Genomic DNA, 56343 nt, shown 5'->3' with positions numbered 1-56343 from the left:
GAAGGCCCAGGCGAAGGCGAGCGGCAGCCCCCAGCGGGAGGCGGCCACGGCCGCGACGCGGCGCCGCAGCCGGGAGTCGGGGAGCGGGGCGCCGGCCGCGCGGTCGGTCAGCTCCTGGACGGCGTCGCGGGCGGCGGCCGGGGGGACGGCGCCGTACAGCGGCGCGCCGATGTGCACCCGGACGAGGGTGCGGCGGAGCCTGCCGTGCTTGGGCAGCAGCCGGTCGGTGCCGGCCAGGCCCACCGGGACGACGGGGACGCCCGCGCGCTCGGCCAGCAGCAGCGCACCGCGCCGGAAGTCGCCGACCGCGCCGTCGCGCCCCCGGGTGCCCTCCGGGAAGAGGACCACGGCCCGGCCGGCGCGCAGCGCGTCGGCCATACCGAGCAGGTCGTCGAGGCCGCCGCCGGTGCGCCGCACGGGGAAGCCGGCGGCGAGGTGGCGGCAGACGCGGCGGCGCCAGGGGGTCGCGAACCAGTAGTCCGCGGCGGCGCCGATGAGGGGCGCGTGCCGGGAGTCGAGGGCGGCGAGCAGGGCCGCCGTGTCGGCGTGCGAGGAGTGGTTGGCGACGACGACACAGCCGCCGCGGGGGAGCCTGCCCCGGTGGGTGACGCCACCGGTGAGGGTGAGGACGACGGACCACAGGGCGCGGCGCAGCCAGGCCGCGGTGGCGGAGGGGAGTTCCGTGCGGGGGAGTTGGGGGAGTTGGGGGAGCAGCGGTGCGGCGGGGTATCCGGGCGCCCGGCCGTGGCGGCGGTGGCCGCGGGGCCGGGTGAACGGGCCGTAGCGGCGGTTTCGGCTGCGCCGGTCGGCCCGGTCGGCCCGGTCGGCCCGGTGCGTCCCGGGGAAGGGGTGGGGCAGGGTGCGGCGGGCCCGGGTGCGGGTGCGTGCACGGCGGCCGGGGTGTGCGGGGCGGCGGGTGGCGAGGGCACGGCGGCGGGTACGGCCGCGTCGGCCCGTACCGTCCTCCAGGGCGGTGGGCCGGGGGCCGGTGGGGGAGAGCAGGCCGGCAGGGGCCGGGGTGCGGGGTTGCGGCACGGTCGTCACAGGGTCACCACCATCGCCAGCAGCAGCGCCACCAGCAGCGAGTCGATACGGTCCAGGAGCCCGCCGAAGCCGGGCAGCCAGCTGCCGGCGTCCTTCACCCCCGCCTCCCGCTTGACCATGGATTCCAGCAGGTCACCGAGGACGCAGCCGGCCAGCACCGCGACCCACAGCAGGGGGCTGAACGCGCCGACGGCCAGCAGCGCACCGGCCGTGGCGACGGCCGAACCCAGCACCCCCGCCCAGGTTTTGTTCGGGGAGAGCGGCGACAGCGGCCGGGCGAGGGCACCGCGCCGCCCCAGCGCCGTACCGCCGCACCAGGCCCCCACATCGCCCAACGCGACGGCCACGCCCACCGCGACGGCGGTGCCGCCGAGCAGAACGAGGCCGGTGAGGGCGACGGGGATCCAGAGCAGGCCGAAGAGGGCGCGGGAGGTACGGGCGGTGCCGCTCCGGTGGTCGCCGGAGAGCAATGCGGGCAGCGCGGCGGCGATCAGCAGCACCGCGACCACCCGCAGATCCAGCCACTGCGGCCGCAGCCAGGCCAGCAGCGGCAGGACGACGGCGGCCACGGCGAGCACATGGCGCTCGGCACCGGCAGCCGCACCCGTGGTGCGCTCGGTCGCGCCGCCCGGCGTCATCCGGGCGAATTCGTTGACGGCGATCAGCCCGAGGGCGGCCGCCAGGACCGCAGCGCCGGCCTCACCGAAGAACAGCGAACCCAGGAACACCGGGGTGGCCAGCGCCCAGGTGCGCCAGCGGCGGCGCAGTTCGCGGCGCATCCGCACCCGGTCGGGCAGCGCCGCGACGGCCACGCCGCCCAGCCCCAGCACCCCGCCGACCACCGGCGCGACCCGGCCGACGGCCTCGCCGCCGGTGAGCAGCGCTCCGGTGGCGCCCGGCGCGCCCAGAAGGCCCACCAGCGCGCTCATCGGGCCGCCACCTCGTCCGTCACGTTGCCCGGCGCGTCGCCGGCCCCGTCGGCCAACTCCCGCCACAGCCAGACCAGTCGGAGCGCCGCCGTCAGGGCGGATCCGGCCGCGAGCACGATCAGTACGGGTACCGCCCAGCCGGTCGCCGCGGCCACCACCGCCAGCAGGCAGCGCTCGGTCTTGCCGACCGGGCCGCCGTTGCGGCGCGGCGCTCCGGCCGCGGCGCCGGCCAGGGCCACCCAGGACGGCAGCGTCGCGGCGAGCGCGGCGACGGCCACCAGCGACGGCGGAGCCAGGGTCAGGAATCCGGCGACCACCAGAAGGTCGGCCGCCCGGTCGCCGAGTTCGTTGAGCACCGACCCGCGCCGGGTGCAGCGGCCGGTGTCCCGGGCCAGCGCACCGTCGAGGTTGGCGCACGCCAGCCGGGCGGCGAGGAGTGCCGCGACCGGGAGAGCCGCGAGCGGCGCGGGCAGCCAGGCGAGCGCGGCGGCAGCACCGGCGGCGGACAGCACACCGGCGGCGGTCAGCGCGTCCGGCGAGACGTTCCGGCGTACCAGCGCGCCGCGGATGCCGCCGAGCCGGGCGGCGTACCAGGGCTTGAGTGCATAGAGGCCGTTCATGGGGGCCACTCTTGCCGGGGGCCGCGGGATGCGGCTCGGCGCTCGTACTCACGGGACGTACTCAAAAGGGGGGCGGCGCCGGGGTGAGTACCTGTGCGCCGAGCGGGGCCGATCGCGGCCTTTGGGGCGGCTCGGAGCGGGCCGGATCGCGGGATCCGTCTCAGATAGTAGGAAGCCCAAGTAATTGTGCAGACATCACGGCCGAGCTGTCCTAGCTTTGTAGGAGCCGAACGTATCGCTCCATCGAGCGAAGGCGGATGCGGCCCGGTGCGCGAGCGCAGGTGACCCCTGCCGCGCCGAGGCCCCCGCTCCTTCCGGCCGTTTCTGGATCGACGCATCCCATTTCTCGGGGCTCTGGCATTGGAGACGTGAATCATGGCCGAGACTGCCGTCCGCAGGACCCGTCACACCGCCCGCACCACCAACGAAGCCGACCGCAGGGCAGCCGCTGCCGCCCTCCAGCGGGCGCTCGACCGTCGCGACAACGGCGGCGAGACCGGGCACTGAGCCTGCCCCTGGCACTCGATCCCTGATACCTCGATTCCTGGCGCCGTTGCTTCAAGGCACCTCGATCCCTGGTTCCGTGTTCATGGCTCATCGTGTCCCGACGGGACGGATGTCCCGCCGGGACACGATGGGTGTATGGTGCAAGTATGAGCGTGGAAGGAACCGGCCCCGATCCCGGGCACCCGCGGCGCGACCGCCGGGCCCGCGGGTCGCGCCGGACCCGTGAGGCGCTGGCACAGGCCGCGTGCGAGCTGGTGCTCGACCGCGGGCTGCGCGAGGTCACCGTCGAGGGCATCGCCGAGCGCGCCGACGTGGCCCGCCGGACCTTCAGCCGGTACTTCACCGGCAAGGAAGACGCGGTCGCCGACTGCCTGCGCGCCGACACCGCGCGCATCAACGACGCGCTGCGCGCCCGCCCGGCCGATGAGGCGCCGCTCGCCGCCTACCGCGCCGCCGTGCTGACCTGGCTCGCCGACGAGGACGAGCCCGCCTGGCACCGCCGCCCGCGCGTCCTGGAGCTGCTGACCCTCGCCGAGCGCGAGCCGACGCTCTACGCCGCACTCCAGCACGCCCGCGTCGCCGCACAGGACGACTCGGTGGACATTCTCGCGGCCCGGCTGGGCGTCGACCCGGCCGCCGATCTGCGCCCCGCCGTCCTGGTCGGGGCGGGCGCCGGCGCGCTGGTCGCCGCGCAGCACGCCTGGGTGCGGGGCGGCGAGGCCGCCGCCCTGCCCCGTTTGGCCGAACAGGCCTTCGCGGCTCTGACCGGCGCACTCCCGCAGCAGGGGAGCTGAGCGCCGACGCGCCACCGCCCGCCGACCCGCACCGGACCCTCCACCCGTCACGAAGGGCCGGTCGCCCACCACCACACCTCGGGGTATCGAGAGAAGAGCACCGCCATGAAGGCAGTCCAGTACCGCGAAATCGGCGCCGCGCCGCAGGTCGTCACCGTTCCCGATCCCGAAGTCGGGCCGGGACAGGTGCTGTTGAGGATGACGGCGGCCGGGGTGTGCCACTCCGACATCGCCGTGATGAGCATGCCGGCCGAGGCGCTGCGCTTCCCGCTGCCGCTGACCCTCGGCCACGAAGGCGTCGGCGCGGTCGCGGCACTCGGCGCGGGGGTGAGCGGATTCGCGGTCGGCGACGAGGTGGCCGTCTACGGGCCGTGGGGCTGCGGCTCCTGCGCCAAGTGTGCGCAGGGAAAGGAGAATTACTGTCTGCGCGCCGCCGGACTGGGCATCTTCCCGCCCGGCCTGGGCGCCCCGGGGGCGATGGCGCAGTACATGATCGTCGACGACCCCCGGCATCTGGTGCCGCTCGACGGGCTCGACCCGGTCGCCGCGGTGCCGCTGACCGATGCCGGCCTGACGCCTTATCACGCGATCAAGCGCTCGCTGCCCAAGCTGGTCCCGGGTGCCACGGCGGTCGTCATCGGGACCGGCGGGCTGGGGCATGTGGCGATCCAGCTGCTGCGTGCCATGACCACCGCCCGCGTCATCGCGCTGGACGTGACCGAGGAGAAGCTGGCGCTGGCCCGCGCGGTCGGCGCGCACGAGGCGGTGCTCTCCGACGCGCGGGCGGCCGCCACCGTCCGGGAGCTGACCGGCGGAGTGGGCGCGGAGCTGGTACTGGACTTCGTCGGCGCCCCGCCGACCGTCGCCACGGCCGGTGCGGTGGCCGCCGTCGAGGCCGATGTCACCCTCGTCGGCATCGGCGGCGGCACCCTCCCGGTGGGCTTCGGCTCGCCGGCGTACGAGGTCTCGGTCTCGTCGCCCTACTGGGGCAGCCGGTCCGAACTGTCCGAGGTGCTGGCGCTGGCGCGGGCCGGGTCGGTCGCGGTGCACGTCGAGACCTACGGGATCGACGAGGCGCCGCTGGTCTACGAGCGGCTGCACGCGGGGAAGATCAACGGCCGGGCCGTGATCCTCCCCAACGGCTGAACCGCGCTCAGGTGCGCCCCGGCGGGCGGGTCACCTCGAAGTGGTCGATGCGCTCGCCCGATTCGGCGAGCGCGGTGACCTTCATCCTGGGCCGGTGCCCCGGCTCGACCTCGACGGCGAGGAACGAGAAGCCGGTGTAGCGCACCCGCGACCACTCGGCCTTCTCCGTCGCCTTCGTCCGGTCCTTGGTCCAGTGGTACGTCGGCACCTCGTCGAGGTCCTTCACATGGCCCTCGTAGCTGTCCGGCACCGGGAAGTCGTACAGCGCACGGCCCGCGCCGCCCGCCGTGACGTACACGATGCCCTCGCGGGCGGCGTCGACGTGCTCGCCGATCGGGACCTTCTTGGTGACCCGGCCGCCCTTGAGCGCGTCGGTCCGCTCGTAGACGTGGTTGTGGCCGTTGATGACCAGGTCCACCCGGTGCTTGTCGAACAGCGGCAGCCAGGCGTCCCGCACCCCGCCGTCCGAGGCGTGCGAGTTCGTGGTGGAGAACGCGCAGTGGTGGAAGAAGACCACGATGAAGTCGATGTCCGCGGCGGCCCGCAGCTCGCCCAGGCGGCGATCCAGCCAGCGGGTCTGCCGGCCGCCGGTGTAGCCCTGGTTGGCCGGGATCTCGTACGAGACGTCATTGGCGTCCAGTGCGACGACCGCGGTGTTCCCGTAGGTGAAGGAGTACACGCCGGGGGCGTGCCGGGCGTCCGGGCCGTTGCCGGGCAGCGTCCAGCGGGCGTTCTGGCCGCCGTAGCCGTTGGGGGAGTACCAGGCCTCCATGTCGTGGTTGCCGGTCGTCACCATCCACGGCACGGATTTGGCGACCGACTCGGTCTGGGCCAGGAACTGATCCCACACCCGCGCGTCGTAGGTGTCGTCCTCGGAGCCCTGCCCGTCCGGGTCGGCGTAGCAGATGTCGCCGGCGTGCAGGTGGAACGACGGGTTCTGGCCCAGGATCAGCTGGTCGTTGGCGAGCGCGTGGTAGCTCACCCCCTGGTCGCCGAAGGCCGTGAAGACGAACTTCTCGGCCCGCGCCGGGGCCGTCCGGAAGGTGCCGACCGTCGAGAAGTGCCGCGGATCGGCCGGGTCGAAGCCGTCGTGCCCGACGCCGTAGTAATACGTCGTGCCGGGCCGCAGGCCGTCGAGCGCGGCGTGCAGGTAGTACTGCTGCACGGCCGGCAGCTTCGCCGAGAGCGACGGGGTGTGCAGATCACGCACCTCCGCCTCGATCTTGCGCCCCAGGTCCCACGGCTTGAGCCCCACCCGCAGATACGGCCGCCGGACCGCGAACGGCACCTGCCAGCCGATGCGCATCTCCCGCTTCGGATCGGCGCCGAAGGCCAGATGCCGGCCGAAGGGCGCGACCAGCGAGCCGTTGACGGCGGCGGAGGCGTGCGACGCCAACAGGGTGGGCGAGGCGTGCGCCGAACCCGCCAGCAGACCGGAGCCCGCCACCACCCCCGCGGTGGCCGCCGACGTGCGCAGCAGGCCCCGCCGGGTGAGCTTGGTACGGAGGTACTCGTGCTGCTCGGGCATGGTCATCCGGGACGCGAGCTGCTCCGGTATCCCGACGCGCGGGGTGTGCGAGGGCAGGGGGTGCTCCCCCCGGAGGTTTCCAGTCATGGCTCGAATGTGGCAGCGCGAGCCGACCTGGTGCGGTCCGCAGGGTGAACGGGAGTTGACCGACTCCCCACGTGTCCGTATGCCGGACGTTACGTGTCAGCTGATGGGACGAAGAGTAGGGTCCAAGCCATGACTCGCAGCATTCGCCTCGCAGTGATCCCCGGTGACGGTATCGGCCAGGAGGTCGTGGCCCAGGGCCTCAAGGTCCTGACCGCGGTCCTCCCGCAGGACGTCAAGCTGGAAACCAAGGAGTACGACCTTGGTGCCAAGCGATGGCACGCGAGTGGCGAGACCCTCCCGGACGAGGAGCTGGAGTCGCTCAAGCAGCACGACGCGATCCTGCTCGGCGCCATCGGCGACCCGTCCGTACCCTCCGGCGTCCTGGAGCGCGGCCTGCTGCTCAAGCTCCGCTTCGCCTTCGACCACTTCGTGAACCTGCGACCGTCGAAGCTCTTCCCGAACACCACCACCCCGCTCGCCGGGCGCCCCGACATCGACTTCGTCGTGGTCCGCGAGGGCACCGAAGGCCCCTACACCGGCAACGGCGGCAGCCTGCGCACCGGCACCCCGGCCGAGGTCGCCACCGAGGTCAGCCTCAACACCGCCTACGGCGTCGAGCGTGTGGTCCGGGACGCGTACGAGCGGGCCAACTCCCGCCCCCGCAAGAAGCTGACGCTGGTCCACAAGAACAACGTCCTCGTCTACGCCGGCCACATGTGGAAGAACATCTTCGACAAGGTCGGCCAGGAGTACCCCGAGGTCACCACCGACTACCTGCACGTCGACGCCGCGACGATCTTCTTCGTCACCCAGCCCGAGCGGTTCGACGTCATCGTCACCGACAACCTCTTCGGCGACATCCTCACCGACCTCGCCGCGGCCGTCACCGGCGGCATCGGCCTCGCCGCCTCCGGGAACATCAACCCCACCGGCGAGTTCCCCTCGATGTTCGAGCCGGTGCACGGCTCCGCCCCGGACATCGCGGGCACCGGCAAGGCCGACCCGACGGCGACGATCCTCTCCGTCGCGCTGCTGCTGCGCCACCTCGGCTTCGAGGCGCAGGCCGCCCGCATCGAGGAGGCCGTCGCGGCCGACCTGGAGGCCCGGGACGGCTCCCCGCGCAGCACGGACGAGATCGGCGACGTGCTCGCCGCACGCGTAGCGGGCTGACGCCCTCGGGGCGGCAGCCCCCCCGCAGTAACGCACAGCGCCGGGCCGCACACAGGCCCGGCGCTGTGCGCTTCTCACACCCGCCACAGCTGTAACTGCGCCCGGCGAGGTGCGACCATCAGACCCGGAACGCGCACACGTTTCCGACAGCGGATCCTCACGAGCGATAATCGGACGTGGGCCGCCGTCCGCGAGGAAGCTCGGACGTCCCAGTAACGTCCGTACGTCGCGAGACGTCGTGAGCGCGGCCGACAAACCGGCACCGGTGCCGCAAACCCGGGGGAGGCCCCTCGGGCCCCCAGCCCTCCTGCCGGAGGACTGGGCCGGTGACGCGCGGCACACGGAACACGCAGTGAAGGACACGATTCATGACGACGCCCACGATCGAGCTCAAGCCCTCCTCGCACCCGCTCTCCGACGCGGAGCGGGAGCAGATCCTGGCCGGGCCCGGCTTCGGCCGCTACTTCACCGACCACATGGTGACGATCAAGTGGACGGAAGGCCGCGGCTGGCACGACGGCCAGCTCGTGCCGTACGGGCCGCTCTCCCTCGACCCGGCGACCAACGTCCTGCACTACGCCCAGGAGATCTTCGAGGGCCTCAAGGCCTACCGCCAGCCGGACGGCTCGGTGGCCTCCTTCCGTCCCGACGCCAACGCCCGGCGCTTCCAGTCCTCCGCCCGCCGGCTGGCCATGCCGGAGCTGCCCGTCGAGACCTTCATCGAGGCATGCGATGTGCTGGTCCAGCAGGACAAGGACTGGGTGCCCGCGCACGGCGGCGAGGAGTCCCTCTACCTGCGCCCCTTCATGATCGCGACGGAGGTCGGCCTGGGCGTGAAGCCCGCCAACGAGTACCTCTTCGTGGTCATCGCCTCGCCCGCCGGCGCCTACTTCGCCGGTGGCGTCAAGCCGGTCTCCATCTGGCTGTCGCAGGACCGGGTGCGCGCCGTCCCCGGCGGCATGGGCGACGCCAAGACCGGCGGCAACTACGCCGCGTCGCTGCTCGCGCAGGCCGAGGCCGCGGCGCAGGGCTGCGACCAGGTCGCCTACCTCGACGCCGTGGAGCACAAGTGGGTCGAGGAGCTCGGCGGCATGAACCTGTACTTCGTGTACGGCGACAAGATCGTCACTCCCACGCTGACCGGCTCCCTCCTGGCCGGCGTCACCCGTGACTCCCTGCTCTCCGTCGCCCGGGACCTGGGCTACGAGTCCCAGGAGGCCCGCGTCTCCATCGAGCAGTGGAGGACCGACGCGGCGAACGGCACCCTCACCGAGGTCTTCGCCTGCGGCACGGCAGCCGTGATCACCCCGGTCGGCACGGTCAAGAGCGCGGGCGGCGAGTGGACCCAGTCCGGCGGCGAGCCCGGCAAGGTCACGCTGAAGCTGCGCGAGGCGCTCCTCGACATCCAGCGCGGTGTCGCCGAGGACGCGCACGGCTGGATGCACCCGCTGGGCTGAGCCCCCGGCGTCACCCCCGACACGGCCGAGGCCGCCCCCGACATCGCGTCGGGGGGCGGCCTCCGCCGTGTCCGGGCCCGCTCAGCCGGCCTCCGCCGCGGCCTCCGCGGGCGGCCCGGCCGGGGCCGTCGTGGGCGTCGTGGGCGTCTCCGCACAGGAGGGCGCGGACGCCGGCGCGGCGGGGCGCACGGCAGTGACGGGACGCGGGTCGCGGGCGCCCAGGGCCAGGTACGCCAGGCCCGCCACCGCCGCCGCGAGCAGGAAGCTGACGTCGATACCGCCGGTGAGCGGGAGCAGCGGCCCCTGGTAGAAGGGCGTGTCGACGCCCATCAGGCCCACCGCGGAGCCGAGGGCCCACGCGAGCGCCGCGTGGGCGTTCCAGCCCGCCCGGTACCAGTACACGCCGCCCCGGGTACCGCGGTTGTAGACCTGCAGCGCGTCCGCGTCGTACCGGCCGCGGCAGCGCACGAAGCCGATCACCGTGATGACCGCCCAGGGCGTGCCCACGGCGGTCATCAGCAGCACGAACGACGTCATCGCGTCCTGCGCCGCCCACAGGAAGTGGCCGCCGAAGACCAGCACGGTCGAGACCGCGGCGACGACGTACGTGGCCTGGGTACGGGTCGCGCGCGGCAGGATCGCGTCGAGGTCGAGGCCCATGCTGTAGAGCATCAGCCCGGCGTTGCCCACGGAACCGGCGGAGGCGTTGAGCAGCAGCAGCGCGAGGTACCAGAAGGGCGCGCCGGCCACCAGCGGGCCCGCGTAGTCACCGCCCGCGCCGACGGCGAGTGCGGTGAAGGTGCCGAACAGCTGCGGGATCAGCAGGCCGACCACCAGGCCGAGACAGGCGGCGCCGAAGACCTTCTTGGAGCTGTGCCGCCGGGGGGAGATGTAGCGGCTGTAGTCGCCGAGCAGCGTGATGAAGGCGATGGGGCCGCTGAGCCCGGCCGACACGGCGGCCAGCAGCCAGGTCTGCCAGAAGCCGCCGAGCAGATACGACGTCCCGTGCGGTGCGGCGGTGGTGAAGGTACCGGCGTACGCGACGATGCCCAGGGCCAGCAGGATCGTCAGGCCGACGGCGAGCACCTTGCTCAGCCGCAGCAGCACCCGGTAGCCGTAGACCGCGCCGACGGCGGTGGCACCGGCCAGCAGGGCGTAGACCAGGGCGTAGGTCGGGCCGCCGGCCGGCAGCCCGATCAGGCGGTGCAGGCAGCCCACCACGGCGTCGCCGCCCACCCACAGCGTGAGCGCGGTGTAGCCGAGCGAGAGCAGCAGGCCGATGACCGAACCGATGAGCCGGCCGCGTACGCCGAAGTGGGCGCCGCTGCTGGTGGAGAGGTTGGTCGCGCTGCGCAGCGACACCAGCGCGAGCGGGGCGGTCAGCAGGGTGCCGACGGCGGTGCCCGCCACGAGCGAGGTCACCGAGGGCCAGAATCCGAGCCCGAAGGAGACCGGGAGCCAGCCGAAGATCACCACACCGAGGGCGAGGTTCGAGCCCAGCAGGATCGAGATGAGGTCGCGCGGACCGCTGGTGCGCTCCTCGTCCGGGATGGTGTCGACTCCGCGTTGTTCTATCGGCATGAGGGCTCCCCTGAGAGGCCGGACAACAGTGTGTGCGTGGCGAGCGGTGGTTCGTTCGGTGAGCGGTGCTCCGGAATGGTGAGCGGTGCTCGGGGTGCTGAGCGGTGCTCGCGAGGCTGAGCGGGGCTCTGTGGGCGGGTTCCGCGCCTGGTGCGGCCGGTGGGTGCCTGACGGCTGCGGGCCGATCGCGGTGAGTGCCGCCCGACCGGACCGCCTGTCCGCCGCAGTATTAGAGCAGCACTCAATGTCACTCACAGCCCTGGGCCACGTCAATGCTTTCCGTCATGCGTTTTGCGGGTTAGAGTGTCGCTCAAATCGATCTGCCGTATCGATCTGCCCAATCGATCTGGAGGTGTGACGGGATGCGGTTGACCCCGACGGAACGCGATCGGCTGCTGCTGTTCGGCGCGGCCGAGCTGGCGCGGGCGCGCCGCTCCCGCGGGCTGCGGCTGAACGTGCCCGAGGCGACCGCGCTCATCGCGGACACAGTCTGCGAGGCGGCGCGGGACGGGCGCCGCCTCGCTCAGGCCATCGAGGCGGCACGCGATGTGCTCGGCCCGGACGATGTGCTGCCCGGAGTGGCGGACGTGGTCACCGAGGTGCATGTGGAGGCCGTCTTCGACGACGGCTCCCGCCTCGCGGTGGTCAGCGACCCGATCCGCGGCGGCGCGACGGCCCAGCAGCCGGCGACGGACGGCGGCCACGGCGCGGACACCGGCCCCGACGGCCCCGGCGCACCGGCCCCCGGCGCTGTACTCCCGGGCCCCGCCGACCGCGCGCCCGAGCCCGATGTCCGCCTCACCGTGCACAACACCGCCACGGTGCCGGTCAGCGTCACCTCGCACTTCCACTTCTTCGAGGCCAACCCCCGGCTGGAGTTCGACCGCGGTGCCGCCTACGGCATGCGGTTGTGCGTCCCCGCCGGTTCATCGGTGCGGTTCGACCCCGGCGGCTCCTCGGAGGTCGGTCTGGTGCCGATCGGCGGCGACCGGATCGCGATCGGCTTCGCCGGTCTTGTCGACGGCCCGCTGGACGCACCGGGCGCAAAGACGGAAGCGCTGCGGCGGGCGGCCGCCTGCGGCTACCTGGGAGCGGAGGAGCAGGCATGACCGGGAGCATCGACCCCCACGACTACGCGTCGGTACACGGCCCGCGGGCCGGCGACCGCGTCGTCCTCGGCGACTCGGGCCTGGTCGTCCGCGTCGAGTCCGACGCCCAGAAGCCCGGCGACGAATTCCTGGCCGGCTTCGGCAAGACCGCCCGCGACGGACTGCACCTCAAGGCCGCGGCCGTCCGCGAGACCTGCGACGTCGTGATCAGCAACGTCCTGGTCATCGACGCCGTCCAGGGCATCCGCAAGGTGTCCATCGGTATCCGCGAGGGCCGCATCCACGCCATAGGGCGGGCCGGCAACCCCGACACCCTCGACGGCGTCGACGTCGTCGTCGGCACCGGCACCTCGATCGTCTCCGGCGAAGGCATGATCGCCACCGCGGGCGCCGTCGACACCCACGTCCACCTGCTCTCGCCCCGTGTCATGGAGGCCTCCCTCGCCTCCGGCGTGACCACGATCATCGGCCAGGAATTCGGCCCGGTGTGGGGCGTCGGCGTCAACTCCCCCTGGGCGCTGGGCCATGCCTTCAGCGCCTTCGACGCCTGGCCCGTCAACATCGGCTTCCTGGGCCGCGGTTCGTCCTCCGGCGACGCGCCGCTGGTCGAGGCGCTGGCCGAGGGCGGCGCCTGCGGTTTCAAGGTGCACGAGGACATGGGCGCGCACACCCGTGCCCTGGACACCGCGCTGCGTGTCGCCGAGGAACACGATGTCCAGGTCGCCCTGCACAGCGACGGCCTCAACGAGTGCCTGTCGGTGGAGGACACCCTCGCCGTCCTCGAAGGCCGCACCATCCACGCCTTCCACATCGAGGGCTGCGGCGGCGGGCACGTCCCCAACGTCCTTAAGATGGCCGGCGTCCCCAACGTCATCGGCTCCTCCACCAACCCCACCCTCCCCTTCGGGCGGGACGCGGTCGCCGAGCACTACGGCATGATCGTCTCGGTCCACGACCTGAAGACCGACCTGCCCGGCGACGCCGCCATGGCCCGCGACCGCATCCGCGCCGGCACCATGGGCGCCGAGGACGTGCTGCACGACCTGGGCGCGATCGGCATCACCTCGTCCGACGCCCAGGGCATGGGCCGCGCCGGCGAGACCGTACGCCGCACCTTCGCGATGGCCGGCAAGATGAAGGCCGAGCTGGGCCCCGCGCCGGGCGACGGCGCGCACGACGACAACGCACGGGTGCTGCGCTACATCGCCAAGCTCACCATCAACCCCGCCATCGCGCACGGGCTGTCGCACGAGATCGGATCGATCGAGGTCGGCAAGATGGCGGACATCGTGCTCTGGAAGCCGCAGTTCTTCGGCGCCAAGCCGCAGCTGGTGCTGAAGTCCGGCTTCCCGGCCTACGGCGTCACCGGCGACCCGAACGCCGCCACCGACACCTGCGAACCGCTCGTGCTCGGCCCGCAGTTCGGCGCGTACGGCGCGGCGCCCGCCGAGATCTCGGTCGCCTTCGTCGCGCGCGCCGCCGTCGAAGCGGGCAACGACGGCATGCCCACCCGCCGCCGCCGGGTCGCCGTCCGCGGCACCCGCGGCATCGGTCCCGCCGACCTCGTCCACAACTCCCGTGTCGGGCAGGTACAGGTCGACGGGCACAGCGGACTGGTCACCCTCGACGGCGAGGCGATGCGCTCCGAGCCCGCCGACTCCGTCTCCCTGTCCCGCCTGTACTTCCTGTAACTCCGGTTCGGGGCCCGGCCGCGCACCGGCCGGGCCCACCCCGCCCCTCCCCGCGAACGTGAGGACCCCGCATGAACACCCCCGCCGCCGACGGCTTTTGCATGCCCCCGGAGTGGGCCCGCCACGAGCGCACCTGGATGGCCTGGCCCGGCGCCAACTTCACCTTCGGGGAGGACGGCGGCGAGGCACTCGCCGAGGCCCGCGGCGCCTGGGCCGCGGTGGCCCGCGCCGTACGCCGCTTCGAACCGGTCACCGTCGTCGCGGGGACGGGGCAGGCCCCAAGTGCCCGCGCGCTGCTCGGCCCGGACATCGAGGTCGTCGAGCAGCCGCTGAACGACGCCTGGATGCGCGACATCGGCCCGACCTTCCTCACCGACGGCAACGGCCGCCTCGGCGCCACCGACTGGGTCTTCAACGGCTGGGGCGCCCAGGACTGGGCCCGCTGGGAGCACGACGCCGAGATAGCCTCGGCCGTCACCGAATTCGCCGGCGCCCGCCGCTACGCCACCTCCCTGGTCAACGAGGGCGGCGGCATCCACGTCGACGGCGAGGGCACCGTCCTCCTCACCGAGACCGTCCAGCTCGACCCGGGCCGCAACCCCGGCCGCACCATGGAGGAGGTCGAGGCGGAGATCCACGCCCACCTCGGCACCACCAAGGCCATCTGGCTGCCGCGCGGACTCGCCGCCGACTACGGCCGGTTCGGCACCCGGGGCCATGTCGACATCGTCGCCGCGTTCGCCCGCCCCGGCGTCGTCCTCGTGCACACCCAGCCCAACCCCGACCACCCCGACCACGCCATCTGCAACGAGATCGCCAAGCTGCTGCGCTCCGCCACCGACGCCCGCGGCCGGCAGCTGGAGGTGGTCGAGGTACCCGCCCCCACGGTCATCGAGGAGGACGGCGCGCTCGTCGACTACTCCTACATCAACCACTACCTCTGCAACGACGGTGTGGTGCTCTGCGGCTTCGACGACCCGCGCGACGAGCACGCCGCCGGAATTTTCCGCCGGCTCTTCCCCGACCGCACGGTGACCCTGGTGGACGCCCGTACGATCTTCGCAGCGGGTGGCGGAATCCACTGCATCACCCAGCAGCAGCCCAAGGTCTGACCCGCAGGCCCAGCCGACCTCGGAGGTCCCCCGTGCCCGGACCCGTGCCCGCGCGCCGTCCCCGGCGACGGCTCAACCAGCCCCGCGAGCAGGTGCTGGCGGCGGCGATGACCACCATCGCCGCCGAGGGCCTGGACCGGCTGACCATGGCCGGGCTGGGCCGCGAGGTCGGCATGAGCAGCGGCCACATCCTCTACTACTTCGGTACGAAGGACGAGCTGCTGCTGCAGACCCTCCAGTGGAGCGAGGAGCAGCTCGGCGCCGAACGCCGGGCCGCCCTCTCGCGCCGCGTCCCCGCCCGCGAGCGGGTGGACGCCCTCGTCGACCTCTACCTCCCCGAAGGCCACCGCGACCCGCGCTGGACCCTGTGGCTGGAGGTCTGGAACCGCTCCCAGAACGCCGACGAGGAAACCCGCGAACGCCAGCTCGACCTCGAACTCGCCTGGCACCGCGACCTGGTCGCCCTCCTCGTCGAGGGCATGTCGAAGGGCGAGTTCCGCCCCGTCGACGCCGAACGCTTCGCCACCCGCACCCGCGCCCTCCTCGACGGCTTCGGCACCCATCTGGTGGTGGGCCTGCCCGGGACGGACCGGGCACAGGTGCGGCGCGATGTGACGGAGTTCCTGGACGAGTCGCTGTCCGTGCCGCAGGAATGACCGACGCCCGGTCCTGAACGGACGCGTGAGCCGCGCCGAGACCTCGTCCCCAGGACGAGGTCTCGATGCGTTTCCACTCCACCGTTACGGCTCCCACAGCCCGGCCGGCGTACGGAGACGGCCCTCACGCCTCCCGGCGGAAATGGCTGCGGTACACCTCGACGGCTTGCTCCGGCGGATAGTTGGGCAGCGCGCTGACCTCGCCGTCCGCCTTGGAGATCACGATGTGGGAGCCGCCGGATCGCGCGGACCGGCGGCGGGATCCCTGGGCGGGAAGACGGGATACACGAGGTAGCCGATGTCGAATTCCTGAACGTGCAGGGTCGGTTCCTCCCCGCCCGGCCAGACCCTCGGGAAGGGGTTGCGGCCGATCTCCCACGCCTCCGCGGCACTGCCGGGAATCGGTCGCTGTCCTGCCGGGGGGTTGCGGTTCGGACATATCGCTTCTTCCTCGTTTCTCGGGCTGCAGCCGGCACGGGGCGGAGGCCGGGGCGATGACGCGCATCCGGATGCCCCGGAACCCGTTCGACGTGCCCCGGGGCCGCAGGGGCGCGGTGCGGCGCCACTGGTCCCGTGTCGGTTCCGGGCCGCGGCCTCACCGTGACCACAACGCACGTAAGTACCTACGATCGTTGCCTCCTGTGCTCTTGCCCAGGGCCCCCGGGTCCGAGACCGTGAGCGGCTATGGGACGAGAGCAGTGGAAGAAGATCTGGGTCGGCTCGGCCGGCAACATGGTGGAGTGGTTCGACTGGTTCGTGTATGCGAGCTTCGCCGTCTACTTCGCCGATTCGTTCTTCCCGAAGGGGAATGACACCGCGAACCTCATGAACACCATGGGGATCTTCGCGGTCGGCTTCTTCATGCGTCCGGTGGGCGGCTGGGTGCTCGGCCGGATCGGGGACCGCAAGGGCCGTAAGGCCGCGCTCACGCTGACGGTCACCCTGATGTCCGCGTCGGCGATCCTGATCGCGGTCGCGCCCACCTACGACGTGGCGGGTTACGGCGGCGTCGCCGTGCTGCTCGTCGCGCGGATGCTCCAGGGGCTGTCGGTCGGTGGCGAGTACGCGGCCAGCGCCACCTATCTCACCGAGGCCTCGGCCCCCGGCCGGCGCGGGTTCGCCTCCAGCTTCCAGTACGTGTCGATGACCGCGGGGCAGCTGCTCGGGCTCGGCCTGCAGATCGTCCTCCAGCGCACCATGTCCGACGAGGCGCTGCACAGCTGGGCCTGGCGGATCCCGTTCATCGTCGGCGCGCTCGGCGCGGGCGTCGTCTTCTATCTGCGGCGCAACATGCTGGAGACCGAGGTCTACGCCGGGGACGACGCGGCGAACGCGGACCCGGACCGTGGCACGCTCAAGGCGCTGCTGGCGCACAAGCGGGAAGCGTTCCTGGTCATCGCGCTGACCATGGGCGGCACGGTCGCGTACTACACCTACACGACCTACCTCACCAAGTACCTCTCCAACAGCGCCGGGATGGAGAAGTCGACCGCCTCGCTGGTCAGCTTCTGCGCGTTGTTCCTGTTCATGTGCCTGCAGCCGCTGGCGGGCAAGCTGTCGGACCGGATCGGCCGCCGCCCGCTGCTGATCACCTTCGCGGTCGGCTCGACGTTCCTGACCGTGCCGATCATGACGCTGCTGCGGCACGTCGGCGGCTTCTGGCCCGCCCTCGGCCTCTCGCTGCTGGCCCTGGTCATCGTCACCGGCTACACCTCGATCAACGCCTGTGTGAAGGCCGAGCTGTTCCCGACCGGCATCCGCGCGCTGGGCGTCGCCCTGCCGTACGCGATCGCCAACGCGCTCTTCGGCGGCACCGCGGAATACGTCGCTCTGTGGTTCAAGGAGGGCGGCATCGAGTCCGGCTACTACTGGTACGTCGCCGGCTGCGCCGCCGTCTCGCTGATCGTCTACGTCACGATGCGGGAGACCCGCACCATCGACCTCCAGCGGGTCGGCAAGGACGCCGAGGGCGCGCGGAGCGGCAAGGACGGAGCGCGCAGCAAGGCCTCTGCCTGAGCCGGCCGGCTGTCCGGCGGCGGCCCCGCACCGGGGCGTCGCCGGACACCGCCGCCCGCATCGTGAGACGCCGTTCCCCGGCCGGCGGACGCGTGCCAGACTGCCCCCGTGCTCTCGTTCGCCATGATTATTGGCAGCAGGCGCGCCGGTCCGCAGTGACCGCCCCGTACATACCGAGTACGGCGCGGCCATCGTCGTCCCAGACCCGCGCGCAGACCTCTCGCACCCGCGAGAGGTTTTTTCGTTTCCGGCCCACCCGTCACCGGAAACGGAGCGCGAGGGATCATGGAGGGACGGTGGAGCCGGTCATTCCGGTAGACCGAGATCCCGACAGGAGCCAGACCAGCATGACGGACGTACACGAACCCTCCTCGTCCCCGCACCCCGGCCCGCAGAGCCCGGTGTCCGACGACTTCCATGTGTTCGACACGACGTTGCGCGACGGCGCACAGCGCGAGGGCATCAACCTGACCGTCGCCGACAAGCTGACCATCGCCCGGCACCTGGACGACTACGGGGTCGGCTTCATCGAGGGCGGCTGGCCCGGCGCCAACCCCCGGGACACCGAGTTCTTCCAGCGCGCCCGCGAGGAGATCGACTTCCGGCACGCGCAGCTCGTGGCGTTCGGCGCCACCCGCAAGGCCGGCGTACGCGTCCAGGACGACCCGCAGGTCGCCGCGCTCCTGGACTCCGGAGCCCCGGTCATCACCCTCGTCGCCAAGTCCCATGTCGGGCATGTGGAACTGGCCCTGCGCACCACGCCCGAGGAGAACCTCGCGATGGTGGCGGACACCGTCGCCTACCTGCGCGGCCAGGGCCGCCGGGTGTTCCTCGACTGCGAGCACTTCTTCGACGGCTACGCGCTGGACCCGGTCTACGCCAAGCGGATCGTCCGGACCGCCTCCGACGCGGGCGCCGATGTCGTGGTGCTCTGCGACACCAACGGCGGCATGCTCCCCGCGCAGGTCACGGCCGTGGTGCGGACCGTCCTCGCGGACACCGGGGCGCGCCTTGGCATCCACGCGCAGGACGACACCGGCTGCGCCGTCGCCAACACCCTCGCCGCAGTCGACGGGGGCGCCACCCACGTCCAGTGCACCGCCAACGGTTACGGCGAGCGGGTCGGCAACTCCAACCTCTTCCCGGTCGCCGCCGCCCTGGAGCTCAAGTACGGGCGCCAGGTGCTGCCCGAGGGCAAGCTCGCCGAGACCACCCGGATCTCGCACGCCATCGCCGAGGTCGTCAACCTCACCCCCTCCACGCACCAGCCCTACGTCGGCGTCTCGGCGTTCGCGCACAAGGCCGGGCTGCACGCCTCCGCGATCAAGGTCGACCCGGACCTGTACCAGCACATCGACCCGGCGCTGGTCGGCAACACCATGCGGATGCTGGTCTCCGACATGGCCGGCCGGGCCTCGATCGAGCTGAAGGGCAAGGAGCTGGGCATCGACCTGAGCGGCGACCGCGCTCTGGTCGGCCGGGTCGTCGAGCGTGTCAAGGAGCGTGAACTGGCGGGCTACACCTACGAGGCCGCCGACGCGTCGTTCGAGCTGATGCTGCGTGACGAGCTGCAGCGGGCGGCCGGCGAGGGCCCGCGCAGCTACTTCCGGGTGGAGTCCTGGCGGGCGATCGTCGAGGACCGCCCGGACGGTACGCACGCCAACGAGGCGACCGTGAAGCTGTGGGCGAAGGGCGAGCGGATCGTCACCACCGCCGAGGGCAACGGCCCGGTCAACGCCCTGGACCGGGCGCTGCGTCTCGGCCTGGAGCGGATCTACCCGCAGCTCGCCCACATGGAGCTGGTGGACTACAAGGTCCGCATCCTGGAGGGCCGGCAGGGCACCGGCTCCATCACCCGGGTCCTGGTCTCCACCAGCGACGGCCGGGGTGAATGGTCCACGGTCGGCGTCGCGGAGAACGTCATCGCCGCCTCCTGGCAGGCGCTGGACGACGCCTACGCGTACGGGCTGCTGCGGGCCGGGGTGGAGCCGCAGGAGTAGCCGGCCGACCGGGTACGGCACGCGCCGCGGCCCCGCGCCGGCCCTCGGGGGAGGGACCGGCGCGGGGCCGCGGCGCTTCGGGGCGGGCGGGCGCTCACCCGGCGGGCCCGTGGGCTCAGGCCGCTTCCGGTGCCGCCTTGACCGCCGAGATGTCGAAGGTCAGCTTGACCTTGTCGCTGACCATGACGCCGCCGGTCTCCAGCGCGGCGTTCCAGGTCAGGCCCCAGTCGGAGCGCAGGATCTCGGCGCTGCCCTCGAAGCCGACCCGCTCGGCGCCGTAGACGTCGGTGGCCGAGCCGTTGAACTCCAGGTCGATGGTGAGCGGCTTGGTGACGTCCTTGAGGGTGAGGTCGCCGGTGACGCGGTAGCGGTCCCCGCCGACCTGCTCGACGGCGGTGCTGCGGAAGGTCATCAGCGGGAAGGTGTCGGCGTCGAAGAAGTCGCCGCCGCGCAGGTGGCCGTCGCGGTCGGCGATGCCGGTGTCGATGCTGGCGATCGTGACGTCGAGGCTGGCGGAGGAGCGGGCCGGGTCGGCGCCGTCGAGGTGCAGCGTGCCCTCGTGCTCGCCGAAGGCGCCCCGCACGTTGGTGACCATCGCGTGCCGGACCGTGAAGCCGATGCTGCTGTGCGCGGGGTCGACGGTGTAGTCGCCGGTCAGCGCGGCGAGCGCGGGGTCCGCGTCAAGGACGGCTGCGGTCCCGCCGTGGGCGGCGCGGTCGGCGGTCTCGGTGCGCTTGCGGTGGAACAGAGCCATGGCTCCTCCTCGAAGACATTTTGTTTAACCTTCAACGAGATTCACTGTAGCGATATCTGGTTCAACATTCAACCGTTCTCTGGGCTGCCGCCGCCCGGTGCCCGTCGCAGCCCGTTCCGGCGCGGTCATTGCCGCTGCGCCGCGGCCCGTGCTAGACCATCGGAACGCCGCCAAGTGGTCTGCACCACTGTCCAGTTGATGCTCCGGAGAGGATCGACCGTGCCGCCTGCGTCCGCCTCGTCCGCCTGGTCCCGCCGAGGATTTCTGACCGCCACCACCGCGAGCGCGCTCGGCCTCGGGGCCGGTGCCACGCCCGCACACGCCGCGCCCCCCGCGACCCCGGATCCCGCCTCCGGGACGGAGTACGACACCCTCCGCGGCCGCTGGACGGAGCTCGCCCTCGGCTCCGGATTCGACCCCGCCGCCGCGCCGTACGCCGCCGCCCTGAAGGAGACCGGCGACTTCGCCCGCACCTTCCGTACGGGCATGCGGCCGGCCGGCGGATCGCTCTGGCCCGACTGCCCGTACGACCCGCCGGCCGGCATCACCCGCAGCTACCAGCGGCTGCACACCATGGCCGAGGCCTACGCCCAGCCCGGCACCGGCCTCACCGGTGACGCCGGACTCGCCGCCGACATCATCAACGGCCTCGACCACCTCGAAGCCACCGTCTACAACACCGCCACCACCCGCTACGGCAACTGGTGGGAATGGCAGATCGGCACCCCCAGACTCCTGCTCGACACCATCGCGCTCCTCGACCAGCACCTCCCGGACGGCGGCATCGGCGACGACCTGCGCACCCGCGCGCTCGCCGCCGTCGACCACTTCGTCCCCGACGCCATGCTGGGCGACTACACCGGCACCAGCACCGGCGCCAACCGCGTCGACCTGTGCCGCGTCGTCGCCCTGCGCGGCATCCTCGGCCGCGCCCCCGACAAGATCGCGCTGGCCCGCGACGCGCTCGGTCCCGTCTTCCCGTACGTCGGCAAGGGCGACGGCCTCTACGCCGACGGCTCCTTCGTCCAGCACATCTGGGTCGCCTACTCCGGCACCTACGGCAACGTCATGCTGGACGGCCTCGGCCGGCTCTTCACCCTGCTCGCCGGCTCCACCTGGGAGGTCACCGACCCGGGCCGCCGGATCATCTTCGACAGCGTCGAGCACGCCTACGCCCCGCTGCTCTACAACGGCCTGATGATGGACAGCGTCAACGGCCGTGCCATCAGCCGCGGTTACCTCGTCTCCGACGAACGCAAGGTGATGCGCAGCGACCACTTCCACGGCCATGCGCTGATCGCCGCCATCGCCCTGCTCGGCGGCGCCGCGAGCGAGACCGAACGCACCCGCTGGAACGCCATGGTCAAGGGCTGGATCGCCCGCGACCGCACCCTGCCGGTCCTGACCGACCGGCAGTACACCGTCGCCGACCTCGCCCGCCTCCAGCAGATCGCAAAGAGCCCCGGGGCCGCCGCCCCCGAGAGCGTCGGCCACCACCTCTTCGCCGCCATGGACCGCGCCGTGCACCGCCGCCCCGGCTGGGCCGCCGGCCTGGCCATGGCCTCCGACCGCATCACCTACTACGAGAACGGCAACGGCGAGAACCCGCGCGGCTGGCACACCGGCGCCGGCATGCTCGCCTGGTGGGGCGCCGACTTCGGGGGCGACCAGTACACGGACGCCTTCTGGCCCACCGTCGACCCCTACCGGCTGCCGGGTACGACGGTGTCCACCAAACGGCTCGCGGACAACGAAGGCGGCGGCTGGGGCGAGCCGAAGCCCGCTGCCCGCTGGGTCGGCGGCAGCACCGACGGCGAATTCGCCGCCCTCGGGCAGGACCTCCGCGGCCTGTCCTCCACCCTCACCGCCAAGAAGTCGTGGTTCTGCCTCGCCGACACCGTCGTCTGCCTGGGCGCCGGTATCAGCTCACGCGACGGCGTGCCCGCCGAGACGGTCGTCGACAACCGCGCCCTGGGGGAGTCCGGCACCGCCGTCCTCACCGTCGACGGCGTCCGCCTGCCCGACGCCCTCGGCGAGACCACCGCCCTCCGGGGCGCCCGCTGGGCCCATCTCGCCGGGCACGGCGGCTGGGTCTTCCCCGGATCCTCGGGCCCGGCGCCCCTGAAGATCCTGCGCGAGGACCGCACCGGTGCCTGGCGCGACATCAACACCGGCTCCTCACCGGCCCGCCTCACCCGCCGCTACCTCACCCTCTGGCACGACCACGGCACCGACCCCACGGACGCCGGATACGCCTACCTCCTCATGCCGGGCGCCACCCCGGGCGCCCTCGCCGCCCGCGCCGCCGACCGGCGCTGGCTCACCGTGCTCGCCAACGACGCGGACCGGCAGGCCGTCGCCGTCAACTCCCTCGGAGTAACCGCCGCGAATTTCTGGCGGCCCGGCCGCGCGGGACCGCTCGGCGCCGACGGCCCGGCGAGCGTCCTGGTCCGCGAACACCGGCCGCAGGGCGCGGCCGGACCCCGCGCGCGGACGGCACAGCTCTCCGTCGCCGCACCGGAACGCACCGGCGGGAGTCTGGAAATCACCTGGTCCCGGCGGCTGCGCGGGGTGCTCTCGCACGACCCGTCCGTCGAGGTGCTGACGGCCGGCGACACCCTGCGGCTGCGCATCACCCCCGGTACCGCCTGCGCCACCCACAGCTGCACCGTCGCCCTCCTCTGACCGCGGCGCCCCGTCTGCCGCCTCGCGTGCACCCGCCCGTCGCTCCCCGTACGACCGCCCGCCGGCAATCCCGCTCACTTTCACGGATCGTGACAACGCCACTCCGGCTCCGTTTGTGGGGCCCATACAGATGACGGATGGCCCATCCACCCATTTGGAGGCCCGGACGCAGCGCGTCCACAGGACGCTTCTGTGACGCCTGCCCACCAAATCGCACTCGACGTTGTACGAAACCGACATCGGTCCGAGGGCCCTCGGCCACGTACCGTCGATACATGACCACTGTTGAAGATGTGCCCGCCGGCGCCAACGACGCCCGCGGGCGCGTCGCCGAACTGCACGCCATCCGTGAGCAGGCTCGGCGAGGCCCCAGCGAGCGTGCCACCGAAGCGCAGCGTGCCAAGGGGAAGCTCACGGCGCGTGAGCGGATCGAGCTGCTGCTGGACGAGGGCTCGTTCAACGAGGTCGAGCCGCTGCGGCGGCACCGCGCGACGGGCTTCGGCCTGGAGGCGAAGAAGCCGTACACCGACGGCGTGATCACGGGCTGGGGCACCGTCCACGGCCGCACCGTCTTCACCTACGCGCACGACTTCCGGATCTTCGGCGGGGCGCTGGGCGAGGCGCACGCCACCAAGATCCACAAGATCATGGACATGGCCATCCAGGCCGGTGCGCCGCTGGTCTCGCTGAACGACGGCGCGGGCGCCCGTATCCAGGAAGGCGTCTCGGCGCTGGCCGGCTACGGCGGCATCTTCCAGCGCAACACCAAGGCGTCCGGCGTCATCCCGCAGATCAGCGTGATGCTCGGCCCCTGCGCGGGCGGCGCGGCCTACTCCCCGGCCCTGACGGACTTCGTCTTCATGGTCCGCGAGACCTCCCAGATGTTCATCACCGGCCCGGACGTGGTCCGCGCGGTCACCGGTGAGGAGATCACCCAGAACGGCCTGGGCGGCGCCGATGTGCACGCCGAGACCTCCGGCGTGGCGCACTTCGCCTACGACGACGAGGCGACGTGCCTGGAGGAGGTCCGCTACCTGATCTCCCTGCTGCCGGCCAACAACCGCGAGAACCCTCCGACGGTGCCCTGCGAGGACCCCGCCGACCGCCCCGGCGACGCCCTCCTGGACCTGGTCCCGGCCGACGGCAACCGCCCCTACGACATGCGCAAGGTCATCGAGGAGATCGTCGACGACGGCGAATACCTCGAAGTCCACGAGCGCTGGGCCACCAACATCATCTGCGCGCTGTCCCGCCTGGACGGCCGCGTGGTGGGCATCGTCGCCAACCAGCCCCAGTCGCTGGCCGGCGTCCTGGACATCGAGGCGTCCGAGAAGGCCGCCCGCTTCGTCCAGCTCTGCGACGCCTTCAACATCCCGATCCTCACCCTCCTGGACGTCCCCGGCTTCCTGCCCGGCGTCGCCCAGGAGCACGGCGGCATCATCCGGCACGGCGCGAAGCTGCTCTACGCCTACTGCAACGCCACCGTCCCGCGGATCTCGATCGTGCTGCGCAAGGCCTACGGCGGCGCCTACATCGTCATGGACTCGCAGTCCATCGGCGCCGACCTGACCTACGCCTGGCCCACCAACGAGATCGCCGTGATGGGCGCCGAGGGCGCGGCCAACGTCATCTTCCGCAAGCAGATCGCCGAGGCGGACGACTCCGAGGCCATGCGGGTGCGCATGGTCAAGGAGTACAAGTCCGAGCTGATGCACCCGTACTACGCGGCCGAGCGCGGCCTCGTCGACGACGTCATCGACCCGGTCCAGACCCGTCACACGCTGATCCGGTCCCTGGAGATGCTGCGCACCAAGCACGCGGACCTGCCCGCCCGCAAGCACGGCAACCCGCCCCAGTAAGCCCACCGCAACCGCACCCGGCACTGCGCCACCGCGACGACGGAGACGAACGAACGTGAACCCTGCCGACAGCATCAGCACCGCCCCGATCCGCGTGGAGAAGGGTCAGGCCAGTGAGGAAGAGCTGGCCGCCCTGACCGCCGTCCTCCTGGCCCGCGCGGCGCACCGCCCGGCCACCGCCCCGGCCCGCCCGGGTGCCACCGCCGCCCGCTGGCGCCGCCTGGAGCGCCAGTACGGCTTCCACGGCGCGAGCAGCTGGCAGCGCTGACCCGCACCGCACCCGCCGGCGCCTCGCGCACGACGGCAGCGGCCCCGCACCGATGAGGGTGCGGGGCCGCTGCCGTCGTGCCCCGCCGGAGCCGCAGCCCGCTCCGGTCACCGAGACGGCCCACGCGCCCACCGCCACCGAGGGCCGCCGGGTCCGGGAAACCCGGCCGCGGCCGCCATGCGGCGCCATCGAACCGGTCATCCCCGCCGCACCCGGCAGCCCCCGCCGCGCGCGGCCCCGGAACCCCTCCGGCCGCCGCGTCCGCCCACCCGTCGCGGCGGTCCGTCCGGGCCCGCACCCGGCGTCGTATCCGGGGAGCCGGCAGCCGCGTCCGACCACGGGAGCGCAGTCCCCGCCGGGCCGCCCCCACGCACGGCACCCACATGACCGTGACCGCGACCGCCCCCCAACGGGCCGACGAGCAGCGGCAATCGGGGCCCGGCATGCCTCTCGGCGCGACCGCTCACCGGGGCAGGACCGGCCGCGCCACGCGGTGGGCGAGGTCCCGTGGGGCTGATGAGGTTGGCGCCGGCGGCCGAATCGAGGCGTAGGTTCGCCTCAACCCTGGGGAGCGGAGCTGTGCAAGGGCAGCTCTCCGTGTTGGCATGCGCTGGTCATCCCGCTCCTGGAGTTCCCGCGCCGCGGGTCCTAGGACGACCGGAAGGAAGAGCCCATGCTCAGCACGCTCAGTGCTGGTGCCGCAGTGGCATCATTGCTCCTCGCCGGATCGGCATCCCCCACAACGGCCGTGCGGTTCGGCGACGAACCGCCGACCGGCAAGATCACCATTACCGTCGCGACGGTCAACGGCTCGGGCTGCAGACCCGGCAGCGCCGCGGTGGCCATCGCACCCGACAACACGGCGTTCACCGTCACCTACAGCGAATACCTCGCGCAGGCGGGCGGCAGCAGCAAGCCCACCGACGCCCGCAAGAACTGCCAGATCGCGCTGAACGTCCATGTCCCGCAGGGCTTCACCTACGCGGTCGCCAGGGCCGACTACCGGGGCTACGCCTCGCTGTCCCCGGGCGCCACGGGGCTGGAGCAGGCGAGTTACTACTTCCAGGGCCAGCAGGAGACGGCCCGCAAGAGCCACAGATTCAGCGGTCCCTACGACGCCAACTGGCAGTCGTCGGACGAGACCGACGTCGACGCGCTCGTGTACGCGCCCTGCGGGGAGGAGCGCTACTTCAACATCAACACCGAGCTGAGGGTGGACGCCAAGTCGGCGAAGTCCGCGGACACCAGCTTCATGGCCATGGACTCCACCGACGGCAGCATCAACACGCTCTATCACTTCGCATGGAAGGAGTGCCCCGCGCGCACCTGACCCGGGGCGGTGACCAGGGGCCCGTGCGCGGTGCGTGCGGGCCTCCGGACGGGTCCGGCGACGCGGCACCACGGCGGTCGCCGGCGGCCACCGGCGGCACCACGAGGGCCCCGCGCCATCGACGGATCGATGACGCGGGGCCCTTTGCCGTCTCCGGCGTGCGCGACGAGCAGCGCGCCTACGCCCGGATCAGAGCTTGAACGACGGTGCGCCGACGTTCTTGCTGCTGCCGGCCGGCAGCATCGTGCCGGTCACCTTCGTCCCCTTTTTGAACGTCTTGTTGATGTGCCACTGCCGCGCGCACTCGCCGTAGGTGCAGACGTGCGACGTGTTCTTCAGCCGCTTGCCCCCGACGTACAGCCGGAAGGTGTAGCTCGCCCCGGCGTGCCCGAGCACATCCTCCAGCTCGACGGTCACCGTGCCGAGCTTGACGCGGGACCCGGACGCGGAGGTCCCGATCACCAGCTCGACGTTCCGGTTGGTGGTGTGGCGGGTGCCCTTGATCTGGACGGACCGCGCGGTCTGCTGTGCGCTCTGTCCCTTTGCCGCGGGCTGTGCGGCGGCCGGTCCGGCGGTCAGTGCGGTGGCCACCGCGGCCGCCGCGATCGTGCCGGCCACCATGCTGCGGCCATACGTCATGCGCCCCATGAGGCGTCCCCTCGTTTCCCTCGTTCTCGGTACGCCGGCGAAAAAGCGCGCCCGTCATTCCGGTCGGTGGGCTGCCGTCGTACCAGGTCGCAGGTCACGCTGAGGGAACCGCCCCGCCCCTGTCAAGGTCAACGACCTTGGTCGAAACGGTTTCTGGCGATCCGTCACCAAAGGCGCCCGGGGTTCCTCCGGCATCGGCCGCCGCGTCGTCGGGCAGCTTCAGATACAGCGTCAGCAGCGCCGCGACGACATAGAGACCCGCGAAGATGAACACCACACCGCCCGCGCCGAGCGGGCCGAGGAAGATGCTGACGATGGCGGGCCCGACGAAGGCCGCGCCGCCGGCCCCGAGGTTGAGCAGTGCCATCGCGCCGCCCTTGTTGTCCGGCGCGAGGGACGGGACCAGGGCCGAGATGGAGACGAACCCGGCCAGCGTGACGCCGTAGAGCATGCCGACCACGATCGCGACCCAGTAGTGGCTGCCGACGGCCTTGGGGACGAAGTACAGCGCCAGGGTGGTGACGGCGCAGCCCAGGCCGCCGAAGGTGGCGATCGTCTTCCGCCAGCCGATCCGGTCGCCGATGGCGCCGAACAGCAGATTGCAGAAGACGTTGGTGCCGTAGATGACGGCGAGCAGGGTGAGCCAGCGGCCCTCGCCGAAGCCCAGCTCCTGGGAGAAGAAGGTCGGCAGGAAGACCAGGAAGCCGAACTCCGGGGCGGTGTTGATGATCCGGACCACGCAGCCGACGGCGACCCTGGGGTGCGTCCAGGCGATGGACAGGCTGGAGAGCAGTGACTGGACGGGCCTGACCTCCGCGGGCGCCAGCCGGGCGAAGCCGGTGCGCTCGCGGACGCCCAGCAGGCAGCACGCGCCGCCGATGGCGATGATGGCGAGCGCGACCCACAGGGTGCCGAAGCGGCCGAACCACGGGTTGGTGACGCCGGCGACGAGGGAGCCGAGGGTGGGCAGACCGCCGGTGAAGGCGACGTAGAACCAGCCGACGGCGGTGCCCATCCGGGCCTTGGGCGCGGTGGCGGTGATCCAGACGAGGAAGCCGAACGCGAAGAGCGGGTAGCCGAAGCCGCGCAGGCCGTAGAAGACCAGCATCAGGGTGTAGTTCTGCGGGCCGAGCGCGAGGGTCAGGAAGAGGACGTCGAAGACGATCCAGACCGCCAGCCCGAGCTGCATCACCCGGCGCGGGCCCCACAGGTCGGAGAGGGCGCCGGAGAGCCAGGAGGCGAGCATCACCGTGATGCCGTAGACGGTGATGACGTACGAGGCGTGGATCTCGGTGCCGGCGCCGTGGCCGGCCATGTACGGCGCGATGAAACCGGACTCCACACCGTCGCCGACCATGAACAGCAGCACGCCGATGTAGCCGAAGACCAGGGCTTTGGGGATGCCGATCCGGTCGAGGAGTGGGGGTGGTGCCATGTCGCGCCTCCGTCGGAGCGAGTGCGGGTGGTCGGGTGCCGGTCCGTGGTCGGTGCCGGCCGGGGCTGCCGGGTGAGAAGGGTCTGGTGCGGTGCGGAGGGGGTGTGATGCGGTGGGCAGGTGAGCGTGCGCCGCGTCCCGGGTCCGCCGTGCGGCAGGTGTGATGCGAGCAGCATGAATCCTGAGAACTTCACATGCAAGATGTGATGCTGGGTTTTCTTGTCGGGGATTCTCACAGCTTCGACGGCGCTTTCTGCTGTGAGGGGTGACGAATCTGTGATCTGGGTGTTAAATCCAACAGGGACGAAACAAAGGAGTGTGCCCTGATGACCACCACCCCCGCCGGCCTCGGACACCACGCCGAGACCTTCCGTGAGGACTGGCTGGAAGGACTGGCCGACGCCTACGCGCGCACGGTCCGCCGGGTCCCGGGTGCCTACGGCGTCGTCGGCCGCCACGCCCCCCGCCCCGGCAAGGTCGCGGTCGTCATCGGCGGCGGCTCCGGCCACTACCCCGCCTTCGCCGGCCTGGTCGGCCCCGGCCTCGCCGACGCCGCCGCCATCGGCGACGTCTTCGCCAGCCCCAGCGCCGAACAGGTCCACCGCACCGCACGCGCCGCGGACGGCGGCGCCGGCGTCCTGTTCACCTACGGCAACTACGCGGGCGACGTCATGCACTTCGGCCTCGCCGCGCGCCGCCTCGCCGCCGAAGGCATCGACACCCGCACCGTGCTGGTGACCGACGACGTCGCCAGCGGCCCGCCGCCCGTCGACGGCCAGGACATCGACCCGTCCCACGACCGCCGCGGCGTGGCCGGCGACTTCTTCGTCTTCAAGGTGGCCGGCGCCGCGGCCGAACGCGGCGACGACCTGGAGAGCGTCGCCCGCATCGCGGCCCGCGCCAACGCCATGACCCGCACCTTCGGCGCCGCCTTCGCCGGCTGCACGCTGCCCGGCGCGTCCGAGCCGCTGTTCACCGTCAACTCCGGCACCACCGAACTGGGCATGGGCATCCACGGCGAACCGGGCCTGCGCACCACCCGCAGCCTGTCCGCCGCCGAACTGGCCGACGAACTGGTCGACAACCTCCTGGACGAACTGCCCGCACCACCCGCCGGCGGCGACGGCCGGGTCGCGGTGCTCCTCAACGGCCTCGGCCGCACCAAGTACGAGGAGATGTTCGTCGTCTACCGCCAGGTCAACCGCCGTCTGCGGGACGCCGGACTGCGCCCCCACCGCCCCGAGGTCGGAGAGTTCGTGACCTCCTTCGACATGGCCGGCATCTCGCTGTCGCTGATGGTCCTCGACGACGAACTGGCCGAGCTCTACGACGCTCCGTGCGACACCCCCGCCTTCCGCAGCCTCCCGGGCGCGTACACGGCCGAGGACGACCTACGGGCCGACGCCCCCGCCCCCGTACGGGAGGCGATGGCCCGTCCCGTACGGGACGGCAGCACCCCCGGCGGGGATCTGCCCGCGACGGTCGCCCTCCAAGCCGCCCTGGACCGGGTCGCCGCCCACGAGGACGAGTTGGGGCGGCTGGACGCGGTGGCCGGCGACGGTGACCACGGCATCGGCATCGTCCGCGGCCTGCGTGCCGCCGTCGCCGCCGCCCGTACCTCCGAACCCGGCCCAGCCGGCGACCCGCACTCGGCCGGCACCGCGCTGCTCACCGCGGGCCTCGCCCTCGCGGACGCCTCGGGCGGCGCATCGGGCGCCCTCTACGGCGCGCTGCTGGCCGAGACCGGCGCCGTCCTGACGAAGGGCGGGCCCGCGGCCACGAGCGGCCAGGACACCGCCGCACAGGCGGCCGGCAGCGGGGGAGCGGCCGGGCGGTGCGCGGTCACGCTGCTCGCCGACGCCGCGGACGCCGCCCAGCGCGCCGTCAGCGACCTCGGCGGGGCCGAGGTGGGCGACAAGACGATGCTGGACGCCCTGGACCCGTTCCGCCGCGAGCTGCGGGCGCGGGCCGGGGACGGGCTCGCCAAGGCGTGGCAGGCCGCCGCCGAGGCCGCCACCCGGGCCGCCGCCGACACCGCGCACCTCACCCCCGCCCGCGGCCGCGCGGCCCGCATGGGCGCCCTGAGCCACGGCCACCCGGACGCCGGAGCCGTCTCGCTCGCGCTGCTCCTCACCGCGGTCGGCGAAACCCTCGCCTGAACCGTCCCCCGGCGGCCCGGGACAACGCCGAAGGCCCCCGCCACCTGAGAGGTGTGCGGGGGCCTTTCGTGGTGCGGCGCGGTGCGCGGCCGTAAAGCTGCGGGTCAGCGCAGGCGGGCCATCAGCGCGTGCTCGACGAGCGTGATGAGCGCGCTCTTGGCCTCGCTGCGGTGCCGCGCGTCGGTGATGATGATCGGCGCGTCCGGACCGATCTGGAGCGCCTCACGCACCTCGTCCGGCGTGTACGGCTGATGTCCGTCGAAGCCGTTGAGGGCGATGACGAACGGAAGCCCGCTGTTCTCGAAGTAATCGACGGCCGGGAAGCAGTCGGCGAGCCGGCGGGTGTCGACGAGGACGACCGCCCCGATCGCACCGCGTACCAGGTCGTCCCACATGAACCAGAACCGGTCCTGACCCGGTGTACCGAAGAGGTACAGGATCAGGTCCTGGTCCAGGGTGATGCGGCCGAAGTCCATCGCCACGGTCGTGGTCGTCTTGTCCGGCGCGTGCGTGAGGTCGTCGATGCCCGCCGAGGCGGAGGTCATCACGGCTTCGGTGCGCAGCGGGTTGATCTCTGAGACGGCCCCGACGAACGTGGTCTTGCCCACGCCGAAGCCGCCCGCCACCACGATTTTCGCGGAGGTGGTGGAGCGGGCTGCACCGCTAGAGCTTGCGAAGTCCACTGAGCACCCTTTCGAGCAGTGTCACATCTGGCTGTCCGCCGGCGGTCTCGTCCCCGCCGGGCTGATGGATGGCGACGAGTCCGGCCTCTGCCAGGTCGGCGACGAGGATCCGGGCGACGCCGAGGGGGATGGAGAGAAGCGCGGAGATCTCGGCTACTGACTTGATCTCGCGGCAGAGGTGGCAGATGCGCTGGTGCTCCGGCAACTGGCCCTGCAGCTTCGAGGGGTCGGCGGTCGTGCTGACCAGTGCCTCGATGGCGAGCTGGTAGCGCGGCCTGGTCCGGCCTCCGGTCATGGCGTACGGACGCACGAGCGGGTTGTGCATGCCCCCGGTGGGGGCGGAGGGCTCGGGCGCGCGCCGCTGGGGCTGCACCGTCTGGATGCGGGGCGCCTGCGGCTGGTCGTACACGGACGGCTCGTACGGCTGGGAGTCGTACGGCCTTTGCTGCTGGTGGCGCTGCGGGCGTTGCGGACGCTGCGGCTGCTGCGGCGGAGGCTGCTGCTGCCGACGGCTCGGCGCGGACGGAAAGTTGAAGCGGTTGTTATGGGTCTCGCCCTGGGGGCCGGACTGCTGTCCGGACCCGTACGGGTATCCGCTCGGGGGCGTTGCCACGTCTCCTCCTCCAACTTGCCTGTCTGACGCCGGTCGCGCCACCGAACCTTATGGCGCGGTGGCAGGAAACGCACTGCCTGTCTGTTAGTTGAGAAGGCTGCCCTGCAGTTCGGCCCGCAGATCGGGCGTGAGAACGCTGCCCGCGCGGTCGACCAGAAGGGCCATCTCGTAACCGACGAGGCCGATGTCGCACTCGGGGTGCGCGAGCACGGCCAGCGATGATCCGTCGGAGACGGACATGATGAAGAGGAAGCCGCGCTCCATCTCCACCACGGTCTGATTGACGCTCCCGCCTTCGAAGATGCGGGAGGCGCCGGCAGTCAGCGAAGTGAGGCCGGAGGCCACCGCCGCCAACTGATCGGCTCTGTCGCGAGGGAATCCCTCGGACATGGCGAGGAGGAGACCGTCCGCGGAGACCACAACCGTGTGGGACACCCCTGGGGTGTTGTCCACGAAGTTGGTGATCAACCAGTTCAGATTCTGCGCCGCCTGGCTCATCGGGCTCACACTAACGCTCCTGATCGTAGGTGCTGCCGGGGCCGAAGCCCTGTTGGTCATTCTGGGGAACCTCCGAGCGGTCCGAACCCGCGTTGCGTCCCTGCTGGACACCGCGGCGCAGATTGCTCAGCCTGCCGCGCACGTCCTCCGGGGCACGGGAGACCTGGGGGCCGCCCTGCGGGGTCTGCTCCGCCGTACCCTCGACCAAATTGGCCTTGGGCACCCGCCGGGGAAGGCCGGAAGAGGTGATCCCGCCCGCCTTCGGCTCGCGCAGCCGCTCCGCCCGCTCCCAGCGCTCGTCGTTGGACGTGCGCCAATCGGAGTCGTCCTGGCCGGTCTCCGGCGCGCTCCGCTGTTGCGGCGGCGTCACCGGCTCCACGGGCTCCTGCCACTGCTGAGCCTGCGGGGAGCCGCCTCCGCGGCGCGGAAGGCCGGCATTGGTCAGCGAGTGGGAGTCGCTCGGGGATGGGCCCGGACGCTCGAATGTTACGCGCTCGGACGCATCAGCGGGAGCGGCAGTTGTATTCCGGTCAGATTCCGCTTCGGTACCGAAGTAGCCGTCATATGCGGGGCGTTCGGCCCACTCGTCCGGCTGCGCCGGCTCGTGGGAGACGTATGCCTGCTGGCCGGTGGTCTCCGGGTGGCCCGGCTGCCCGAACGCCTGGCCACCGTAGGACCGGTCGTCATAGAGCGGTTGATCGGCTTCCGCATACCCCTGGTCGGCGTAGCCCTGGAAGGAGCCACCGGACGGCGCCTCGTCCCGGAAGAGCGGGCGCCCCGGCTCCTGGTACCCGTCGGCCCCTTCGCCGCCCGCCTGGGCCTCCAGGGCCGCACGGCGCTCCTCACGGAGCAGCGAGCGGCCCACCGGGTCCAGCTCGGCGGCGTCGGACGGGCCGTAGCCGTGGTCGTCGAAGCCCAGCTCGGCGGCGGTGCGGTGATCGCTCTCGTAGGCCGCGTGCTGATGCTCGGGAACGATCCGGGACACCGTGAAGTCGTCCTCGAACTGCTCCTCGCCGCCGCCACCGTGGGTGATCGCCTCGGGCAGCATGACCAGCGACGTGGTGCCGGCCTGCTCGCCGGAGGGCCGCAGCTGCACCCGGATCCCGTGCCGGTCGGCCAGCCGGCCGACCACGAACAGGCCCATGCGCTGGGAGACCGCGGCATCCACGCTCGGCGGGTTGGCCAGCTTGTGGTTGATGTCCGCGAAGTCCTCGGGGGTGAGCCCGATGCCCTTGTCGTGGATCTCGATCATGACCCGGCCGTCCGGCAGCCGGGTCGCGGCGACCCGCACCTTCGTCTGCGGCGAGGAGAACGTGGTGGCGTTCTCCAGCAGCTCGGACAGCAGGTGCACGAGGTCGGTCACGGCGGTGCCGTGGATCTCGCTCTCGGGGACGCCGGTGAGTTCTATTCGCTCGTACGACTCGACCTCGGAGGTCGCCGCCCGAAGAACGTCGACCAGCGGCACCGGCTGGTTCCAGCGGCGGCCGGGCTCCTCGCCCGCGAGGATCAGGAGGTTCTCGCCGTTACGCCGCATACGCGTGGCGAGGTGGTCCATCCGGAAGAGGTTCTCCAGCTGGTCCGGGTCCGCCTCGTTGTTCTCCAGGTCCGTGATCAGCGTCAGCTGACGCTCGATGAGGCCCTGGTTGCGCTGCGAGAGGTTGGTGAAGATCGCGTTGACGTTGCCCCGCAGCAGTGCCTGCTCGGCCGCCAGCCGGACGGCCTCGCGGTGCACCTGGTCGAAGGCGCGGGCGACCTCGCCGATCTCGTCGGTGGTGTTGATCGGGATCGGCTGCACACGGGTGTCGACCCGGCCCGGGTCCGTCCGCGACAGCTGGTCGACCAGCATCGGCAGCCGCTGCTCGGCGATGCCGAAGGCGGCGGTGCGCAGCTGGCGCATGTTCCGGCTCATCCGGCGGGCCATGAGCCCGGCCACGACGAACGCGATGATCAGGGCCGCGAGCACGATCGCGGAGTCGGTGAACGTCGACTGCTTGGCCTCGGCGGAGATGTCCGCCGCCTCGTTCACCGCCTTGTCGGCGAGGTCCTTCTCGATCGACCGGTACATGTCGAACTTGCCGGTCGCAGTCGCGAACCAGGTGTCGGAGGTGATGCCCTTCGGGGCCAGCGTCTCCGGGGCCGCGCCGGTGGCGACGGCGGTCGACATGCTGTCGATCGACGGCGGGGTGCGGAACGGCCGGCCGGCGGCCTCGGCCTGCTCCTTGGCCTGCGCGACCTTCTGCTTCGCCGCCTGCTTGAGCGCGGCCGCGTCCTTCTGCAGCCGGGCGACGTCCTCGGGCGTGCCGCCGGAGGTGTACTCGCCGATGGCGATGCCCTCCAGGTAGCGGTACGACGCGAAGGCGGTCAGCTGGAGCTTGTGCTCCTTGCCGCCCTGCGGTGAGGCCGGGTCGACCAGGAGGTGGGTGCCGATGGAACGCTGCAGCGACTCGGCGGCCTGTGCCAGCGCGACGGCGTAGACGGTGCGGCCGTAGGAGGTGATGTTGCCGGTGCCGAGCCCGAGTTCGTTGGCGAACTCCATCAGCGGGTGCTGGATCTCGACGTAGCCCTCTTCGGTCTGCACACCGCGCAGCTTCGAGGTGTACGCGGCCTGGCGCAGCTTCTCCAGCTTGGGCTCGGTCTTGTCGAACACCGCGAGGCGGCGCTTGAGACCGGGCTTGTCCGGCATGTTCTTGGCCGCCGCGCGGAACGCGTCGGCCGCGGTGTCGGTGGAGTTCCGCGCCTTGAGGACGGCCGGGTCGTCGGTCTTGCCCTTCAGGAGCGGGGCCGCGGTGCGGTCACGCTCGTCGATCAGGGCATTGCTGTAGGAAAGTGCGGCGCGCACGAGCTTCGCGGTGTTCTCCGCGTCCTGCGCTTCCTGCCAGGTGCCGAACGAGCTGTCCACCCGCAGGCCGCCGAAGAGCAGCGCGACCATGACGGGGATCAGCAGGATGGCGTTCAGGCGGGTGGCCACACGCCAGTTGCGCGGGGAGTACTTGCCACCGCTGGACGCAGGCTTTTCGACGGTGTTTTCCGATACGTCGGAAACCGGCGCCGTACCACGCGACGGCGGCGTGAAGTTGCCCCGCCGCGGCTCCTGCGGCTCGGGGCTCGACTTGCTTCGCCTCACTCGACCAACAACCTCTCGGCGCCGGCACTACCTGCTGTGCCGTTTCTTCTGGGCGTTACTACTCCGGAGTTCAGCGAATTTCAGCACGTCAGGGCGGTGCCTTCCAAACACTGGGTAAAGCTGGAGTGGGTACGCGAGAGGTCCAGATAAAAGGGGCGTTAAGGGCGAGCCGCGCCAAAAGGCGAGAGGAATATGAGCGCAGCGAAGCCGGACGTGCGCGCGGGGTTCCGAATCTCGTTCAATTCACTGTCGAAACGTTATGAACAGCAACTGTGGGCGTGTTGAAGGACACAGATCGATTCGGCGCGAAACGGGAACCGGGCCGGCCTGGAACAGGGGCCGCCCGTGGCACGGAAGGGGAGCGGCCCGCGCCGGCAAGGCGCGGGCCGTCGGTACCCGCTACTGCAGACGCGCCATCAGGGCATGCTCGACGAGCGTGATGAGAGCGCTCTTCGCTTCGCCGCGATGCCGCGCGTCGGTGGTGATGATGGGAGTGCCGGGCCCGATCTGCAGCGCTTCGCGCACCTCGTCCGGCGTGTACGGCTGATATCCCTCGAAGCCGTTCAGGGCGATGACGAACGGAAGTCCGCTGTTCTCGAAGTAATCGACGGCCGGGAAACAGTCGGCGAGCCGGCGGGTGTCGACCAGCACCACCGCGCCGATCGCACCGCGCACCAAGTCGTCCCACATGAACCAGAAACGGTCCTGACCCGGCGTACCGAAGAGGTACAGGATCAGGTCCTGGTCCAGGGTGATGCGGCCGAAGTCCATCGCCACGGTCGTGGTCGTCTTGTCCTGGACATGGCTCAGATCGTCGATCCCCGCCGAGGCGGAGGTCATCACGGCCTCCGTACGCAGCGGGTTGATCTCCGAGACCGCCCCGACGAACGTGGTCTTGCCCACGCCGAAGCCGCCCGCCACCACGATCTTGGCGGAGGTCGTCGAGCGGGCGGTGTTCTGGCCCGCGCCCCCGTCAGAGCTTGCGAAGTCCACTGAGCACCCTCTCCAGCAAGGTCACGTCCGGCGTACCGCCGGCTTCACCGCTGCCGCCGGGCTGGTGGATCGCCACCATCCCCGCTTCCGCCAGGTCCGCGACCAGGATCCGCGCGACACCCAGCGGGATGTGCAGCAGCGCGGAGACCTCGGCCACCGACTTCACCTCGCGGCACAGGTGGCAGATCCGCTGGTGCTCGGGCAGCAGCCCGGGGAGCTGAGAGGGGTCGGCGGTCGTGCTGACCAGCGCCTCTATGGCGAGCTGGTAGCGCGGCCGGGTCCGGCCTCCGGTCATGGCGTACGGGCGCACCAGCGGCTGGTCACCTTCGCTCCCGTACGGCGCTTGGCTGTAGGCGCCGTACGGGCCGGAAGTGGCAGGTGGCGGGGTCATGGGTCCTCCGGGCGGGACAACTGACTGTCGTCGGGTTGGGCCGGTGGGGGGTGCGGCACTGTGGTCGGTGGGGCTGGCGGTGGTGCGGCAAGGCGCTGCGGGCGCCTCAGTGCAGCAGGCTGCCCTGCAGTTCGGCGCGCAGGTCGGGCGTCAGGACGGTGCCGGCACGGTCCACCAGCAGCGCCATCTCGTAACCGACCAGGCCGATGTCGCAGTCGGGGTGCGCGAGCACCGCGAGCGACGAACCGTCCGAGACCGACATGATGAAGAGGAACCCCCGCTCCATCTCCACCACGGTCTGGTTGACGCTTCCGCCTTCGAAGATGCGGGAGGCGCCGTTGGTCAGCGAGGTGAGGCCGGAGGCCACCGCCGCCAACTGGTCGGCACGGTCACGCGGGAAGCCCTCGGACATCGCGAGGAGCAGCCCGTCCGCGGAGACCACCACCGTGTGGGACACCCCTGGGGTGTTGTCCACGAAGTTGGTGATCAACCAGTTCAGATTCTGCGCCGCCTGGCTCATCGGACTCAACTAACGCTCCTGCTGGTGTGTGGGGTCAACAATGCCGTGGTTGCCCGTGGACGATGTCCCGGCCTGCCGGCCCTGCTGGATACCCCGACGGAGATTGGTCAGCCGCCCGCGCACTTCACTGGGCGCGCGCGAGACCTGCGGACCGGTCTGGGTGGACTGCTGCTGTGCGGTGCCCGCGACGAGATTCGCGCGCGGGACCCGGCGGGGCAGCCCTGACGTGGTGATCCCGCCGGCGGCCGGCTGGCGTACCTGCTCCGCCTGCCGCCAGCGCTCGTCGTTCGGCGAACTGCGCCACTGCGCACCGCTCTCGGCGGGACGCCCGCCGTCGGCCTGCGCGCCGTTGCGCGAGCCGTTGGCGGTGTTCGCCGGGGCGTCACCGCGCGCGGAGCTGTTCTGCGCCCGGCGCGGCATCAGCGGCGCATCGGCCTCGTCGTCGCGTGCCGGAGGAGTCGCGCCGGCAGCGGCGGCCGCCGGGTGGTTGAACCAGTTCGACTCGATGGTGTCGAAGATCGGCGTACGTCCGTCACCGGGACCCGCGTCCGCGTCGCCGAGCATGTCCGAGGACGGCGCACCGTCCTGCGGCTGCGGGGCGGGGAACTGCCCGGTGCCCTGCGACTCGTCGCCGTACGCACCGCGCGCCGCGTCCCGCTGCGGGAGCCGGCCCGTGTCGTACTGCCCGGTGTCGCTGTCGGGCCGCTGGAACTGGCCCGTCTCGTACTGACCCGTTTCGTACGGGCCGGAATCGTACTGACCCGTGTCGCCTTCGGGCTGCGGGAACTGGCCGGTGTCGTAGCGGCCCGGGTCGCTCCCCGGCCGCGCGAACTGTCCGGTGTCGCCGGGGCCGTTGCCGGCGCCCCGGCCGGCCGGCCGCTCGTCGGCGGGCAGCGCGAATTCACCGGTGTCGCCGGGACCGGACTGCCGCGGGAAGGCGTCGGCGGCCGACGGGCCGCGTCCGCCCTGGCCCGGGTCGGAGCCGGGCGGCGGGCCGTTGAAGTCGGGGCGGGCGAACGGCGTGGTGTCGGCCGGGCCGCCGGCCGGAGCGGGCCGCTCGAAGCTGCCGGTGGTCTCCGGCTCCTCGTGGCCGCGCGGCCGGTCCTCCTGCGCCTCGCGGGGCGCCAGCGGCCAGTCGTCGCCGGATCCGCCGCGATCCCGGCGGGCGCCCCAACTCGTGGTGCCCGCCTGCTGGTTGGTCGGACCGTCGGCACGGTCGGGGCCGCCCTGACGGCCCTGGCCGCCGGACGTGTCGGAACCGCCCGGCAGCGCGGCCGCGGGACCCCGCGGCGGCAGTTGCGGACGCTCCGTACGGCGCGGCGCACCGGTCGGCGGCGCCACGGTCGGGCCCTGCGGGTTGCCGGGCTGCGTACCGCTGCCCTGCTGGAAGGAGGCCGGCTGCGGGGCGTCCGCGCCGCGGGTGGGCAGCGAGGGGCGCGCACCGGGGCGTCCGGCGGCCGGGCGGGCGTCGCCGCCCTGTGCCGGAGCGCCGGGACGGCCGGCCGGAGGGGCACCGAAGGCATTCGGCGCACCGCCACCGGGAGCACCGCCACCGGGGCCGCCGCGACCGGGCAGCGCGGGGCGCCCTCCGGCGGACGGACCGGCGCCGACCTGGCCGCGCGGGGTCAGACCGGCGAGCCGGCTGGACTGCGCGCCGCCGCCGCCTTCACCGGCACCGGCCTTGGGGCTCGGCGCGGGCTTCTTGCCGCCCTGGGCGACATCGACCGGCAGCATGACCAGCGCGGTGGTGCCGCCGGAGTCGGAGGGCCGCAGCTGGATACGGATGCCGTGGCGCAGCGACAGCCGGCCGACCACGAACAGACCCATCCGCCGCGACACCGAGACGTCCACGGTCGGCGGGCTGGCCAGCCGCTCGTTGATCGCCGAGAGGTCCTCGGGGGACAGGCCGATACCCGTGTCGTGGATCTCGACCAGCACCCGCCCGTCGGGCAGCGCGTGGCCGGTCACCTTGACCTTGGTCTGCGGGGAGGAGAACGACGTGGCGTTCTCCAGCAGCTCGGCGAGCAGGTGCACGAGGTCGTTGACGACGCGTCCGGCGACCTCGGTCTGCGGAACGGCGTTGAGCTCGATCCGCTCGTACTGCTCGACCTCGGACGCCGCGGCACGCAGCACGTCGACGAGCGGCACCGGCCGCGTCCACCGGCGGCCCGGCTCCTCGCCCGCGAGGACGAGGAGGTTCTCGCCGTTACGGCGCATGCGGGTGGCGAGGTGGTCGAGCTTGAAGAGGGAGGAGAGCTGGTCGGGGTCCGCCTCGCGGGACTCCAGCTCGGAGATCAGCGACAGCTGCCGCTGGATCAGGCCCTGGCTGCGGCGCGAGAGGTTGGTGAACATCGCGTTGACGTTGCCCCGCAGCAGCGCCTGCTCGGACGCCAGCCGGACGGCCTCGCGGTGCACGTCGTCGAAGGCCGCGGCCACCTTGCCGATCTCGTCCCGGCTGTGCACACCGACGGACTCGACGGAGGTGTCCACGTCCTGCGGGTCGGTGTCGGACAGCTGCTTGACCAGCTCGGGCAGCCGGTCCTGGGCCACCTTCTGCGCGGTGTCCTGGAGCCGGCGCAGCGAGCGCACCATGGACCGCGCCACGACGAAGGCGCCGACCAGCGAGACACCGAGGACGAGCAGGATCAGCGCACCGTTGATGATCGCGGTCTGCGTCGCGTCGTCGCGCAGCTCACGGGACTTCTGCTCCATCTCGGAGAGCAGCGTCGTCTCGATCCGCGACATCTCGTCGATCTTGACGGTGTCCGAGTCGTACCAGTCGAGGTACTGGTAGTCCTGGCTGTTGATGCCCTTGGGGCTCGCGAAGGAGCGGTGCGCGAAGGCGACGGCTTCCTTGATCGCGTCGTTGTTGCCGTCCAGGCCGCGGGTCAGCGCGCCGGCGTTGTTCCCGTAGATCTGCTGGAAACGGCTGCGGGCGGCCTTCTCGTTGTCCTCGGCGGTACGGCCGGAGAGCCGGTCGTTGGAGGAGAGTTCGGGGCCGCCCTTGTGGGCGAGGCCGACACTGACCAGGGCACGCTGGATCGACGCGTACTCCTTGGCGGAGGAGAACGCCGCCAGGGCACGGGTACTGGCGATCATCTCCGGGTTGCTGGTCGCCTGCGCCATGTCCTGGGAGAGCGACAGCAGCGAGGTGATCAGCTGGTTGTAGCTGGTCACCGTGCGCGCGGCGTTGTCGTCGTCCTTGTAGGCGTTGGAGCGGATCTCGTTGAGGGTGTTGAGCTGGCGCCCGATCTCCAGGACGGTCGCCCGGACACCGGTCATGGTGGCGTCCTGGCCCTGCAGGTCGCCGGTGGCCTGATTGAACGAGATCTTGGCGCGGTCGGTCGCCTCACGCGGCGCGACGACGTTGGCGTCGTCCTTGGTGTTGCCGCTGCCGGAGATCGGACCGGCGGACTTGTCCCGCTCCACCTGCAGCGCGTCGGCGAGCTCGGTCGCCTGCCGCGTCATCTCGGTGAGCAGCTGCATCTTGTCCAGCTGGTCGATGTTCTCCAGCGAGCTGGAGATACGGGCCCCGCCCAGCGCGGTCGCGGCGACGACGGGCAGCGCGAGCAGGGAGACCAGGCGGGTGCTGATGCGCCAGTTGCGCAGCGCTATTCGCGACCCGGGCCCACTGGGGCCGTTCGACGCGGTGGGTGTACCGCTGTCCGCGGAGCCGCCGCCCGGCGCCTGGCTGCCCCGGTCGGACGACACAGTGGTGCCGTCCGCCGGACCGTTGCCCTGGGCGCGCTGGGGCGAGGAGGCGCGGTCGGTCCCGCCGCGCAGCTCCGGGTCCGCCGCAGCATCCCCGCGGCCCTGGCGGGCCTGGGGAGACCCCATGCCATCCCTCTTGAAACGTCCCTGCACTAGCGTCGCAACCTCTGGACCAGGCGTCCCTCCGCGCGAACGGCGGGACGGTGTCGAGTCGTGGGGGACCGCAAGTCCCCCATGGCGGTCGTGAGTGACCGGCGGGCTGCCCCCTCTGGCCGAGAGAGCGGCACCACCGCGCGGCGCTACTTTGCGCCCTGCGCACCGGCTGAAACGTGCGGCGGTCCGTGGAATTCCAGCACAGTGCAGGATCTCCAACAAGAGCGGAGCCGGTGCCTGTGACATGGGTGACGCAATGTAGGGACCGAGTGACGACACGTAGAGGATTGCGCTACCAATAACGGACTTTTACCCGCGAGTCGTTCACCTGTACCCCCTGTCCCAGGTGCGGTGATCGGGAGCGGAACGTGCGCTTCACTACACCAATGTCCGATTCGCCCATGGTTGTTGATCATGGGAAATGCGGCATTTGTCACACCCTTCGTGAGCAAACTCACAGGAAGATCGCGGACTTGGCCACCACATCGCAGGGAATAGCGCGCATAGCCTGAGGCTTTACAGAGTGGCCCTCTTCGACAAGAGCGGCCTCTCCGTACCGCGGCAAGCTCCGTTTTTTCGTTTGTCCGTCGTTCCCCATCACAACGCGAGGCGTGAAGCAGTGAAGACCACGATGTTCCGCAACATAGCCAACCCGCGGCGCACCACCCTGGCGCACCTCCAGGACGCCGACGAGCTCGGCACCGCGGCGCCCGAGGCCCCGGAGCACTCCGTCGAACTGCCCGCCCAGACCGCCAACCCCCGCCGCACCGTCCTGATGGACGCCCCGCAGCAGGAACTCACCGCCTGACCGGGGAGCCCCCGGCGACCTGCCGCAACGGATCGGCCGCGCCCCCGCGATAGCCTGGAGTGTCAACTCCGGCCAGTGATCAATGAGGGGCAGCGGCACCCGTGCGCATCGCCAGATTCTCCATCGACGGCAACGTCGGCTTCGGCGTCCTCGAAGGCGACGAACTCGACGTCATCAAGGGGCACCCCTTCGCGGAATTCGAGCGCTCCGGCCAGAAGGTCCCCCTCGACAAGGTCCGCCTTCTGCCGCCGGTGCTGCCCAACAAGGTCGTCGCGATCGGGCGTAACTACGCCGACCACGCCGCCGAACTGGGCAATGAGGTCCCCGACGCCCCGGTCACCTTCTTCAAGCCCTCCACCTCCGTGGTCGGCCCCGGCGACCCCATCGCGTACCCCTCCTTCTCCCAGGAGGTGCACCACGAAGCGGAACTCGCCGTCGTCATCGGCCGCATGTGCCGTGAGGTGCCCCGCGAGCGCGTCAAGGACGTCATCCTCGGCTACACCTGCGCCAACGACGTCACCGCGCGCGACGTCCAGAAGCGGGAGAAGCAGTGGGCGCGGGCCAAGGGCTTTGACAGCTCCTGCCCGCTCGGCCCCTGGGTCGAGACCGAGCTCACCCCCGCGGACATCGCCGCCGGCCTCGCCATCCAGTGCACGGTCAACGGCGAACAGCGCCAGCTCGGCCGCACCAGCGAGATGGTCCGTCCGATCGAGGACCTCATCGTCCACATCACCGAGGCGATGACGCTGCTCCCCGGCGACGTCGTCCTCACGGGCACCCCGGCCGGAGTCGGCCCGCTCAACGTCGGCGACGAGGTCGCCGTCACCATCGAAGGCATCGGCACTCTCACCAACAAGGTGATCAAGCGTGGCTAACGCGACCCCCTCCGCCCCCGTCCGCGTACGGTTCTGTCCCTCCCCGACCGGCAATCCCCATGTGGGTCTGGTCCGCACCGCCCTGTTCAACTGGGCGTTCGCCCGGCACCACAAGGGCACCCTGGTCTTCCGGATCGAGGACACCGACGCGGCCCGTGACTCCGAGGAGTCCTACAACCAGCTGCTGGACTCCATGCGCTGGCTGGGCTTCGACTGGGACGAGGGCCCCGAGGTCGGCGGCCCGCACGCCCCCTACCGCCAGTCGCAGCGGATGGACCTCTACAAGGACGTCGCCGAAAGGCTCCTCGCCGCCGGTCACGCCTACCACTGCTACTGCACCACCGAAGAGCTCGACACCCGCCGCGACGCCGCCCGCAAGGCCGGCAAGCCCTCCGGCTACGACGGCACCTGCCGCACGCTCACCGCCGAGCAGAAGGCCGCCTATGAGGCCGAGGGCCGCTCGTCCATCGTCCGCTTCCGGATGCCCGACGAGCCGATCACCTTCACCGACCTGGTGCGCGGCGAGCTGACCTTCACCCCGGAGAACGTCCCGGACTACGGCATCGTCCGTGCCAACGGCGCGCCCCTCTACACGCTCGTCAACCCCGTCGACGACGCGCTGATGGAGATCACCCACGTCCTGCGCGGCGAGGACCTGCTCTCCTCCACCCCCCGCCAGATCGCCCTCTACAAGGCCCTGATCGACCTGGGCGTCGCCAAGGAGATCCCCGCCTTCGGCCATCTCCCCTACGTCATGGGCGAGGGCAACAAGAAGCTCTCCAAGCGCGACCCGCAGGCCTCGCTCAACCTCTACCGCGAGCGCGGCTTCCTCCCCGAGGGCCTGCTGAACTACCTCTCGCTGCTCGGCTGGTCCTTCTCCGCCGACCAGGACATCTTCTCGGTCGCCGAGCTGATCGAGAAGTTCGACATCGCGGACGTCAACGCCAACCCGGCCCGCTTCGACCTCAAGAAGGCCGAGGCGATCAACGCCGACCACATCCGGCAGCTGGACCTCGCCTCCTTCATCACGGCCTGCGAGCCCTGGCTGAAGGCCCCGCACGCCAACTGGGCCCCCGAGGACTTCGACGAGGCCGCCTGGCAGGCCATCGCCCCGCACGCCCAGACCCGCGTCACGGTCCTCTCGGACATCACCGCCAACGTCGACTTCCTCTTCCGCAAGGAACCGGTCGAGGACGAGGCGTCCTGGGCGAAGGCGATGAAGGGCGACCCGGCGGCGCTGCTCACCACGGCCCGCGCCAAGCTCGAAGGCGCCGACTGGAGCAGCCCCGAGGCCCTCAAGGAGGCCGTCCTGGCCGCCGGCGAGGAGCACGGCCTCAAGCTCGGCAAGGCCCAGGCCCCGGTCCGCGTCGCCGTCACCGGACGCACCGTCGGCCTGCCCCTCTTCGAGTCCCTGGAGATCCTGGGCAAGGACCGCACCCTCACCCGCATCGACGCGGCCCTGGCGAAGCTCGCCGGCTGACCCCGTCCGACCCGAGGGCCCGGATGCCGCACGGCGTCCGGGCCCTCGGCGCATTCCGGGACGCACCCCGGAAGTGGGATGCTTCCCCCATGGCCGTCCACGCCGTCCTCTGGGACATCGACGACACCCTCTTCGACTACACCGGCTCCGACCGGGCCGGCGCGCTGCGGCACATCGAGGAGGAGGGTCTGCTCGCCGCGTACGGCGGCGAGGAGGCGGCGCTGGAGCGGTGGCGGGCAGCCATGGAGGCCGAGTTCGCCCGTTTCCTCGCCGGCGAGGTGGGCTTTCTCGACCACCGGCGCGCCCGCGCCCGCAGGTTCCTGGGCACCGAACTCCCCGACGACGAGGCCGATGCGTGGTTCGCCCGCTACATCGCCCACTACGAGGCGGCCTGGAGGCTCTTCCCGGACGCCGGGCCCGCGCTCGACGCCCTCGCCCCGCTGGTCCGCCAGGCCGTGCTCTCCAACTCCTCGACGGCCAACCAGGAGCGCAAGCTCACGAGACTGGGCATCCGCCCCCACTTCGAGGCCGTGCTCTGCGCCGATGCCCTGGGTCACGCCAAGCCCGCCCCCGAGGCGTTCCACGCCGCCTGCGCGGCACTCGGCCTGCCGCCGGCCGAGGTCGTCTACGTCGGCGACAAGCTCGACATCGACGCACTCGGTGCCAGGGACGCCGGTCTGCACGCGGTGTGGCTGGACCGTACGGGCGCGGAAGATGACCTTCCAGCGGGCGTCCGGCGCGTCGCGAGCCTCGCGGATCTGCCCCGGATGCTGCAGGTCCTTATGCGTTTTGGTGCCCCGTCCCCCATCAGGTAATGTTCTTCCTGCGCCGCCCGAGAGGGCCGAAAGGCCTGGCCGGAAAGCGCAAACCAAACAAACCCCCTACCGGGGGTTGAGTTTTGGTGGGCTATGGTGTAATTGGCAGCACGACGGTTTCTGGTTCCGTTAGTCTAGGTTCGAGTCCTGGTAGCCCAGCAAGAAGTCTTCTTCCAGTAGGCCGTAGGCCGAAGGCTTCTTGATCGCAGTACCAGGCCCCCGTTGTGTAGCGGCCTAGCACGCCGCCCTCTCAAGGCGGTAGCGCCGGTTCGAATCCGGTCGGGGGTACAGATCCTTTCTTTCCATCGCCTTCGGGTCGCTCCCGGATGCAATGACGCAAGGATCGCTAGAGCCCCCGTTGTGTAGCGGCCTAGCACGCCGCCCTCTCAAGGCGGTAGCGCCGGTTCGAATCCGGTCGGGGGTACTGGTCTAGACCACCATGGGCTATGGTGTAATTGGCAGCACGACGGTTTCTGGTTCCGTTAGTCTAGGTTCGAGTCCTGGTAGCCCAGCGCAGAGTGTCCTCAGGGCGCATCTCAACTGCAAGAAGACACGCCCCCGTTGTGTAGCGGCCTAGCACGCCGCCCTCTCAAGGCGGTAGCGCCGGTTCGAATCCGGTCGGGGGTACGTGAACGACAAGGCCCTCGCTTCGGCGGGGGCCTTTGTCGTGCGTGTGCGGCGCCCCGGGCTCCGGGCCGCGCGGTGCGCGGGACTCAGAGGCCGTAGCGCCGCGCCGCCAGTTCCTCCTGGGCCAGCCGCCGCAGGCTGAGCAGCACCGGCTCGTAGAGCACCGTCGCGGCCACCGCCGTCTCGACCTTCTCGACCTCCTCCGGGAGCGCGGCGAGGGCGTCGTGATCGTGCTCCGCCACCGCTTCCATCTGCCGTGCGTACGGGGCGAGTTGGGCCGCGCCCACCTCATACCCCAGCTCCGCCAGCCTGGCCACGGTCGTGACCAGGGTGCGGTAGGAGGGGGAGAGGTCGCCGAGGTCCTGGGCCCTGTCCCAGCCCAGCTCCGTCAGCAGCGCCTCGGTCTCCTCGCGCGCCCGGACGGTCGCGGGGGCCGTGGGATCGGCGTCGGGGGGACGGGGGAGTGCCCACAGGGCCGCGCCGAGCCGGACGGTGCGCCCGAGGGTCTCGTCGTCGACCGCGGCGAGCACGTCGCGGGCGGCCGCCACCGGGACCTTGCCGACCTGGATCAGGGCGCGCACCAGCCGCAGCCGGCGCAGATGGGAGTCGTCGTACTCGGCCTGCGTCGCGGTGATCCGGCGTCCCTGCGGGAGGAGTTGCTCGCGCAGGTAGTACTTGATCGTGGCGGTGGAGACCCCACTGCGCTCGCTGAGTTCCGACAGTCGCATCCCTTGCACCTCCTTGAGGGGAGTGTCAGTATCCCCCCACTGGATAGTGAGGCTATCCAACATCTGCGAGCCAGGGAGCCGTCATGCGCAGCAAGACCCGACCCGGCCGGACCACCGCTGCGGCGACGGGCGACGTGGTGGTCTTTCTCCTCGGGATGCGGATCAACCACTTCTGGGCGGTGCACCGTTGGCTGCCCGTCTTCCTCGCCATGCCGCGCATGCTGCGGGAGCTGTCGCGCGATACGTCGTCGGGGCTGCTGAGTTACCAGCTGTTGTCCGGTTCCCCCAAGACGTACTACGTCGTCGAGTACTGGGAGTCCAAGGAGAAACTGCTCGCCTACGCCGCGGCGCCGGACAAGCTGCACCGGCCCGCGTGGGCGAAGATCAACCGCCACCTCCGCAAGAGCGGGCAGCACGTGGGGATCTGGCACGAGACGTATGTCGTGCCGGAGGGGTCCTACGAGTCCATCTACGGCGATATGCCGCCGTACGGCCTGGGCAAGGCCTATGGAGTCGCCCCGCTGGGCGACGGCGTGCAGGCCGCCGAGCGGTTGGCGGCGTGAGGGTCTGAGGGGGCGGGTGTCCGAGGGGGTGCATGACAGGGGAGTGCACCCCCGGCCGGGGCCGTCCGGCGGTCCGCGAGGACGCTGCCGCACGGCCCTGCCGGTTCAGCTGGTGCGGCGCAGGCCCTCCGAGAGCCGTGCCGCGGCGTCGATGACCGCCTGGGCGTGCATCCGGCCCGGGTGGCGGGTCAGCCGCTCGATCGGCCCGGAGACCGACACGGAGGCCACCACGCGGTTCGAGGGGCCCCGCACGGGCGCGGAGACGGACGCGACGCCCGGCTCCCGCTCTCCGATCGACTGGGCCCAGCCGCGGCGCCGTACGCCGGACAGGGCGGTCGCCGTGAAGCGCGCGCCCTGCAGGCCGCGGTGCAGCCGCTCCGGCTCCTCCCAGGCCATCAGGATCTGCGCGGCCGATCCGGCCTTCATGGGGAGCGTGGAGCCGACCGGAACGGTGTCCCGCAATCCGGACAGCCGCTCCGCGGCCGCCACACAGATCCGCATGTCGCCCTGCCGGCGATAGAGCTGAGCGCTCTCGCCGGTCACATCGCGCAGGTGCGTGAGGACCGGGCCGGCGGTCGCCAGCAGGCGGTCCTCGCCGGCCGCGGCCGCGAGCTCGGAGAGCCGCGGGCCGAGAATGAACCGGCCCTGCATGTCCCTCGCCACCATCCGGTGGTGTTCCAGAGCCACGGCCAGCCTGTGTGCCGTGGGTCGTGCAAGCCCTGTCGCCGCGACCAGCCCGGCGAGGGTGGCCGGACCGGACTCCAGAGCGCTCAATACCAGAGCCGCCTTGTCGAGAACGCCGACGCCGCTAGAGTTGTCCATGCAACGATACTCGCGTCTCACACTGTGAAACGCAAGTTCAATTTTCCGGGGAAGTCGTCAATCTGTAGGTGTGGCCCTCTACCAGGGTCCGGCGCAGAGCGCGGCACCGGGGGTGCCGGCTGGGCGCGCACAGTCGAGTTAGGCCGGCAATGCGGCCGGCCGGAGGGAAAGCGATGGGACGGACACTCGCGGAGAAGGTCTGGGACGACCATGTCGTCCGGCGCGCGGAAGGCGAGCCCGACCTCCTCTTCATCGATCTGCACCTGCTGCACGAGGTCACCAGCCCGCAGGCCTTCGACGGGCTGCGCAAGGCCGGACGCCAGGTGCGCCGCACGGATCTGACCATCGCCACCGAGGACCACAACACCCCGACCCTCGACATCGACAAGCCGATCGCCGACCCGGTCTCGCGCACCCAGCTGGAGACGCTGCGCAAGAACTGCGCGGAGTTCGGTGTCCGGCTGCACCCGCTCGGCGACGTCGAGCAGGGCGTTGTCCACGTCGTGGGACCGCAGTTGGGACTGACCCAGCCCGGCACCACCGTGGTCTGCGGTGACAGCCACACCTCCACCCACGGCGCCTTCGGCGCGCTGGCGTTCGGCATCGGCACCAGCCAGGTCGAGCACGTCCTGGCCACCCAGACGCTGCCGCTGGCCCCCTTCAAGACCATGGCGATCACCGTCGAGGGCGAACTGCCCGACACCGTGACCGCCAAGGACCTGATCCTGGCGATCATCGCCAAGATCGGCACCGGCGGCGGCCAGGGCTACGTCCTGGAATACCGCGGTTCCGCCATCGAGAAGCTGTCGATGGAGGCCCGGATGACCATCTGCAACATGTCGATCGAGGCGGGCGCGCGGGCCGGCATGATCGCCCCCGACCGGACCACCTTCGACTACCTGCAGGGCCGTGACCACGCCCCCGCCGCGGGCGAGGAGTGGGACGCCGCCGTCGCGTACTGGCAGACGCTGCGCACCGACGACGACGCGGTCTTCGACGCCGAGGTCGTCATCGACGCCTCCTCGCTGGCCCCGTTCGTTACCTGGGGCACCAACCCCGGCCAGGGTGCGCCGCTTTCGGCGAACGTCCCCGACCCCGCTTCGTACGAGGACGCCTCGGAGCGCTACGCCGCTGAAAAGGCCCTGGAATACATGGGGTTGACGGCGGGTCAGCCGCTGCGCGAGATCAACGTGGACACCGTCTTCGTAGGTTCGTGCACCAACGGCCGTATCGAGGACCTGCGCTCCGCCGCCTCGATCCTGGAAGGCCGTTCGGTCGCCGAGGGCGTACGGATGCTGGTCGTTCCCGGCTCGGTCCGGGTCGCGCTGGAGGCCGTCGCCGAGGGGCTGGACAAGGTGTTCACCGCGGCCGGCGCCGAATGGCGGCACGCGGGTTGCTCGATGTGCCTGGGTATGAACCCCGACCAGCTGGCCCCCGGTGAGCGCTCCGCGTCCACCTCCAACCGCAACTTCGAGGGCCGGCAGGGCAAGGGCGGCCGCACGCACCTGGTCTCGCCTCAGGTTGCCGCCGCAACGGCTGTTCTCGGCCATCTGGCCTCACCGGCCGATCTGTCCGACGCCGACGTCGCTACGCCCGCGGGAGTCTGAGAACCATGGAAGCTTTCACCACCCACACCGGCCGGGCCGTCCCGCTGCGCCGCAGCAACGTCGACACCGACCAGATCATCCCGGCGCACTGGCTGAAGAAGGTCACCCGCGACGGCTTTGAGGACGGGCTGTTCGAGGCCTGGCGCAAGGACCCCGAGTTCGTCCTCAACCAGCAGCGATACCAGGGCGCCAGCGTCCTGGTGGCCGGCCCCGACTTCGGTACCGGATCCTCGCGTGAGCACGCTGTCTGGGCCCTGCAGAACTTCGGCTTCAAGGCCGTCATCTCCTCGCGCTTCGCGGACATCTTCCGCGGAAACTCCCTCAAGAACGGGCTGCTGACGGTGGTCCTGCCGCAGGAGACCGTGGAGCGTCTGCAGACGCTCCTGGAGGCCGACCCGACCGCGGAGGTGACGGTCGACCTGGTCGCCCGCAAGGTCACCGCCGAGGGCATCAGCGCCGACTTCGAGTTGGACGAAAATGCCAGGTGGCGCCTGTTGGAGGGGCTGGACGACATCAGCCTCACCCTTCGGGAGGAGTCCTCCATCGTGGAGTACGAGGCGAACAGGCCGTCGTTCAAACCGCGTACGGTAGAGGTCTGACCTCGGGTTTTATGGCTCAAAGCCTTATTGCGTACGATGCGCCCCCTGTGCAGTTGGCAGGGGGCGCATCGGCCTTTCGAGGCGGCTGTTGAGGCCCCGTGAAGCGACAACTCGCCGCAGATGGCACAATTAGCGCATGGAACGCGACGGCCAACTCGAGCTCTACGGTCACGTCGCCGACCGGCTCAAGGTCGCACACGCAAGAGTGCGGACACTGCAAGTCCCGGAGGGCGTACGGATGGCGCTGACCCGGAAGCTGCTCGTCATCACGGCCGCGGCTAAACACGATCTTGCGGACGCGGCAAGGCGTCTGGAGTGGTTCATGGATGACCTCGACGAAGGTCGTTTTCCCGAAGATGTGCGCCCCGATGGAAGTCCGTGATGGTCGAGTTCGTTGCGGCACAAGGGTGATTAGCCCGTTTCGTGTTTGATTTGCGGTATATATCTGCCTAACGTGCGAAAAAGCTTGGACACTTTCGTTCCAGCAATGTCTCCGAAGGGGAAGACGTGAACAAGGCGCAGCTCGTAGAAGCCATTGCCGACAAGCTCGGCGGCCGTCAGAACGCCGCGGACGCGGTGGACGCAGTACTGGACGCAGTCGTCCGTGCGGTGGTCACCGGCGACCGCGTTTCGGTCACCGGATTCGGTTCGTTCGAGAAGGTCGACCGTCCGGCCCGCTACGCCCGTAACCCGCAGACGGGTGAGCGGGTGCGGGTCAAGAAGACCTCCGTGCCGCGTTTCCGTGCGGGTCAGGGCTTCAAGGACCTGGTGAGCGGCTCGAAGAAGCTCCCCAAGAACGACGTGGCCGTCAAGAAGGCCCCCAAGGGCAGCCTCTCGGGTGGAACTTCCACCCGTACGACGGTCAAGAAGGCGGCCGCGAAGAAGGCCACCACCGCCAAGAAGGCCGCCGCGAAGAAGGCGACGCCGGCGAAGAAGACCACCGCCACCGCGAAGAAGGCGGCGGCGAAGAAGACCACCGCCAAGAAGGCCACCACGGCCAAGAAGGCGACGGCGAAGAAGGCCACCACCGCCAAGAAGGCGACCCCGGCCAAGAAGGCCACCACCGCCAAGAAGGCGACGGCGAAGAAGACCGCCCCCGCCAAGAAGGCGACGGCGAAGAAGGCCCCCGCCAAGAAGACCACGGCGCGCAAGACCACTGCCAAGAAGACCACCGCCCGCAAGCGGTAATTCAGCAGCGGCGACGCCAACGCGTCGGGCCGGTCTCCCTTCGGGGAGCCCGGCCCGCGGTGCGTTCAGGGGCCCGCTGCTCCTCTAGGCTCTCTCCCATGCAGGCCACCGCGTACACCTACGACTCCGAAACCCGCTCCGGCAGTGTGCTGCTCGACGACGGGACCCCGCTGCCCTTCGAGGCGCCGGCTTTCGACGCGGGCGGCCTGCGGCTGCTGCGGCCCGGTCAGCGGGTCCGTATCGAGATCGAGGGCGGGACGGCGGACTCCGGGGACGGCCGACGCGTCGTCCTCGTCACGCTCCAGACGTTCTGAGGCCTTCCACACCGCCCGAGCCGTCCGTGCCGACCGGGCCGTCGACGCCGCCCGTGCCGATCTCCGGGGCCGGCCCGGCCGTCCGGCAGCCCGGCAGATGAGGCGCCTGGTGCGCCGTGTGCGGGCCCACCCCCAGCGCCAGCGCGGCGCGCAGATCCTCGCCGGTGTCCACGTCCCGGCGCACCGACGGCACATCCGGCGCGGTGATCTCCCGCGCCCCCGAGGCGAGGTGCCGCGCCCGCGACGGACCGCCGAATGCCGGTTCCAATTCCACACCGGAAGTCGCGGTCAGAAGTGTTGTCCCGATATCCGCCGCATCCGCGAGAAATGCGCGGGGAAATAGCGCGGCAAAATGGAGCACCTGTTCAAGCTCCGCCGGACGCAGCGCGGGAAGATCGGCGTTCAGCGCGGCGACCGCCGCACCGGGACGGCGCGCGCGGACCGTGCGCGCTCCGTGCGCCAGCGCGGCGTTGAGCCCGCCGGCCGGAGTGTCGGGCACGATGCGCGCCCCCAGGCCCGCCAGCCGCTCGCCGGCCAGCGGATCATCCGTGACAACCGCCACATCGCGCACGTCGGTGCAGGCCAGCGCGGCCGTCACGGTGTCCAGGGCGAATGCCAGCGCCAACCGGGGCCGGAACTCCTCACCGGCCGCCGGGGAGAGCCTGCTTTTGGCCCGCACCAGGGGTTTCAGCGGTACCACCAAGCTCCATCCCACATCCGCTCCGTCTCTTCGCATCGGCATCATTCTCGCCCGCTGCCGCCGCCATACGGGAGCGTCGGGGTTACGGTGTTCTCGACATAGCGGGTACCTGGGGCGACACTTGTGCGGCTGCCGGCTCGCAGCAGCTCAGCAGGTCCCACAAGGAGGGTGTCCCAGTGTCCCGCCGCAGAATCGGCTTCTGGTACCGCTTGGCCGCGGTCATCTGCAAACCGCCGCTCTTGGTTCTGTTCAAGCGGGACTGGCAGGGAATGGAGAACATTCCGGCCGACGGCGGATTTATCACCGCGGTCAACCACAACTCGTATCTCGACCCGCTCTCCTATGCGCACTATCAGTACAACACCGGACGGGTCCCGCGATTCCTCGCCAAGGCCGGGCTCTTCAAGAGCGGCTTTGTCGGCGTGATGATGCGCGGCACCGGCCAGATCCCGGTCTACCGCGAAACCACCGACGCCGCCACGGCGTTCCGGGCCGCCGTCGCCGCGATCGACAAGGGCGAATGTGTCGCCTTCTACCCCGAGGGCACCCTCACCCGCGACCCCGAGATGTGGCCCATGCAGGGCAAAACCGGTGCCGCCCGTGTCGCGTTGCTGACCAAGGCGCCCGTCATTCCCGTCGCACAGTGGGGCGCCAATGCGGCGATGCCGCCGTACGCCACGGAGAACAAGCTCAGCCTCTTCCCGCGCAAGACGCTGCGGGTGAAGGCGGGACCGCCGGTCGACCTCAGCGAGTTCTACGGCAAGGACCCGACGGCCGAGGTGCTGCGCGGCGTCACGGAAGCCATCATGGCCGCCGTCACCGCGCAGCTGGCCGAAGTCCGCGGCGAGCCCGCACCGGCCGAACCGTACGACCACCGCAAGACCATCGCCCGCGAGAGGCGCGCCGCCCGCGAGGCCCTCAAGGCGGCCAAGGCCGCGGAGGAACCGGGCGCCCCCGCCGTGGGCCCGCAGCAGGCCCGAAGCACCCAGCAGGCACAGGAGGATGAAAGCAAGTGACGCGCTGCGCCGTCTACGGCACGGGGTCCTGGGGCACCGCATTCGCGATGGTGCTCGCCGACGCGGGATGCGAGGTGACCCTGTGGGGGCGCCGCGCCGCCCTCGTCGACGCCATCAACAACGGCCGGACCAACCCCGACTACCTGCCGGGTGTGGAGCTCCCCGAGTCCGTGCGCGCCACCACGGACCCGGCGCGGGCCGCGCACGGCGCGGAGTTCACCGTCCTTGCCGTCCCCTCCCAGACGCTGCGCGAGAACCTCGCCGTATGGGCGCCGCTGCTGCCCGTCGACACGGTCCTGGTGTCCCTGATGAAGGGCGTCGAACTCGGCACCGCCAAGCGGATGAGTGAGGTCATCGAGGAGGTGGCCAAGGCGCCCGCGGAGCGCGTCGCCGTCCTGACGGGCCCCAACCTCGCCAAGGAGATCGCCGCGCGGCAGCCCGCGGCCGCCGTCGTCGCTTGCGCCGACGAAGCGGTCGCCCAGCGCCTGCAGAGGGCCTGCCACACCCCGTACTTCCGCCCGTACACCAACACCGACGTGGTGGGCTGCGAGCTGGGCGGCGCGGTCAAGAACGTCATCGCGCTCGCCGTCGGCATCGCCAACGGCATGGGCCTGGGCGACAACGCCAAGGGCTCCCTGATCACCCGCGGCCTCGCCGAGACCACCCGCCTCGGTCTCGCCATGGGCGCCGACGCGCACACCTTCGCCGGCCTGGCGGGCATGGGCGACCTCGTCGCCACCTGCTCCTCGCCGCTGTCGCGCAACAACACCTTCGGCACCAACCTCGGCCGCGGAATGACGCTGGCGGAGACCATCGCCGTCACCAAGCAGACCGCGGAGGGCGTCAAGTCCTGCGAATCCGTGCTGGATCTGGCCCGCAGGCACGGCGTCGACATGCCGCTCACCGAGACGGTCGTGGACATCGTCCACGAGGGCAAGCCGCCGATGGTGGCGCTGAAGGAACTGATGTCGCGCAGCGCCAAGCCCGAGCGGCACTGACCACCGGCTCCGGCGGCGCGCACCGCCCGCGCGGCACCCTCCCGCCGGCGACGCGGCACCACGAACGGCCGCCGCCGCACTGACTCCGCGCCGGTCAGCAGGTACCCTCAACGCGATATGAGCAGCGAGACCACCTCCCACAAGCCCCGCGTCGCCGTCGTGTTCGGCGGCCGCAGCTCCGAGCACGCCATTTCCGTGATCACCGCCGGAGCCGTGCTGGCCGCCATCGACCGTGAGAAGTACGACGTGCTGCCCATCGGCATCACGACCGACGGACGCTGGGCCCTGACCGCCGACGAACCCGAGCGGATGGCCATCGCGGACCGCAAGCTGCCCAACGTGGCCGAGCTCGCCGAGTCCACCGAGGGCGGCGTCGTGCTCCCCGTCGACCCGACCAACCGCGAGCTCGTCTACAGCGAGCCGGGTTCGGTGCCCAAGGCACTCGGTGAGGTCGACGTCGTCTTCCCCGTGCTGCACGGCCCGTACGGCGAGGACGGCACCCTGCAGGGCCTGCTGGAGCTCTCCGGCGTCCCCTACGTCGGTTCGGGCGTGCTCGCCTCCGCCGTCGGCCAGGACAAGGACTACATGAAGCGGGTGTTCACCTCCTTCGGGCTGCCCGTCGGCCCGTACGAGGTCATCCGCCCCCGCGAGTGGGAGAACGATCCCGCCGCGGCCCGCAAGAAGATCGTGGAGTTCGCCGAGGCGCACGGCTGGCCGCTGTTCGTGAAGCCCGCCAGGGCCGGTTCGTCCATGGGCATCACCAAGGTCGACGCCATCGAGGGCCTGGACGCGGCCATCGAGGAGGCCCGCCGCCACGACCCCAAGTTCCTCGTCGAGTCGCTGCTGAGCGGCCGCGAGATCGAGTGCGGGGTGCTGGAGTTCGAGGACGGCCCGCGCGCCAGCGTGCCCGCCGAGATCCCGCCGGTCACCTCGCACGACTTCTACGACTTCGAGGCCAAGTACATCGACTCGGCCGCCGGACTGGTGCCCGCGCCGCTCAGCGCCGAGGAGACCGCCAGGGTCCAGGAGCTGGCCGTCGCCGCCTTCGACGCGGCGTCCTGTGAAGGCCTGGTGCGCGCGGACTTCTTCCTGCAGGACAACGGCGAGTTCGTGATCAACGAGATCAACACCCTCCCCGGCTTCACGCCCATCTCGATGTACCCGCGGATGTGGCAGGAGAGCGGTGTGAGCTACCCCGAGCTGATCGACCGGCTCATCCAGGCCGCCCTGCACCGCTCCACCGGCCTGCGCTGAGCCCGCTCCGCCGGCTGCCGCCCCCGCCGGGGCCCCGAGGACCTGTCCGCACGCTCCCTCCTGCCTCGCGGGAGGGAGCCGGGACGTCCGAGGGCGTTCCCCGCACAGTCCCTGTGCGGACAAGCCCTAGACCCCGGCGGGTACGGACTTCTTCACGGCGTGCGCGAGATCGGTGAGCACATCGACTTCGGGGGCGTATTTCCCCGGAACATTCACCTCGACGTAAGCCTTCCGCAGGACCGTGGTGAAGCGGTATCCGTCGTCCTGCTTCTCGAAGAGCCATTCGACGCCGTTGACTTCCGCGGCGTCGGGGTTGGGGTTGTAATGTTCACTCCCGGCCGTCAAAACGGCGGGCTTCGGCACCCCACAGCGCAGTTGCACGGCAGGATCGCCCCACATGGCAGTGAAGTCGGAGACAGGCTCGGCAGTACGCCGCTCCAGCCCGTCGAGGATCCGCGGCAGCTTCTCGTGGAGCGCCCGGCAGTGCTGCACGGCATCGCCCTCGGGGGAGGGCACCGCGACCTCGGGGGAGGAACAGCTCACCGCGGCGAACAGCACGGCGAGTGCGGGCAGAGCCGCATACCGGCGGCGCGAAACGGTCACCCGGCCGAGCATACGGGGGAGCTAGATATGGACGACCGGGCAGGTCAGAGTGCGCGTGATGCCGTCCACCTGCTG

General features: G+C 71.3%; 50 protein-coding genes and 5 tRNA genes (2 of these 55 cut by a window edge). 34 read left to right on the top strand and 21 right to left on the bottom strand.

What is annotated here, in order from left to right:
- The 3 genes from ACIRQ7_RS00955 to ACIRQ7_RS00945 all read right to left on the bottom strand — a co-directional run.
- On the bottom strand, window positions 1-714 hold the 5' portion of the coding sequence (locus ACIRQ7_RS00955; protein WP_404260035.1) for a lysophospholipid acyltransferase family protein. It extends 489 nt beyond the left edge of the window; only the first 714 of its 1203 coding nucleotides appear in the window; it begins with the start codon at window positions 712-714; the stop codon falls past the left edge of the window.
- Between the two features lie 326 nt (window positions 715-1040).
- On the bottom strand, window positions 1041-1973 hold the full coding sequence (locus ACIRQ7_RS00950; RefSeq protein ID WP_404258929.1) for a phosphatidate cytidylyltransferase: 933 nt from the start codon (window positions 1971-1973) through the stop codon (window positions 1041-1043).
- On the bottom strand, window positions 1970-2593 hold the full coding sequence (locus tag ACIRQ7_RS00945; RefSeq protein ID WP_404258927.1) for a phosphatidate cytidylyltransferase: 624 nt from the start codon (window positions 2591-2593) through the stop codon (window positions 1970-1972). Before ACIRQ7_RS00945 ends, ACIRQ7_RS00950 begins: the two co-directional genes overlap by 4 nt.
- A gap of 375 nt (window positions 2594-2968) precedes the next feature.
- On the opposite strand from ACIRQ7_RS00945, the gene ACIRQ7_RS00940 reads away from it, so the two are divergent.
- From ACIRQ7_RS00940 to ACIRQ7_RS00930, 3 genes are all read left to right on the top strand, one after another.
- Window positions 2969-3100, top strand: coding sequence for a hypothetical protein (locus ACIRQ7_RS00940; protein ID WP_401463345.1), 132 nt, complete (start codon window positions 2969-2971; stop codon window positions 3098-3100).
- A 146-nt stretch (window positions 3101-3246) separates the two neighbouring features.
- Entirely contained in the window at window positions 3247-3894 is a 648-nt protein-coding gene (locus ACIRQ7_RS00935; protein WP_404258926.1) for a TetR family transcriptional regulator, read from the top strand.
- Between the two features lie 105 nt (window positions 3895-3999).
- Complete coding sequence (locus ACIRQ7_RS00930) at window positions 4000-5040, top strand: NAD(P)-dependent alcohol dehydrogenase (RefSeq protein ID WP_404258924.1); 1041 nt, start codon at window positions 4000-4002, stop codon at window positions 5038-5040.
- Window positions 5041-5047: 7 nt separating this feature from the next.
- Here the strand turns inward: ACIRQ7_RS00930 and ACIRQ7_RS00925 are convergent, their stop codons facing one another.
- Window positions 5048-6655 (bottom strand): purple acid phosphatase family protein, encoded by a 1608-nt coding sequence (locus ACIRQ7_RS00925; RefSeq protein ID WP_404258923.1) that lies wholly within the window; start codon window positions 6653-6655, stop codon window positions 5048-5050.
- Between the two features lie 129 nt (window positions 6656-6784).
- On the opposite strand from ACIRQ7_RS00925, the gene ACIRQ7_RS00920 reads away from it, so the two are divergent.
- Together ACIRQ7_RS00920 and ACIRQ7_RS00915 are read left to right on the top strand one after the other, a co-directional pair.
- Window positions 6785-7825 carry a 3-isopropylmalate dehydrogenase gene (locus tag ACIRQ7_RS00920; RefSeq protein ID WP_404258921.1) on the top strand — a complete coding sequence of 347 codons (1041 nt, stop codon included), beginning with the start codon at window positions 6785-6787 and terminating at the stop codon, window positions 7823-7825.
- 368 nt (window positions 7826-8193) lie between these two features.
- Window positions 8194-9282 (top strand): branched-chain amino acid aminotransferase, encoded by a 1089-nt coding sequence (locus ACIRQ7_RS00915; protein WP_404258920.1) that lies wholly within the window; start codon window positions 8194-8196, stop codon window positions 9280-9282.
- 81 nt (window positions 9283-9363) lie between these two features.
- Here the strand turns inward: ACIRQ7_RS00915 and ACIRQ7_RS00910 are convergent, their stop codons facing one another.
- A complete protein-coding gene (locus tag ACIRQ7_RS00910) occupies window positions 9364-10863 on the bottom strand; it encodes a cytosine permease (RefSeq protein ID WP_404258918.1) in 1500 nt (499 codons plus the stop codon).
- Window positions 10864-11225: 362 nt separating this feature from the next.
- Between ACIRQ7_RS00910 and ureA the strand changes: the two genes are divergently transcribed.
- The 6 genes from ureA to cimA all read left to right on the top strand — a co-directional run bounded on the left by ureA (window position 11226) and on the right by cimA (window position 19447).
- Window positions 11226-11972: an urease subunit gamma gene (ureA, locus tag ACIRQ7_RS00905; RefSeq protein WP_404258917.1), complete on the top strand. Its 747-nt coding sequence runs from the start codon at window positions 11226-11228 to the stop codon at window positions 11970-11972.
- Window positions 11969-13663, top strand: a complete 1695-nt coding sequence (locus tag ACIRQ7_RS00900; RefSeq protein ID WP_401463357.1) for an urease subunit alpha — start codon at window positions 11969-11971, stop codon at window positions 13661-13663. The genes ureA and ACIRQ7_RS00900 overlap by 4 nt, the downstream gene beginning before the upstream one ends.
- A gap of 71 nt (window positions 13664-13734) precedes the next feature.
- Window positions 13735-14775, top strand: coding sequence for an agmatine/peptidylarginine deiminase (locus ACIRQ7_RS00895; protein ID WP_401463359.1), 1041 nt, complete (start codon window positions 13735-13737; stop codon window positions 14773-14775).
- A 32-nt stretch (window positions 14776-14807) separates the two neighbouring features.
- A complete protein-coding gene (locus ACIRQ7_RS00890) occupies window positions 14808-15431 on the top strand; it encodes a TetR/AcrR family transcriptional regulator (RefSeq protein WP_401463361.1) in 624 nt (207 codons plus the stop codon).
- Between the two features lie 684 nt (window positions 15432-16115).
- Complete coding sequence (locus ACIRQ7_RS00885; protein ID WP_404258914.1) at window positions 16116-17447, top strand: MFS transporter; 1332 nt, start codon at window positions 16116-16118, stop codon at window positions 17445-17447.
- Between the two features lie 347 nt (window positions 17448-17794).
- The gene (cimA, locus tag ACIRQ7_RS00880; RefSeq protein ID WP_401463365.1) at window positions 17795-19447 is read left to right on the top strand and encodes a citramalate synthase; all 1653 of its coding nucleotides are present in this window, start codon (window positions 17795-17797) and stop codon (window positions 19445-19447) included.
- A gap of 115 nt (window positions 19448-19562) precedes the next feature.
- On the opposite strand, the gene ACIRQ7_RS00875 is transcribed toward cimA, so the two are convergent.
- Window positions 19563-20201 carry a YceI family protein gene (locus tag ACIRQ7_RS00875; RefSeq protein WP_404258912.1) on the bottom strand — a complete coding sequence of 213 codons (639 nt, stop codon included), beginning with the start codon at window positions 20199-20201 and terminating at the stop codon, window positions 19563-19565.
- 198 nt (window positions 20202-20399) lie between these two features.
- Between ACIRQ7_RS00875 and ACIRQ7_RS00870 the strand changes: the two genes are divergently transcribed.
- The 4 genes from ACIRQ7_RS00870 to ACIRQ7_RS00855 all read left to right on the top strand — a co-directional run bounded on the left by ACIRQ7_RS00870 (window position 20400) and on the right by ACIRQ7_RS00855 (window position 26343).
- A complete protein-coding gene (locus ACIRQ7_RS00870) occupies window positions 20400-22886 on the top strand; it encodes a polysaccharide lyase 8 family protein (protein ID WP_404258910.1) in 2487 nt (828 codons plus the stop codon).
- A 275-nt stretch (window positions 22887-23161) separates the two neighbouring features.
- Complete coding sequence (locus ACIRQ7_RS00865) at window positions 23162-24745, top strand: acyl-CoA carboxylase subunit beta (RefSeq protein WP_401463371.1); 1584 nt, start codon at window positions 23162-23164, stop codon at window positions 24743-24745.
- A gap of 55 nt (window positions 24746-24800) precedes the next feature.
- A complete protein-coding gene (locus tag ACIRQ7_RS00860) occupies window positions 24801-25013 on the top strand; it encodes an acyl-CoA carboxylase epsilon subunit (protein ID WP_401463373.1) in 213 nt (70 codons plus the stop codon).
- A 673-nt stretch (window positions 25014-25686) separates the two neighbouring features.
- Window positions 25687-26343: a DUF4360 domain-containing protein gene (locus tag ACIRQ7_RS00855; RefSeq protein ID WP_401463375.1), complete on the top strand. Its 657-nt coding sequence runs from the start codon at window positions 25687-25689 to the stop codon at window positions 26341-26343.
- Window positions 26344-26532: 189 nt separating this feature from the next.
- Here ACIRQ7_RS00855 and ACIRQ7_RS00850 read toward each other — a convergent pair whose 3' ends face one another.
- Both ACIRQ7_RS00850 and ACIRQ7_RS00845 read right to left on the bottom strand, forming a co-directional pair.
- Window positions 26533-26991, bottom strand: coding sequence for a hypothetical protein (locus ACIRQ7_RS00850; RefSeq protein ID WP_404258908.1), 459 nt, complete (start codon window positions 26989-26991; stop codon window positions 26533-26535).
- Between the two features lie 94 nt (window positions 26992-27085).
- Complete coding sequence (locus tag ACIRQ7_RS00845; protein WP_404258906.1) at window positions 27086-28426, bottom strand: MFS transporter; 1341 nt, start codon at window positions 28424-28426, stop codon at window positions 27086-27088.
- A gap of 326 nt (window positions 28427-28752) precedes the next feature.
- Here ACIRQ7_RS00845 and ACIRQ7_RS00840 point away from each other — a divergent pair, with 326 nt between their 5' ends.
- Window positions 28753-30585, top strand: a complete 1833-nt coding sequence (locus ACIRQ7_RS00840; protein ID WP_404258904.1) for a dihydroxyacetone kinase family protein — start codon at window positions 28753-28755, stop codon at window positions 30583-30585.
- A 104-nt stretch (window positions 30586-30689) separates the two neighbouring features.
- Here the strand turns inward: ACIRQ7_RS00840 and ACIRQ7_RS00835 are convergent, their stop codons facing one another.
- The 8 genes from ACIRQ7_RS00835 to ACIRQ7_RS00800 all read right to left on the bottom strand — a co-directional run bounded on the left by ACIRQ7_RS00835 (window position 30690) and on the right by ACIRQ7_RS00800 (window position 41244).
- Window positions 30690-31268 carry an ATP/GTP-binding protein gene (locus tag ACIRQ7_RS00835; protein ID WP_073760799.1) on the bottom strand — a complete coding sequence of 193 codons (579 nt, stop codon included), beginning with the start codon at window positions 31266-31268 and terminating at the stop codon, window positions 30690-30692.
- Window positions 31249-31881 carry a DUF742 domain-containing protein gene (locus ACIRQ7_RS00830; RefSeq protein WP_404258902.1) on the bottom strand — a complete coding sequence of 211 codons (633 nt, stop codon included), beginning with the start codon at window positions 31879-31881 and terminating at the stop codon, window positions 31249-31251. The genes ACIRQ7_RS00835 and ACIRQ7_RS00830 overlap by 20 nt, the downstream gene beginning before the upstream one ends.
- Window positions 31882-31965: 84 nt before the next feature.
- A complete protein-coding gene (locus ACIRQ7_RS00825; RefSeq protein ID WP_098749732.1) occupies window positions 31966-32379 on the bottom strand; it encodes a roadblock/LC7 domain-containing protein in 414 nt (137 codons plus the stop codon).
- Window positions 32380-32389: 10 nt separating this feature from the next.
- Complete coding sequence (locus ACIRQ7_RS00820; RefSeq protein ID WP_404258901.1) at window positions 32390-35503, bottom strand: nitrate- and nitrite sensing domain-containing protein; 3114 nt, start codon at window positions 35501-35503, stop codon at window positions 32390-32392.
- Window positions 35504-35902: 399 nt separating this feature from the next.
- Window positions 35903-36496 carry a GTP-binding protein gene (locus ACIRQ7_RS00815; RefSeq protein ID WP_404258899.1) on the bottom strand — a complete coding sequence of 198 codons (594 nt, stop codon included), beginning with the start codon at window positions 36494-36496 and terminating at the stop codon, window positions 35903-35905.
- The gene (locus tag ACIRQ7_RS00810) at window positions 36477-36887 is read right to left on the bottom strand and encodes a DUF742 domain-containing protein (RefSeq protein ID WP_030087818.1); all 411 of its coding nucleotides are present in this window, start codon (window positions 36885-36887) and stop codon (window positions 36477-36479) included. The genes ACIRQ7_RS00815 and ACIRQ7_RS00810 overlap by 20 nt, the downstream gene beginning before the upstream one ends.
- 106 nt (window positions 36888-36993) lie before the next feature.
- On the bottom strand, window positions 36994-37407 hold the full coding sequence (locus ACIRQ7_RS00805; RefSeq protein WP_401463809.1) for a roadblock/LC7 domain-containing protein: 414 nt from the start codon (window positions 37405-37407) through the stop codon (window positions 36994-36996).
- 9 nt (window positions 37408-37416) lie between these two features.
- Entirely contained in the window at window positions 37417-41244 is a 3828-nt protein-coding gene (locus tag ACIRQ7_RS00800; RefSeq protein WP_404258898.1) for a nitrate- and nitrite sensing domain-containing protein, read from the bottom strand.
- A 646-nt stretch (window positions 41245-41890) separates the two neighbouring features.
- Here ACIRQ7_RS00800 and ACIRQ7_RS00795 point away from each other — a divergent pair.
- From ACIRQ7_RS00795 to ACIRQ7_RS00755, 9 genes are all read left to right on the top strand, one after another.
- The gene (locus ACIRQ7_RS00795; RefSeq protein ID WP_403667771.1) at window positions 41891-42079 is read left to right on the top strand and encodes a hypothetical protein; all 189 of its coding nucleotides are present in this window, start codon (window positions 41891-41893) and stop codon (window positions 42077-42079) included.
- A gap of 101 nt (window positions 42080-42180) precedes the next feature.
- On the top strand, window positions 42181-42954 hold the full coding sequence (locus tag ACIRQ7_RS00790) for a fumarylacetoacetate hydrolase family protein (RefSeq protein ID WP_404258897.1): 774 nt from the start codon (window positions 42181-42183) through the stop codon (window positions 42952-42954).
- Entirely contained in the window at window positions 42947-44434 is a 1488-nt protein-coding gene (gene gltX / locus ACIRQ7_RS00785; protein WP_404258895.1) for a glutamate--tRNA ligase, read from the top strand. Before ACIRQ7_RS00790 ends, gltX begins: the two co-directional genes overlap by 8 nt.
- Before the next feature lie 89 nt (window positions 44435-44523).
- Complete coding sequence (locus ACIRQ7_RS00780) at window positions 44524-45249, top strand: HAD family hydrolase (RefSeq protein WP_404258894.1); 726 nt, start codon at window positions 44524-44526, stop codon at window positions 45247-45249.
- A gap of 87 nt (window positions 45250-45336) precedes the next feature.
- Window positions 45337-45408, top strand: a tRNA-Gln gene (locus ACIRQ7_RS00775).
- 56 nt (window positions 45409-45464) lie between these two features.
- A tRNA-Glu gene (locus ACIRQ7_RS00770) sits at window positions 45465-45537 on the top strand.
- A 63-nt stretch (window positions 45538-45600) separates the two neighbouring features.
- Window positions 45601-45673: transfer RNA gene (locus ACIRQ7_RS00765), tRNA-Glu, on the top strand.
- Between the two features lie 16 nt (window positions 45674-45689).
- Window positions 45690-45761, top strand: a tRNA-Gln gene (locus tag ACIRQ7_RS00760).
- 42 nt (window positions 45762-45803) lie between these two features.
- Window positions 45804-45876, top strand: a tRNA-Glu gene (locus ACIRQ7_RS00755).
- Between the two features lie 86 nt (window positions 45877-45962).
- Here ACIRQ7_RS00755 and ACIRQ7_RS00750 read toward each other — a convergent pair.
- Window positions 45963-46604, bottom strand: coding sequence for a MerR family transcriptional regulator (locus ACIRQ7_RS00750; RefSeq protein WP_404258892.1), 642 nt, complete (start codon window positions 46602-46604; stop codon window positions 45963-45965).
- Window positions 46605-46687: 83 nt separating this feature from the next.
- Between ACIRQ7_RS00750 and ACIRQ7_RS00745 the strand changes: the two genes are divergently transcribed.
- Window positions 46688-47167, top strand: a complete 480-nt coding sequence (locus ACIRQ7_RS00745; protein WP_404258890.1) for a DUF4188 domain-containing protein — start codon at window positions 46688-46690, stop codon at window positions 47165-47167.
- A gap of 105 nt (window positions 47168-47272) precedes the next feature.
- On the opposite strand, the gene ndgR is transcribed toward ACIRQ7_RS00745, so the two are convergent.
- Window positions 47273-47989: an IclR family transcriptional regulator NdgR gene (ndgR, locus tag ACIRQ7_RS00740; RefSeq protein WP_350254233.1), complete on the bottom strand. Its 717-nt coding sequence runs from the start codon at window positions 47987-47989 to the stop codon at window positions 47273-47275.
- Between the two features lie 173 nt (window positions 47990-48162).
- Between ndgR and leuC the strand changes: the two genes are divergently transcribed.
- The 5 genes from leuC to ACIRQ7_RS00715 all read left to right on the top strand — a co-directional run bounded on the left by leuC (window position 48163) and on the right by ACIRQ7_RS00715 (window position 51697).
- The gene (leuC, locus tag ACIRQ7_RS00735) at window positions 48163-49596 is read left to right on the top strand and encodes a 3-isopropylmalate dehydratase large subunit (protein WP_404258889.1); all 1434 of its coding nucleotides are present in this window, start codon (window positions 48163-48165) and stop codon (window positions 49594-49596) included.
- A 5-nt stretch (window positions 49597-49601) separates the two neighbouring features.
- Complete coding sequence (gene leuD / locus ACIRQ7_RS00730) at window positions 49602-50195, top strand: 3-isopropylmalate dehydratase small subunit (protein WP_404258887.1); 594 nt, start codon at window positions 49602-49604, stop codon at window positions 50193-50195.
- Window positions 50196-50331: 136 nt separating this feature from the next.
- Window positions 50332-50577 (top strand): hypothetical protein, encoded by a 246-nt coding sequence (locus ACIRQ7_RS00725; protein ID WP_401463407.1) that lies wholly within the window; start codon window positions 50332-50334, stop codon window positions 50575-50577.
- Window positions 50578-50702: 125 nt separating this feature from the next.
- Entirely contained in the window at window positions 50703-51383 is a 681-nt protein-coding gene (locus ACIRQ7_RS00720; protein WP_401463409.1) for an HU family DNA-binding protein, read from the top strand.
- Between the two features lie 98 nt (window positions 51384-51481).
- Window positions 51482-51697: a hypothetical protein gene (locus ACIRQ7_RS00715; protein ID WP_404258886.1), complete on the top strand. Its 216-nt coding sequence runs from the start codon at window positions 51482-51484 to the stop codon at window positions 51695-51697.
- Here ACIRQ7_RS00715 and cofC read toward each other — a convergent pair.
- On the bottom strand, window positions 51678-52442 hold the full coding sequence (gene cofC / locus ACIRQ7_RS00710; protein WP_404258884.1) for a 2-phospho-L-lactate guanylyltransferase: 765 nt from the start codon (window positions 52440-52442) through the stop codon (window positions 51678-51680). The genes ACIRQ7_RS00715 and cofC overlap by 20 nt on opposite strands.
- Before the next feature lie 131 nt (window positions 52443-52573).
- Between cofC and ACIRQ7_RS00705 the strand changes: the two genes are divergently transcribed.
- The 3 genes from ACIRQ7_RS00705 (at window position 52574) to ACIRQ7_RS00695 (ending at window position 55665) form a co-directional block, all read left to right on the top strand.
- On the top strand, window positions 52574-53413 hold the full coding sequence (locus tag ACIRQ7_RS00705) for a lysophospholipid acyltransferase family protein (RefSeq protein WP_401463415.1): 840 nt from the start codon (window positions 52574-52576) through the stop codon (window positions 53411-53413).
- Window positions 53410-54411 (top strand): NAD(P)H-dependent glycerol-3-phosphate dehydrogenase, encoded by a 1002-nt coding sequence (locus ACIRQ7_RS00700; RefSeq protein WP_404258882.1) that lies wholly within the window; start codon window positions 53410-53412, stop codon window positions 54409-54411. Before ACIRQ7_RS00705 ends, ACIRQ7_RS00700 begins: the two co-directional genes overlap by 4 nt.
- Window positions 54412-54528: 117 nt before the next feature.
- Complete coding sequence (locus tag ACIRQ7_RS00695; protein ID WP_404258880.1) at window positions 54529-55665, top strand: D-alanine--D-alanine ligase family protein; 1137 nt, start codon at window positions 54529-54531, stop codon at window positions 55663-55665.
- Window positions 55666-55791: 126 nt separating this feature from the next.
- On the opposite strand, the gene ACIRQ7_RS00690 is transcribed toward ACIRQ7_RS00695, so the two are convergent.
- Together ACIRQ7_RS00690 and ACIRQ7_RS00685 are read right to left on the bottom strand one after the other, a co-directional pair.
- Window positions 55792-56280: a DUF3515 domain-containing protein gene (locus tag ACIRQ7_RS00690; protein WP_404258878.1), complete on the bottom strand. Its 489-nt coding sequence runs from the start codon at window positions 56278-56280 to the stop codon at window positions 55792-55794.
- A 9-nt stretch (window positions 56281-56289) separates the two neighbouring features.
- On the bottom strand, window positions 56290-56343 hold the final stretch of the coding sequence (locus tag ACIRQ7_RS00685) for an Lrp/AsnC ligand binding domain-containing protein (protein ID WP_401463423.1). The gene runs 180 nt beyond the window's last position; 54 of the gene's 234 nt are visible here — the last part of the coding sequence; the start codon falls outside the window, past its right edge; it ends in the stop codon at window positions 56290-56292.

The organism is Streptomyces sp. NPDC101393 (genome assembly GCF_044767385.1).
Classification (GTDB): domain Bacteria; phylum Actinomycetota; class Actinomycetes; order Streptomycetales; family Streptomycetaceae; genus Streptomyces.
The sequence above is the reverse complement of the archived record's forward strand: the minus strand, read 5'-3'. Positions and strand labels throughout refer to the sequence as shown.

What these genes read in the sequence shown, in the direction of transcription:
- ACIRQ7_RS00715 (WP_404258886.1), top strand. Translation starts at nt 51,482, where the DNA reads ATGCAGGCCACCGCGTACACCTACGACTCCGAAACCCGCTCCGGCAGT.
- ACIRQ7_RS00920 (WP_404258921.1), top strand. Translation starts at nt 6,785, where the DNA reads ATGACTCGCAGCATTCGCCTCGCAGTGATCCCCGGTGACGGTATCGGC.
- ACIRQ7_RS00900 (WP_401463357.1), top strand. Translation starts at nt 11,969, where the DNA reads ATGACCGGGAGCATCGACCCCCACGACTACGCGTCGGTACACGGCCCG.
- ACIRQ7_RS00940 (WP_401463345.1), top strand. Translation starts at nt 2,969, where the DNA reads ATGGCCGAGACTGCCGTCCGCAGGACCCGTCACACCGCCCGCACCACC.
- ACIRQ7_RS00810 (WP_030087818.1), bottom strand. Translation starts at nt 36,887, where the DNA reads ATGACCCCGCCACCTGCCACTTCCGGCCCGTACGGCGCCTACAGCCAA.
- ACIRQ7_RS00870 (WP_404258910.1), top strand. Translation starts at nt 20,400, where the DNA reads ATGCTCCGGAGAGGATCGACCGTGCCGCCTGCGTCCGCCTCGTCCGCC.
- ACIRQ7_RS00850 (WP_404258908.1), bottom strand. Translation starts at nt 26,991, where the DNA reads ATGGGGCGCATGACGTATGGCCGCAGCATGGTGGCCGGCACGATCGCG.
- ACIRQ7_RS00895 (WP_401463359.1), top strand. Translation starts at nt 13,735, where the DNA reads ATGAACACCCCCGCCGCCGACGGCTTTTGCATGCCCCCGGAGTGGGCC.
- ACIRQ7_RS00805 (WP_401463809.1), bottom strand. Translation starts at nt 37,407, where the DNA reads ATGAGCCAGGCGGCGCAGAATCTGAACTGGTTGATCACCAACTTCGTG.
- cofC (WP_404258884.1), bottom strand. Translation starts at nt 52,442, where the DNA reads ATGATGCCGATGCGAAGAGACGGAGCGGATGTGGGATGGAGCTTGGTG.
- ACIRQ7_RS00800 (WP_404258898.1), bottom strand. Translation starts at nt 41,244, where the DNA reads ATGGGGTCTCCCCAGGCCCGCCAGGGCCGCGGGGATGCTGCGGCGGAC.
- ACIRQ7_RS00750 (WP_404258892.1), bottom strand. Translation starts at nt 46,604, where the DNA reads ATGCGACTGTCGGAACTCAGCGAGCGCAGTGGGGTCTCCACCGCCACG.
- ureA (WP_404258917.1), top strand. Translation starts at nt 11,226, where the DNA reads ATGCGGTTGACCCCGACGGAACGCGATCGGCTGCTGCTGTTCGGCGCG.
- ACIRQ7_RS00695 (WP_404258880.1), top strand. Translation starts at nt 54,529, where the DNA reads ATGAGCAGCGAGACCACCTCCCACAAGCCCCGCGTCGCCGTCGTGTTC.
- ACIRQ7_RS00725 (WP_401463407.1), top strand. Translation starts at nt 50,332, where the DNA reads ATGGAACGCGACGGCCAACTCGAGCTCTACGGTCACGTCGCCGACCGG.
- ACIRQ7_RS00945 (WP_404258927.1), bottom strand. Translation starts at nt 2,593, where the DNA reads ATGAACGGCCTCTATGCACTCAAGCCCTGGTACGCCGCCCGGCTCGGC.
- ACIRQ7_RS00915 (WP_404258920.1), top strand. Translation starts at nt 8,194, where the DNA reads ATGACGACGCCCACGATCGAGCTCAAGCCCTCCTCGCACCCGCTCTCC.
- ACIRQ7_RS00875 (WP_404258912.1), bottom strand. Translation starts at nt 20,201, where the DNA reads ATGGCTCTGTTCCACCGCAAGCGCACCGAGACCGCCGACCGCGCCGCC.
- ACIRQ7_RS00925 (WP_404258923.1), bottom strand. Translation starts at nt 6,655, where the DNA reads ATGACTGGAAACCTCCGGGGGGAGCACCCCCTGCCCTCGCACACCCCG.
- ACIRQ7_RS00855 (WP_401463375.1), top strand. Translation starts at nt 25,687, where the DNA reads ATGCTCAGCACGCTCAGTGCTGGTGCCGCAGTGGCATCATTGCTCCTC.
- ACIRQ7_RS00935 (WP_404258926.1), top strand. Translation starts at nt 3,247, where the DNA reads ATGAGCGTGGAAGGAACCGGCCCCGATCCCGGGCACCCGCGGCGCGAC.
- leuC (WP_404258889.1), top strand. Translation starts at nt 48,163, where the DNA reads ATGGGACGGACACTCGCGGAGAAGGTCTGGGACGACCATGTCGTCCGG.
- cimA (WP_401463365.1), top strand. Translation starts at nt 17,795, where the DNA reads ATGACGGACGTACACGAACCCTCCTCGTCCCCGCACCCCGGCCCGCAG.
- ACIRQ7_RS00885 (WP_404258914.1), top strand. Translation starts at nt 16,116, where the DNA reads ATGGGACGAGAGCAGTGGAAGAAGATCTGGGTCGGCTCGGCCGGCAAC.
- ndgR (WP_350254233.1), bottom strand. Translation starts at nt 47,989, where the DNA reads ATGGACAACTCTAGCGGCGTCGGCGTTCTCGACAAGGCGGCTCTGGTA.
- ACIRQ7_RS00780 (WP_404258894.1), top strand. Translation starts at nt 44,524, where the DNA reads ATGGCCGTCCACGCCGTCCTCTGGGACATCGACGACACCCTCTTCGAC.
- ACIRQ7_RS00910 (WP_404258918.1), bottom strand. Translation starts at nt 10,863, where the DNA reads ATGCCGATAGAACAACGCGGAGTCGACACCATCCCGGACGAGGAGCGC.
- ACIRQ7_RS00825 (WP_098749732.1), bottom strand. Translation starts at nt 32,379, where the DNA reads ATGAGCCAGGCGGCGCAGAATCTGAACTGGTTGATCACCAACTTCGTG.
- leuD (WP_404258887.1), top strand. Translation starts at nt 49,602, where the DNA reads ATGGAAGCTTTCACCACCCACACCGGCCGGGCCGTCCCGCTGCGCCGC.
- ACIRQ7_RS00690 (WP_404258878.1), bottom strand. Translation starts at nt 56,280, where the DNA reads ATGCTCGGCCGGGTGACCGTTTCGCGCCGCCGGTATGCGGCTCTGCCC.
- ACIRQ7_RS00930 (WP_404258924.1), top strand. Translation starts at nt 4,000, where the DNA reads ATGAAGGCAGTCCAGTACCGCGAAATCGGCGCCGCGCCGCAGGTCGTC.
- ACIRQ7_RS00865 (WP_401463371.1), top strand. Translation starts at nt 23,162, where the DNA reads ATGACCACTGTTGAAGATGTGCCCGCCGGCGCCAACGACGCCCGCGGG.
- ACIRQ7_RS00845 (WP_404258906.1), bottom strand. Translation starts at nt 28,426, where the DNA reads ATGGCACCACCCCCACTCCTCGACCGGATCGGCATCCCCAAAGCCCTG.
- ACIRQ7_RS00840 (WP_404258904.1), top strand. Translation starts at nt 28,753, where the DNA reads ATGACCACCACCCCCGCCGGCCTCGGACACCACGCCGAGACCTTCCGT.
- ACIRQ7_RS00745 (WP_404258890.1), top strand. Translation starts at nt 46,688, where the DNA reads ATGCGCAGCAAGACCCGACCCGGCCGGACCACCGCTGCGGCGACGGGC.
- ACIRQ7_RS00950 (WP_404258929.1), bottom strand. Translation starts at nt 1,973, where the DNA reads ATGAGCGCGCTGGTGGGCCTTCTGGGCGCGCCGGGCGCCACCGGAGCG.